Raw genomic sequence first — 55,508 nt, 5'->3', positions numbered from 1 at the left:
ACTGCAGTTGGCTCAACGCCACCTGCAAGGTTGGGTTCTGCGGTGCCACCAGCATGGGCCACAGGTAGTCGGTCCAGGCGGTCATGAAGGTGAACAGCGACAGGATCGCCATCGCCGGGCGAGCCGCTGGAACCCCGACATGCCAGAAGGTGCCGATCATGGAGGCGCCATCCACGCGGGCGGCCTCAATCAGTTCATCGGGGATGTTCTCCACCAGGTACTGGCGCATGAAGAATACGCCGAAGGCAGTGACCAGGGTCGGGATGATGATGGCTCCCAGCGAGCCGGTCCAGCCGAATTGCTTCATCATCATGAACATCGGGATGATGCCCAGCTGGGTGGGCACGGCCAAGGTCGCGATCACGAAGACCAGCAGCCCCTGGCGCCCGCGGAAGCGCAATTTGGCGAACGCGTAGCCTGCCAGGGTGGAGAAGGAAACCACCGAGAAGGTGATCACCGAGGAGACGATGATGCTGTTGCCCAGGGCCGCCCAGAAATCGACGGAGTCCAGGACCTCGGCGACATTGGTCCAGAACTGGCCGCCTGGCAGCAGCGGCGGGTACGCCGAGGCGAATACCGCACCGGTGGAGGAACCGATGACGAACGAGTACCACAGCGGGTAGGTGCTGCCGATGAGGAAGGCCAGCAGGATTCCGTAGGTGAGGAAGCCAGGACGGCGGTCCATGGAGAAGTTCTTGCCGCGGCGCTGGGGCGCACGGACCTGGCGCGCGGGGCGTTCCACTGTTGCATTACTCATTTGCTGCACTTCCGCTCTGCGTTCCGTTGGCCGGCTTTGCTGCTTTGGCTTCGGCTCGGGCAGCTGCCCGACGTGCCGCTCGGGTTCTGCCAGTGCTGCCGGCGCCCTTCTTGTCGGCCGAGGAAGCGATGGATCCGGAGATCAGGAAATTGATCACGCCGATCACGATGATGATCAGGAAGAGGATCCAGGCCACGGCCGAAGCGCGTCCGAAGTCCCCGCGATTGAATGCCAGGTCCCAGAGGTAGAGCACCGTGGTCTGGTACTGGCGGTCCGGGCCGCCTGGAACCGAGCTGCTGGGGTTGAACAGCTTGGGTTCGGTGAAGATCTGCAGGCCGCCGATGGTGGCAGTGATGATCACGAAGATCATCGTGGGGCGGATGCTGGGCAAGGTAATCGAGAAGAAGCGGCGGATCACGCCGGCGCCGTCGATGGCCGCTGATTCATGCAGTTCGCGTGGCACCGCCTGCATGGCTGCCAGCAGGATCAGCGCGTTGTAGCCGGTCCAGCGCCAGTTCACCATGGTCGCAATAGCCATATGCGACGGGAAGACCTCGGTCTTCCACGCGATCGGGTCGATATTCACGGCGGCCAGCAGGTTGTTCAGCACGCCATACTGCTCGTCGAATGCCGAGGAGAAAATCAGTGTGACGGCCACCGGCGTGACCACGTAGGGAACCAGCACGCTCATGCGCCAGAAGGTCTTGGCGCGGATGTTCTGGTCCAGCATGGCCGCGATGAACGTCGCGATCACCAATTGCGGGATGGCCGAAAGCAGGAAGATGCTGAAGGTGTTGAACAGGGAATTCCAGAACAGCGGAGAGGTCAGTTCGGCTTTGTAGTTTTCTAGGCCGATCCAGGCTCCTGCTCCGCCGAGCAGATCCCAGTCATTGATCGAGACGACGAACGTGTAGATCAGGGGGAACAGGCCCACCAGGCCGAAGAGGATGAAGAAAGGCGAGATGTAGAGATATGGGGAGTACTTGAAATCCCACCGCCCGCGAAGGTGCCGGCGGCGCGTCTTGCGCTCGTCCCTGGTCTCGGCCGGCTTAGCCCCGGCCGGAGCATTGTTCCCCTTGTTCCAACGCTGGGGCTGCGGACTGGGCGCGCTGGCGTCCCGGTCTTGTTCCGGGGCATCGTGTGTTGTGGTGCTCATCAGTGGCATCTTTCCTGCTGCAGTAGCTGTCCAGGCATGGGCCGCAACCTCGTTGCGTGCCGCGGCCCTTGCCTGGATTCGAAGCGGGCTACGGGATTACTTGATTTCCAGTTCCTGCAGGGTGGAGAGGGCCTTGTTCCAGGCGGTCTCGCTGTCGCTGCCAGCATCGATCGCCTTGATAGCCGGGCCGAAGACCTGCTCCTGGATCACCGAATCCTGAGGGCCCTTGTACTGGGCCTGGACGCCGTTGGCGCGGTTGCCCAGGATTTCGCCCACCGGTGCGTTATTGAAGAATTCGCTCATCTCATTCGTGCCGGTCACTGAATCGGACTTCTGCGCTTCCAGGTTCGAAGGGAACGTGCCGGCTTCCTCGAATGAGGTCGCCTGCGACGATGCGCTGGTCAGGTACTGGGCGAGCTTCGCAGCCTCGGCCGGGTGCTCGGAGGTGGTCGGCACGGTCAGGAACGAGCCGCCCCAGTTGGCCGCGCCGCCCGGGAAGACATCTGCGAAGTCCCAGCCTGCGCTGGAGTCTCCGCCGGCACCCTCAACCTGGCCCTTGACCGTGCCAAGCATCCAGCCCGGGCAAGGCATGACGGCGAAGGAACCGTCAACGAAGGCCTGGCCCTTGCCCCAGTCCCACTGGGTCTGGTTGGCCGACAGCCCCTTGGACGCAGCATCGGAGAGCAGGTCCCAGCGCTCGCGCAGTTCGGCGTTGCCCTCGATATTCAGTGATCCGTCAGCCTTGTAGTAGCCCTCGTCGAGCTGATTGACCATGGAATTCCAGACGAAACCGGACTGGTCGTAGAAGGCCTTGTCGGTCTTCTTCACATACTCGTTGCCTGCCTTGAAGAAGTCTTCCCAGGTTGCGTCGTCGCCACCGAGCAACTCGGCAACTTCTTCGCGCTCGCTGGGCATGCCAGCGTCCTTGAACAGCTTGGCATTGAAGCAGATGCCCATCGGCCCAATGTCCGTACCGTAGCCAATGACGCGGCCTTCTGGGTCGGTGGCCTGCTTGACCTTCCAGTCAACCCAATCCCCCGCTACCTCATTGGCACCGAACTCGCGCAGATCGGTGAAGGAATCTGCAACCGACATCACCTGGCCCAGCCAGCCTTCTTCCACTGCTTGGACATCTGGCAGGCCGGCACCCGCAGCCTGCTTGGTCTTCCAGTCGGTCAACGCGTTGCCACCGGTGTCGATGTTGGTGGCCTCGATGGTGATTCCAGGGTTTTCCTTCTGGTACTTCTCGTACAGCGGGTCCAGTCCCTGGGTGCCGAAGGTCGTCACGGTCAGCGTGACCGGGTTATCAGCCGAGGCCGGCTGGGCATCCTTGCTTGCGTCGGCTGCGCAGCCGGTTGCTACCAGAGCGATGCTTCCGGCAACGGCCGCGGCCAGTGCCAGTGGGGATTTGCGTGAGGGTTTCACGGTGACTCCATTTCGGGTATGAATCGTGCGAGCGGGCGAGCGCCAACAAGTTTGAGAGCGCTCTCAAAATACGGCAAAAAAGAAAATTCCTGCGATTTCCTGGATGCCTGAAACGATGAAAGCGACTCTGCCAAACATTTTGTGAGCGCTCTCACAAATCTTCTCCAACAATTATCCACGATGGAAGTTTTCTGTCAAGCCTTTTCCCCAAAGAATTCTCCACCCCGCAACCAGCGCCCCTCTGGGTTCCCCAAAGCGGGTTAAAAGAAGGTGGCCAGGCGCTCTTCAGGGAAGAAGAGCGCCCCGCCACCGCGCAGGCGGGAAAAGTCAGTTTTTCTTATCCAGCTGCAGTCCGACGAGCACCGGGTCATGATCCGAGGAACGGTACTGGTCAGCCGCGAACAGGTTAGTGATGTTGTTGTTGTAGCGGCTGTATTCGTAGCCCACGGATTCAAGGGCGTTGATGTTCCAGATGTCTTCTCCAGTCACCTTGCCCGCCAGCTTCTCCGAGGCGAAGATGTGGTCCAGCGAGCCGACCAAGCCGTCGTAGAGGTAGCTCTGGGAATCGGCTGCGGCGCCGAGGTCCACGTACCCGGCTTCAACCAGAACCTGCATCGGATCTTCAGCCGAATAGGAGTTGAAGTCCCCCGCCAGCAGCACCTGGTCGGTATTGCGCGATTTCTTCAGACCGTCCGCGAAGCCAACCAGCGCTTCCGCTTGGCCGACACGGGCTTCGTTCCAAGCGCCTTGGCCATCGCCACTGTCGGCATTGCCCGATCCATCAGCAGGATCCGAGCCCTTGGACTTGAAGTGGTTGGCAACGACCAGGAAGCGGGTGTTCTGGTTTCCGCCAACACGCTGGAAGGCCTGGGCCAGTGGATCCCGGGCGTTCACGAATGCTGGATCGTCGAGGATGACCGACTCGTCGATGGGCTTCACTGACTTGTCGCGGTAGATGATCGCGGTGCGGATCACATCTTCGTCAGCGGGCACAACCGATGGGGTCGGGACATAGCTCCAAACCTTCTGGCCAGCTTCCTGGTTCAACTCGTTGACCAAGTGAGCCAGGGCGGCATCGCGGTTCTGTCCGAAGCGTGCCGAGTTCTCGATTTCTTCCAGGACCACCACGTCTGCGGTGAACTTGCCCAGTGCGGCAACGATCTTGGACTGCTGGCGCTCAAAGCTTTCAGCGGTCGCCGCGCCGCGCGCATCGCAACCACCGCGGACATTGATTGGATTGCCCTCGCGGTCGGTGTAGTACGAGCACCCATCGAGCATGTCGCCGGTAGTGGTGAAGTAGTTCAGCACGTTGAAGCTGCCAACGCTGACATTGCCGCCCACCTCTTGCGGAGCGTCGTTGTCGACCTGCTCGAAGTTCACGGCGATATCGGCATCATCGGCGCCGACCACCTGGCCCTGCGGCTGCAAACGCCACATATCGTAGCGGTAGTCCAAGATGACCGGTGCGATGAAGGATGCGTCAGCGCCTACGGTGACGCGCTGCTGCGCGTCGATGTACGGCAGGGCGATCTGCTTGTTCTTGCTGGTTGAGAAGTTCAGCGTGGCCCCGTCATCGACCACGATCGAGCGCTGCTCGTTTTCCGCCGCGAGAGCCTTCGCCTCGGCACTGCCCGGCTTGAAGACATCGGTTGGCTGGCGCAGCAGCCGTTCGCCGGGCAGGATCTCGCTGGTGCCCATGGCCAGGCTCAGCTCGCCGTACTGGTTCAGCGAGTAATTGTCCGAGACGGTGAACTCGCCCTGCGGCTCGATCAGCATGGATTCAAAGCGCTCGCGCTCGGCATCGCTGCTCGGCAGTGAAATCGCCAGCGGCTTGACGCCCTGCGCCGGTTCATCGAGCACCTCGACGCTGCCGGCCTTGAGCTGGGTCAAGCCATAGTATTCGGACACTTCGCCAGAAACCTGGACATGGTCGCCGACGCTCACCGAGGAAACCTCGTCCGGCGCGTACACGAAGATCGCCGAGCTCGCCTGGCCCGAGGCATCTACGCCGCTGCCAGCGCTCTGCAGATAGAAACCGCGGAATCCGCCGTCGGCGTAGGCTCCGGTGACAACACCGCGCACAGTTGCGTCCTGGCCAGCCATGAGTGAGCTGTCGCCGGTCCCCTGGATCTGCTCGATGGGGGTGATTTCGGCAGTATCGGCGTGCGCCGCCGAGAAGCTCGAAACCGCAAGCGCGGTTCCCAGCACCGCGGCAGCGATGCGAGTGGGACGTCTATTGATCATGTTTTTCCCTAGGTAGATATTCAAGCAGCGGCGGCCCTGCCGCGTGCATGGGCCTGGTTCCAAGGTAAGCAAAGCCCGATTAACTGCACCTGAACTCTGCCCCGCTTTTTCGTGACGTACCCAACAACCATCAAAGGTCATCAAACGCTTTACGTCCAGTAGTGATCAAAGGAACCTTTTCACTAATTGAACTGACTGGTCAGTTCAATTAGTCTTTAACTGTGCTTACCGCAGATTCCATTACCGTCAAGGGACGCCACGACCAGCTCGTGGGGCCCACCTCCGTGCAACTGCAAAGAGGTGAACTGCAGCTGCTGGTATCCGAGCCGCAGATTTCCCGGACCGCGCTGGCCCTTGTACTGAGCGGACGCATGGCACCCAGCTCCGGGACGGTGGTGTGGAATGCGGATCCGAAGCTGCGAACCCTGCGCAAGCACAGCGCTCTGGTCGATTCGCCGGGGATCAATGAACCCGAATCCCACTTGAAGGTTTGCGATCTTGTCGCAGAAGATCTGGGGCTGATCCCGGGGCCAAACTGGCGCAAGCCCGGCGCCAGGAAGTGGATGGCGCAGCATGGATTCGACGATATCGCCAGCTGCTGGAGCGATGCCATCGATCCGGGCCGCCTCTTCGAGCTCCAGCTCCTGCTGGCTGCCGAGAATCCCCGTCTTGAATTGCTCATCGTCGATTCACCGGACCGGCACGATCTGGAAGACGAGCATTGGCTCGAGACCCTGGAGAACTTCGCTTCCTCGCATCGGGAATTCGCAGTCCTGGCTATCGTCAGCCGGCTGCCCCAGTGCTGGCAGCCGCAAACCGGGCAGGCCGCCGACCCGGAACCAGCAGTGCTCCCACTGCCCGATCCATCCACCGGGTTCATCCAAGGCGAACTCGATCTGGGCCTGGATCACCTGGCCATGGCCGAGGGCATCGCGGCCAACCACGATTTCTTCCTCCCAGCCGACGAACTTGCTGACGCTGTTCAGTGCGAAGCAAAGGAATAGCCCATGACAACTTTGCGACTTGCCCTCTCCGAGCTCAAGCGGATGAGCCGCGGCACCTTGCCCAAACTGGCGCTCATCGCGGTCACCTGCGTTCCGCTGCTCTATGGCGCGCTCTACCTCTACGCCAACTGGGACCCCCAGGGAAACCTCGACAAGGTCACGGCCGCCGTGGTCAATCTGGATGAAGGCGCCGAACAGGACGGCGAGAAAACCCGAGTCGGCGACGACGTCGTCGAGGAATTGGAAGACGACGGCACCTTCAGCTGGGCGCACGTGGATTCCAAGGCGGAAGCCGAGCAGGCCGTGGCCACCGGCCAGTACGCCTTTGCGCTGATCCTGCCCGAGGACTTTTCCTCGGCCCTGGTCTCGCCGGGCGATTTCGATGATGCCGAACAGGCCAATATCGAGCTGCTGACCAACGATGCCAATAACTTCATGGTTTCCAACTTCGCCAAAACGCTGGCTACCACGGTGCGCACCTCGGTCGCCCAGGAAGTGGGAACCGAAACGGCTTCGGCGATGATCGCCGGATTCGTGGACATCCACGATTCGATGGGCGAAGCCGCAGACGGCGCCGGGAAGCTCTACGATGGCACCCTGCGACTGGGCGATGGCGTGGTCACCTTGGCCGATGGCACCACCAAGCTCGTCGATGGCAGCACCGAGCTGAACTCGGGCACCAAGACCCTGAAGAATGGCACCGCCGACCTGTCGGGAGGGTTGGGCCAACTGGTCGACGGCCAAACCCGGCTGCGCGACGGCAGCGCCGAACTGGCCGACGGCACCGCGCAGCTGGCCGACGGCAGCAAAGAGCTGAGCGACGGTCTGCACACCTTGAAGACGCAGACCAAAGCGCTGCCCGGTTCCGTCTCGAAGCTGGATCAAGGCGCCGCCAGCGCGAAAGAAGCCGCCGACCAGCTTGCTGCCGGTTCACAGCAGGTCGCAGACGGCAACCAGCAGCTGGCCAGCACGGCAGATGAGGCCATCGCGGTAATCGACCAGCTGCAGGCCAACACGAAAACGCAGCTGGATAGCGTCAAGGAAGATACGCAGCAGCGCCTGGACGAGTTGGTCAGCAGTGGCGTGCTCACCCAGGACCAGGCTGATTCCATCCAGAGCACGGTCAGCCAAAGCGTGCAGAATTCTACGCTCGGCAATGCCTTGGATACCAAAGTGACCCAGGTCAATACCGAGTTATCTACCCTGCAAACGCAGCTGCACACCCTCGCCGACGGATCGGCGCAGGTAGCCGAAGGAAACCAGCAGCTGGCCACCGGCCTGGGCACCCTCGCGGATGGCACCAAGGCGTTGGATGACGCCATGCCTGCACTCGCGAAGGGCATCGGCTCGGCAGCCCAAGGCTCGGCGAAGCTCGCCTCCGGCGCCGCCGAAGCCCACACCGGGGCAAAGACCCTGGCCGAGGGCCAGCAGTCCGCATTGAATGGCGCCACCGACGCGGCTGACGGCGCAAGCCAACTGGATCAGGGTGCCGGCACGCTGCTCGCCGGCACCGGAGCCCTGCACAACGGACTGGTGCAGCTCTCCGATGGAGTCGGCGAGCTCTCGGACGGCACCGAAGAACTGCAAGACGGTTCAGATGAATTGGCCACCGGCCTGGAGGACGGCACCGGGAAGGTGCCGAACCCCGATGAGTCCACCAGCGGGCAACTGGCCGAAGTCATGGGCAATCCGGTAGCTGTCTCCAATAGCAAGCAGGCCGAAGCGCAGGCTTATGGCGAAGGCCTTGCCCCCTTCTTCATGACCCTGGCGACCTTTATCGGCGTGCTGATCCTGACCCAGGTGATGCGCCCGATGACCAAGCGCGCGCTGGCTTCCAACGGCAGCAACTGGAAAATTTCCATCGGCGGCTGGTTGCCCTTCGCCGCCATCGCGGTACTGCAAACCAGCCTGCTCTACGCGGTGGTGCGATTCGGGCTGGGACTGCATGCCGCCCACCCGTGGCTGATCTGGGCTTTGCTGGCCGGTTCTGCCTTATGCTTCAGTGCGCTGATCCAGGGGTGCTTCGCGCTGCTGGGCACCGCTGGAAAGTTCGTGGTGCTGGTACTGATGGTCCTGCAGCTGGTCACCTCAGGCGGCACCTTCCCCTGGGAGACCTTGCCTGATTCGCTGCACCTGCTGCACCGGATCCTGCCCATGAGCAATGTGGTGATCGGCATGCGCCACCTGATGTACGGCGCGGATCTGGCAGTGCTGCCATCGGTTGCCGGTTCTTTGCTGCTCTACACCGCCATTGGACTAGTCTTGAGTATGCTTGCGGTACGCAAGAACAAGACCTGGAGCTTGAAAACACTGCAACCGGAGCTGAAAGAATGACAACGCCAACGGGCCAACGCCGCCGTGTGCGGGCCACGGATTCGAAGGAGAAGCTCTTCGAAGCGGCCATGCAGCTGCTCGGTTCGCGCTCCCCCGAGTCCGTCTCGGTGGACGAGATCGCGGCCGCGGCCGGCGTTTCCAAGGGCACGGTCTACTACAATTTCGGTTCCAAAGACGAGCTGGTCAGCCAGATCCTCAGCTACGGCGCGCACAAGCTCATGGGCGAACTGGCACGTGCGGCCTCCGGGGAAGACCCCTACCTTGCGCTGAGGCAGATGGTGGAATTCTCCATGGACTTCGTCGCCAGCTACCCCTCCTTTGCCCATCTGTGGATGCAGGAGCAGCTGAGCGCGGACACCGCCACTGCGTTCGCCAGCACCCCGCTGCACACGCAGGTGACCGGGCTGATCATCGAGGTGCTCGAACGCCTGGTCGTGCTCGAGCCCGACCAGAAGCTCTCGGTAGCCACCAGTATTTTCGGTGCCGCCTTGTTTACCGCCCGGATGCGCGCCTCGGGGCAGACCGGCCTGGATCGCGGGCAAACGGTGCGCGCCGTGCTGCTCACCGTGGATGGGCTTCGCGCTACCCGTCCGGCGGCCGGCTCCTAGGCCTGCGCGTCCCAGCTGGCGGTTTCCCTGATGCCAGGCAGTCCGGCGCTGAAGAGCAGCACCCCGGGATAGCCGTTGAGCAGTTCGGCCACGTCGCCGTAGGCTCCATCGGGCAAGCGGGTCAGCAGCGAATCGACCACCAGCAAGGGCGGTTCGCGCAACAGCGCCCGTGCCACCAGCAACGATGCTTGCTGCCCGGAACTAAGCGGTTCGCCGCCCCGGCGCAAGCGGGCTTCCGCTCCACCGGGCAAATCGGCCATCTTCAAACCGCAGGTTTCAGCCAGCGCCACGGCCTTGCGCAGCGAAGCGCCCGGATGGCGATACCGCAGCGCACGGGCGACGCTTCCGCGCTCGGGAACCATGGATTCCAACGCGGAGCCCACGAGCTTGCGGCGGCCGGCAGCAGGCAGATCCTCGCTGCGCCCCTCGGCGATCCACACCCCGGCCTGCGGGTCGGCGCCGTGCACCAGGGCGCCGGTAGCAATGGCCGAAAGCAGCGCCGCGCATTGGCCCTGGCTTCCACGCAGCGCAATTCGCTCCCCGGGCTGTGCCCGCAGGGTGGAAAACTGGTCGGCCATCCCTGCGGGCACCTGGATGCGCACCGAGGAAGGCTGGAGCATCAGCTCCTTGGCATCGCGGGTGCTTGCCGAAGATTCTTCGCGGGCCCGCCAGCGTTCCTGCTCGGCCAGCAGCGGCGCGATGATTCGCCGGCCCGCCTTGTAATTCTGCCGGTACTCCACCACGCGGCCCCACTCGCCCAGGGTTCCTGCGCAAATTCCCATCAGCGTCAGGGCGGTCGCCACGGCGGCTGGCGGAAGCTGCGCCATCGAGGCCGCCGCCACAACCAGCGCGGTACCCAGCAGCGGAATGGCCAGCGCCCCGCCACGCAGGGCGGCGGCGAACCGGGCGCGATGCACCGAAGCATCGATCACCTTCTGCGAGGAGTCCTGCACCCTTTGCACTTCACGTTCCACGCCGCCGCCGGCCGCAATAGCTGTCCGCGCCGCGACGGTATCGGCAATGCGCGAGGCCAGGCTCCCACGGTGCCGGCGCAAGGTCCTGGCGCTCAGGAAAGTACCCCCGGCCAAGGCCGCCAGCAGGACGCCCTCGAGCACCAGGGTCGCGGCCAAGCTCAGGGCCAGGAGCGGATGCAGGAACCACAGGCCCGCACCGCTGACAATCAGCAATGGCAAACCGGCGACCAGCGGGACCATGCCCTGCACAATCCAGTTGCGGATCGAGGACAGGTCGTTGGTGGAACGGGCGATGGTGATGCCCATGGACGGACCGCGTGCACTGCGCAAAGCGTGCGTGACCAGCCCGCGGCGAAGCTGGGCCACATAATGCTGGCCGAGCTTCTCGGCCAGCACCCGTTCAGCGTACTTGGCCAGGAAGAAGCATCCCACCAAGCCCAGGACCGCGCCAAGAGCTGCCCAGCTGATGCGGGCCGAAAGCTGTCCGATCAGCCAGCCGATGGCAATCGAGAGCAAGCCGGCGAGAATGCCCAGGCTGAGCAATCCGGCCAGCAGCATCCGCCGCCCCGGCGCTACCAGCGCCGGCAGGCGCCCAGGCTGCGCCGGCTGCTCAACGGCGATCTTCTGGTCCAGCATCTTGGCTCCTAGCGGGTTGGCAGCAGGGCGGCGGCAACCTCTGCCTGGCACAGGTCGAAGGTCCCGATGACCGGGGTGGACAGCTGCGCCTGGGCTTCCATCGCGGCCAGCGGGGAGGCCGTGAGCACCCCGGAAACCGCGGCAACATCCAGGCCTGCTTCGCGCAGGATCCGCTCTCCGGCCTGGGCACCCAAAGCGTCCTGGGCGCTGAACAGCACGCGGTCTACATGCTCGGCGAAAATCGGGTCGCGCAGCAAGCGGGAAGTTTCGCCCTGGAACAGCCCGTCGGCGATCTCGATGACCACTGCGTCTGCGCCGGTGGCGCTTTGCTCGCGGATCATCGCCACCAGCAGGTCGCGCACGGTTTCGTAGTCCAAGCGGTAGGTGGTTGGGAAGCCGAAGTCGGTGAAGTCGCAGACGCTGAAGGCGCCGGCATCGGTGAACAGGTTCGGATCATTGCCGGCACCCGTGCCGGTGGCCTTGCCTGCGGCAACTTCCATGCCGGAGTTGACCAGTCCGTTGACCAGGCATCCCAGGGTGGTGGACTTGCCGGAGTTCATCGAGGTGCCCAGCACTGCGATCACCGGCGGGCGCGGCGCGGCAACCTGCGCTGCGCGCGGCGATGCGTTCTCGATGCCCAGTGGAGCGAAGTCCACCAGGTTCACGACCTTGCCGTGGCGCATCAGCAGGCCTGCGGGCTGCAGCTGTGTCGCCATATCGATCGAGGCGTGCTGTTCGATGACTTCGCTGGCGACACCGCCGCCTGCAACCAGCTGGCATGGACCCAGGTTATCCGGCACATGGGCCAGGAACTGGTCTGGTGCGTAGCGGTGGCCGTAGGCGACCATGATTTCCTGTCCGACGAATATCAGCTGGCGTCGGGAAACCGGGGACTGCAGGCGCGTGTGCTTGCCTAGCTCGGTCACAGCCGCGATGACGACGTCACCGGCACGCGGCACCATGTTTGCGCGGCGCACGATCTCGAAATCCTGCGGATTGCGCTGCAGCTCGGCTGCAACGAAGCGGGTGGTGTAGGCAGCGCGGATGGTGCGGGCGCGCTGTGCATCGATCTGCTGCTGCACTTCATTGCGCGCTGCGGGGGTCTGCGTTGGAAGTGATTCTGCGATGATGGCCATCTGCCTATTCCTCTTTCAGTGTTTCCGGCCCGCCGTTGCGGTTTGCCGGTGCTGGCCGTGCTGCCAACGATTCCCAGTGAAACGAGCAATGGTTAACTGAAAGTGAACGGTTCATGAGGCGGCGAGGTGTATTCGATGAGAGGCCTATCATCTGCTTCTCATAAAGGCAGATCACCGCTTATTTACAGGCTGACTAGTGCATTAGAAAAAACTTGATGAGACTTCTCTCATGCGGGCCGCGGTGCGGTGAAATGCGTGACGCGCGCATCACGGGCATCCAGGTGCGAGTACGGATGCTTGGTTTCCAGCACCGTGGTTCCCAGGGTCGGATAGTTCATCGCCAGCTCGTAAACGGCTTCTTCATCCGAGTCCATTGCCGCCAAGCGCAGCGCCAATTCCTGGAGCACCGGCTGGTGCCCGATCACCAGCAGGTTGCTGACCATATCGGGAACTTCATTGATGATGGAGCACAGCTGCGAGACTCCTGCGGTGAAAATGCGCGAATCGACATAGGGGGTCGGGCCTTTCTCGCCGAGTTCGGAAAGCACCCAGGCGCAGGTGGAGCGCGCACGCAGCGCGTCGGAGCAGATGATGTAGTCCGGTATCAGGCCATTCTCCACAAGCCAGGCTCCGGCGGCCGGAGCTTCGCGGTGCCCGCGGGCCGCCAGCGGCCGGTCGTGATCCGCGACGCCCAGCGGGTAGTCGGCTTTGGCGTGGCGCATCAGCATGAGCTTGCGGGAATGCATGGTGTTCATTGTTCCAGCTTAAGGCAGCAGTGGCGGGCAAACCGAACCCGGTTTGCCCGCCACTGCTGCCAGCTGATGCTAGATGGAGTATTCCGGAGCTGCCCAGACAACGACTTCTGGGTGCTCGTAGAAGCGGTAGCCCTGGCCGCGTACGGTGCGCACGGTATTGGCCAGGCGTCCCAGCTTGGAACGCAGGCGACGGATATGCACGTCGATGGTGCGTTCGTTAGGGACTTCTTCGGCATTGCGCCACAGGTTTTCCAGCAGCTCTTCGCGGCCTACGGTGCGGGTGCCGTTTTCCACGAGGAAGTTCAGCAGCTCGAATTCCTTGAAGGTCAGGTTCAGGGTTTCGCCATCCAGGTAGACTTCGCGGCGCGAGAGGTCGATCAGCACGCCAGATGGGCGCGGGGTGGATGGACGGGCTTCAGCGCGTGGCCGGCGGGAAATCGTCGGATCGCCCAAAGCCTGGCGAACTACATCGATGGGCTCACCCTGGGCGCTGGTCGGAGCCAGTGCCACGGCGGCATGGGTCTGCGCTTGCGGCGACAAGGTGGCCAGGAAGGCGCGGACCTGGGTGGCCAGCTTGCCCAGCGAGGTGCCCTGCGCCTGGGCGGCAGTTTCATCCAGGCCCACGTAGAGCACGAAGCCGCGTGCGGAGGTGTCGGCGCTTGGCTGGCCTGTTGACTGCACTGGAGTGCTAGCCGGCTGATGCGATGCATCACGTGTTTCATGAACATTGGAAACCGCGCGCAGCGGACGGTAACCCGCTGGTGCATAGCTGCCAGAAGCTGAACGCTGCGCAGCTGCTGCGCGGTTCTGCGCATTGCGAATTGAAACGTGGACGTATCCGGAACCAGCCGACATAATCTTTTCCTCTTTTAGTGCGAAGGCCAAGTGGTTTGGCGCTCATGCTTCGGGTTTTGCTTGCGCTGTTCGCGGCCTTCGTCCACGTTCAGCAGTTGGGTTTCCCGTCAATAACTCCCAAAATCGGATTACAAATCACTCATAATTCGGCTTGGAGGCCATGGACGCCGAGCATTCGTTGAGGACGATCTTGGGCAACTCGATGTTGGAATCCGTGGTGCTTTTACCGTCCTGCGCCGTACTCACACCTCTAGTTTCCTCGTAACATTGGCAACTTGCAAGTAACAATGAACACCCGCGTCCACATAGTGAGACAAATGTTTCCAAACGTGACGCACAACACTTTAGACAATTCTAGGCTACCTAAGCGCTTAACTAAACAATATGGTCAACATATCAATAGAACTTCGTCATTATGTCCGGTCCATTCATAGGCCTGAATATTCATTCATCACTATGGTCCGTCCACGCTTCAATCATTCGTCGTTCTTGGGGGTTGACCAAATTAACCACTATCGGTTCGGGTTTTCCCCGCATAAAATCGACTTATAGTCATAGCTGGCACACAGCAAAAACATATTCTCGGCCCATGGCAATAGGACAAGCTGATTAACATGAATGAATCACGATTCTCCCCTTCGCAATTGCCCCGGCTGACTCACCCTGATGGCACGGCAATCAAAGTTCTCGTGGTCGATGATGAACCTTCATTGGCGGAATTGGTCGCCATGGGAACCCGCATGCTCGGCTGGGAAGCCACGATGGCCCACGATGGGCCCGAAGCAGTAGCCACCGCTCGCTCCCTGGCGCCGGACGTACTGGTTCTCGACTGGATGCTGCCTGGGTTCGACGGCCCCGAGGTGCTGCGCAAGGTGCGCACCCACTTCCCTGAAATCCCCGTACTTTTCCTCACTGCCAAGGACGCGGTTGAAGACCGTATCGAGGGCCTGGGGGCCGGTGCAGACGACTACGTCGCCAAGCCCTTCAGCCTCGAAGAGGTCCTGATCCGATTGCACCGACTCGTGGAACGTTCCGGTGCGGCCACTGCGGATTCCGCTGAATTGGTCGTCGGCGATCTGGTGCTGAACATGGACTCGCACGACGTATCCCGCGCAGGCCGCGAAATTTCGCTGACCGCCACCGAATTCGACCTGCTCAGCTACCTGATGAACAACGCCCGCCGCGTGGTATCCAAGTCGCAGATCCTGGACAACGTCTGGCACTACGATTTCGATGGCCAGGCGAACATCGTCGAACTGTACATCTCGTACCTGCGCAAGAAGATTGACGTTGACGCGGAGCCGATGATCCACACCGTGCGTGGCGTTGGCTACGTGCTGAAGCCGGCTGCATGAGTTTCTTTTCCCCGAATACCAGGGTGAGCTCGCCGCACGCGCTGCAGCGCAAACTGCTGCTCATCCTGCTGACCTCGGTCACCGCCGTATCTGTCTTGCTCGGCCTGCTCTATAACGCGGGCATGCGCCAGACCTTGATGGACCAGCTCAACAGCCAGCTGCGGCTCACCACCGAACGCGCGCTGAATTATTCGCAGGGTGCACCAGCGGTGAACTCCCGGCTTGATGCCCCCGGCCAGTCCGCCGGCACGCTGACCGCGCGGTTCGTCGACAAATACGTCTTCAACGGCGGGGTGCTGGACGAACGCACCGGCGTGCTGAAGCAGCTGAGCCAGGAAGATGCCATCCCGATGGTGGATCTGGAGCTGAGCACGTTGCGTGCCGGCGGGCAGTTCAAGCCGGTACGTGCCCACCTGACTGTGGGCGACTATTACCTCGTCGCAGTCAAGGACTCTGGATCCAACGGCATCCTGATTGTCGGATTGCCCCTGCACAGCACCGATCTGGCGTTGCGCGGCATGGCCTGGCTGACGCTGTTCATCGCCTTGATCCTGATCGCCGGTGCGGGCCTGGCCGGTTCGTGGCTGATCTCCCGCTCGCTTGCCTCGCTGAAGCGCGTGGCCACCGTGGCTGCTTCGGTTGCCGCCGAAGAGCTTGATTCAGGAAAGGTGGACCTGACCCAGCGCGTCCCGGCGCAAGATGCAGTCCCCGGCACCGAGGTGGGCAATGTCGGCAATGCGCTGAACGCGATGATCAGCAACGTCTCCACCGCACTGACCGCCCGCGAGAAGTCCCAGGCCCAGATGCGCCAATTTGTCGCCGATGCCTCGCACGAACTGCGCACTCCGCTCTCGGCGATCCGCGGCTACACCGAGCTGCTCTCGGCCACTGAGCATTTCTCCCCGGACGGGCAGCGCTCGGTGGACCGCGTTCTGCAGCAAAGCAGCCGAATGAGCTCACTGGTTGAGAATCTGCTGCTCCTGGCTCGGCTGGATGAGGAGAATGCGTTCAAGCGCAGCGAAATTGACCTGTGCTCGCTGACATCGGATATCACCGAGGACTTCAAGCTCACCGCGAGCGACCACCATTGGGAGTTCGACTGCCAGGCGCCGCAGACCATTGTCAATGGCGACTCGGCCTCGCTTCGCCGGGTGATCACCAACCTCTTGGCCAACGCCCGCAAGCACACGACGGCCGGAAACACCGTCACCGTTTCGGTGGACCAAGACGAAGACACCGATGAAGCCATCATCCGGGTTCACGACACCGGTGAGGGCATTGCCCCGGAATTCCTGCCTCGGGTCTTCGAACGTTTCACCCGCGCCGACAAGGCGCGTTCTGGCTCCGATGGCACGACCGGGCTGGGCCTGCCGATCGCCAAGAGCATCGTCGAAGCCCACGGGGGCACCGTCACGGTCACCTCCCAGCCAGGAGATACCGTCTTCGAGGTCCGGCTTCCGCTGGACACGCCCGAAACCGGTGAAGAAACGCCGAAGGCTGCGGTGTAGTCACCGCAGCCTTCGGGCACATCGCTTAGCTGGAACTAGGCAATGGGCGGGGTCACACCATACAGGCGGTCGCCGGCATCGCCCAGGCCTGGGATGATGTAGGACTTCTCGTCCAGCTTTTCGTCCATCGCTGCCAGCACGATGTGCACGCGATGATCGGCACCGTGAATTTCCTTCAGACGCTCGATGCCTTCAGGGGCAGCGATCAGGCAGATGCAGGTAACGGATTCTGCGCCGCGTTCGAAGATGAACTTGATGGCCTCGGCCAGGGTGCCGCCGGTGGCCAGCATCGGATCCAGCACGAAGACCTGGCGGCCGGCCAAGTCATTAGGCACGCGGTCAGCGTAGGTAATGATGTCCAGGGTCTCCTCGTTGCGGGCCATGCCCAGGAAGCCGACCTCAGCGGTCGGAACCAGGCGGGTCATGCCTTCGAGCATGCCCAGGCCGGCGCGCAGGATGGGGACAACCAGCGGGGTCGGCTTGGCAATGGAGGTACCGGTGGTGGTGGCGACCGGGGTCTGCACCTCAACGTTTTCGGTTTTCACCTCGCGGGTTGCCTCATAAGCCAGCAGGGTGACCAGTTCGTCGGTCAGCTGGCGGAAAATCGAGGATGGGGTGTTCTTATCACGAAGAACCGAAACCTTGTGTGCCACCAGTGGGTGGTCGACTACCTGTACGCGCATAAGTAGAAATCTATCAGCACCGACTCAGGCAAATCGAGAGATATCCCCGATTTCCCGCCGTTAAAGCACTTTGGTGTGCCCAAGGAAACAGCAAACTTCAGTGCAGTGCGCAGTGCACCACACTCCGAGCGCCCGGCTACCGTCCCAAAACACGTAAAGTGAAAGCACTATGGTGCACGAATTTGATGCTTGGATGGACCTCGCCTTGGCTGAAGCGCGCGAAGCGCTGGCCACTGATGACGTACCCATCGGCGCCGTCATCCTCTCCCCCGAAGGCGAAGTCCTGGCCACCGGACGCAACGAGCGCGAGGCCATCAAGGACCCCACGGCGCATGCCGAGGTGGTCGCCATTCGCAATGCGGTCAAGGCCTTGGAAGCCAAGGGACAAGATGATGGCTGGCGCTTATCCGACTGCACCCTGGTGGTGACCCTTGAGCCCTGCGCCATGTGCGCCGGGGCAATAGTCCTTTCGCGCATTCCCAAATTGGTCTTCGGGGCCTGGGACGAGAAGGCCGGCGCGTGCGGCTCGGTCTTCGATATCGTCCGTGAACCGCGATTGAACCATTGGGTCGAGGTGTACTCGCGGGTCAAGGAAGAAGAATGCGGTGACCTGTTGCGTGAATTCTTCCGGAGCAAGCGCGGCTAGAAACCGACGTTGATGTGTTTCGGAACACTTCAGGCCAAAAACAGCGCTCTCGTTTTTGTTTTCGCCTGATGTTCGTTATAGAGTTATCAGGTCTGGTGACGTGTCCGAGCGGCCGAAGGTGCAACACTCGAAATGTTGTGTACGGTAACCCCGTACCGTGGGTTCAAATCCCACCGTCACCGCCAATGAAAACCCCTGGTCAGCCAGGGGTTTTCTTCTTTTAAAGATCTGACATGGTGCACTTATGGTGCATATTTCACCGGAGGGTAGTTACGACATGCCCATCCTTCGTTGTGAACACGGCTACCACCACCATGCAGGCCCGCACGCCTGCGACTGGGTGAACCACAACGAAGAATGACCATACTGGGCATCGCGCAAGCAGGACGAAAAAGATCTCTAGCCTCCCGCCGGCTGCCGCACCTGCTGCGCGCGCTTGCCCTCAGGAAGCCGGGCACAGAGAAAGGTCCCCCTGCTGCTGTATGCGGCAAGGGGATCTCTTCGGGTTAGGCTCAGCGGATCTGGACATTGCTCGTCTCGGCTCATTCGACGAACGAGCCGGCGTTACCTACTATCGTGAAGTGCTGGTCTTCGAGTGGTGGCGGTAGTTGGTGAATGCCAGGATCAGTGCTGCGAGCAGCAGCACTCCGCCGACAGCCCATCCAACCACGGCGTAGTCAGTAAGCTGAGGGACGCGAGGCAGATTGATCGCGGCTACCGCAAGGAACAGAAGCACCACCACGGTACTCTTCCTGGCGGCAGACGAATTGCTAGGTTGCTTTGTCATTTGCCGTTTCCTTTCTCGTGCCTAGCTGGCACCGCTCAGGCACTGTCCTACGGATGCGCCAGCGACAGCGGTGAACCCAGCCACGCAGATGATGCAGCCTGTTCCAACGGTAACAGCACAGAATGCCGCACAGGTGGAGATGATCACGAGCGCCGCCATGGTGGAGATGCCCAGCGCGTTGAGGCACTTGATCACACCCTCGTTACCAGCGGCCGCAACGCCCACCGACGAGCCTTCAGGAGACATGGCGCTCAAAGCCTTCGCAGCCTGAGCTTCAGCTTCGGGAGTGGCTTCAACAGTCCACTGCTTAAGGAGACTCCCATCGACCCACTGCTTCACCTCGGCAGTGCTGTCGCTGGTGTACGTAGCTTGAACCTGCGCAAAGCTCTGGACAACGTCTCCCGCGGCGTCGACGACGGCAACGGCGAACGAACCCTCGTCGTGGCCGTCGCCAGACGTAGCCACTGCCACCATCAACGAACTGGAGCCATTGATCCGGGCGACGTTTGCCTGCTTGATATCGACTTCTGCGCCGTTTCGCAGCTGAGCGTCGAAACTCGGCTCAGCTATTGCGATCGCTCGCTCAACAGTTGAATCCGAAAGCGGCCGGTTGGTTGAGAACGAGCTTTCGGAAGCGTTGACCGGACTAGCAACCGCGAAGAGCATCGCCCAGCCTGCAACCATCGCGATGATTGCTTTCGAAATCTTTTTCATGTTGACCACTTCCTATTTCTGGGCCTGGTCGATGCAATAGCCGACCTGGCCGCCCCAGACGCCCGCAGCTGCCGCGATGCAGCCCACGCAGCCGAGCCCAACGGTTCCTACGCAGACCGCCGCGCAGGCGATAGTGATGGCGGTAATAACCCAGCCAGGGATGCCCGCGTTGGCAAGGCAGTTGTTGAGCTTGTCCCAGAAACCGGCATATGTGGTGACGTTGTTTGCCGCGTCAGCAGTGGTCAATTGCTTGTCCATGGTCAGATTTCCGTCAACCCACATGCGGGCATGACCAGATGCATCGTCGCCAACGAAAGCCATCTCTGTGCGCTGCGCAACGTTGCCTGAGTTGTCCAGGAGTGCACCGACTGTGGCGAGCTGGACGCCGTCGCCGACGAGCGGGTAGCTCACATACGATGTCCCGTCTGACATCGACCATGCTTGGACGCCGGAACGGTCAACTTTCAGACCTGAGAGCGACTCTGTTGGAAGATCGGCATTCTTGGCCAACTGGAGGGCCTCCGACTTCGACAGAATCTCTGCGTTCTCGCCGAAGCTGGCGATGCTGGTCACAGCCGGAGACGAAGCGGCCGCCGCTGGCTTAGTCAAAGCCGTACTCAGGCTCAGGACCAGGGAAGCGATTGCCACGAACGCGATCGCGAGGTACGTGACCCCGGAGCTGGATTGTTGTCTTGATGTTGGGATTGGAATGCAGTGGTCTTCATTTGACCTGACCGCAATCGAGTGAAGTTTGAGCTTCACGACTATCACCTTTTGAATGAATCGAAATCTACATCTTCGTAAAGATCGGCGCATCATCTGCCGTGCCAAGCGGGGGTCGACCGAAATCGAGCCTCCGCAACAAAAGTCCTCGGTCTGGATCGAATTGCCTCAGATACGAGCACGTTTAATAATCACCATTAAATAAGAACGGCGTAAATACTACTTAAGTAGGAGGGGCGAACCCGGGCAACGCCAAGACCGGATGGTTCACCGGAGCCGTGAAGCGAGCCCAGGCGTCCGACAAGTCGTTCCGCAGGGTCACGCCCCACGACCTACGGCACACGGCGGCATCGCTGGCAATCAGCGCCGGGGCCAACGTCAAGGTGGTACAGCGCATGCTCGGCCACAAGTCGGCCAAGGTCACGTTGGACACCTACGCGGCACTGTTCCCCGACGACCTCGACAACGTGGTCGAAGCCCTCAGCAAGCAGCGCGCCGAACAGCTCTAACGGTGGTGCACTGTGGTGCATTTTGGTGCAGGAATACCTGTGGGACGTGGTGCGCACCTGTGAGCCAATGAGCCCAGATGCCAGTAAACACAAGGGATATTCGGGAGCTAGCAGTAATGGCGCGGATAGGATAATGGGTTCAAATCCCACCGTCACCGCGTTGAATAGCCCCGGAATCCTTGTGATTCCGGGGTTTTTCTTATCTCAAATCGGCTTGTTGCCTTAAACTCCGGATCTGTTGCATTAAAGATAGAACAACCGGGTTAAAGGTAGAAGTGGCGACGGTACAACGACGAGAGCTAAAGCACGGTTACAGTTATCGAGTCGTTTGGCGGGAACCGGATGGAACTCTCCAACAACGTACATACAACAATGACGAAGACAAGGCGAAAGATCGCAGTCGCAGTTTCGCTTGCACTTACGGATCACCAAACTGACGGCATCCATGACCGTCGTTCTCATACTAGCTGAATCCAAACAGCTAGTGTCCGCGTTCCAAGCTGGCGGTGGTCCCGGAGCCTACTACAACACCGGAACCACCGATAGGGGTTCCCAGCTACAGTTGCTGCCAACAAACGGTAAGCAAGAAGGCAAACAAACGGTGCAACCGATCACAGCGGACCCTTCCCGGTGCATTGGGTCAGGCCGCCTATCAATCACCCTAGCGTCGAGCGAGGTGTAGGCAAAGAGGCTGGTCTGATTCATTGGGAATCCACAACAGATTCAAATCCCGACCCGTACTGGGGAGTGCGGCCTTGTTGCTCGTGAGAATCCACCCGCGTGTTGTCACTTAAACTAATCCAGCCCTCGCTGATTCGATCATCAACGAGGGCTGGTTGCGAGTTTTGCGCTGGGCGATGGATCCCCATCCATCTCCCCAAAGACTTCCGATTCCCCAAAAACGTTAGTCCGGCGTGAAACCTATGCACAGAATACTTCGTCAAGCCCATAACGCCTAGAGAATTTTTGGAATTGGGAAAAGTTTTTATTTTATCCCCGCCCACTTCACCTTTCACTCTCCTGCAACTACAGTAGCTATTGGCCTAGGCCAATTACGAAAAGTCACCAGTCAGGCATTGAGTTCGTTTCCCCAAGAGCGGCCTCACGCTGGTGAAACCCGTCAGCGTCCCCCAAGTGCTGGCGGGTTGCCTGCCTTAATACGGAAAACCGCCCCATTTTTGTAGACTGCTCCCCGGAAGTAGTACTGGTTTCCCTATCCAAATTCTGGGGAGCAGTCCACAATGGTTCCCGGGGGTTCGCTCTACCTAGAGCTAGTTCGCGAAGGTATCGGTGAGCTTGCCCTTGGCATCCCACAGCGCCAGCGAGTCGCCACCGTTGTTCAGGATTCCCGGTCCGTCCACGTAGTAGGCTTCTTCGCTGTTGGTACCCGGACCCGAGTACACGCGCAGCTGATCTCCTGTCTCCAGCTCGTATCCTTCTCCAATTTCCAGGATGTTGTTAGCGGCATCGCGAATGATGTAGCCGCTGACATCGATGGTGCGCTTTCCGGTGTTCTCCAGGATCACGTGCTCGCCATTTTCCGGGGCGATGTCATCTCCCGGCACGTCATTGATCGCGTTGGCAATCACCACGCCATTGTTGGCAGGGAAATCTTTCTGGCCAGCGATGTGGCGGTTCACCTGTGCTGGGAAGTCGCCGGTGATTCGCTCAACACCCAGGGCCAGTGCAGCATCGGCTGCTTCGACGGCGTTGACGGTGTAGACGCCCAGGCCCAAGCCTGTGTCCTTCACGCGCTGCGCACCGGCGGCGTCAAGGGTGCGGTAGCTAGTGCCGAAAGAATCCGCGTAGGTCGCGTAGGTTGCCAGTTCCGCGGCAGAAGGCACGGTTCCGGTCAGCTGCTGCAGTGGTACTTCAGGTGCCAGTTGGGCAAAGATCTGGTTGGATGCTGCGTCGAAGCTAAGGACCTCGATCTTGTTGGCCTCTGCCAGTGCCTTCCATTCAGGATCCTCAGCCAGCGCGTCGGCTACCAGCTTCTCCACGCCAGGGGACTTGGCTGGATCCTTGATTTCGATGAATACTCCCGTGCCACCGGTCAGTGCACCTGGAACCTCATCGAAATGGGGAATTTTCGTTCCCTCGAACTCGTCTGAGAAGTAGGAACCGGCATCGAGCTGCTGCAGTTCTTCCCAGGTAAATGACGTGATGGGGTCATTGACGCGGTCAGGGAAGACCTCTGCCACGTTCGTGGTGCGGGAGGGCGTACCGTCGTGGAAGATGAACGGTACTCCGTCCTTGGACAGCTGCACATCAATTTCGATGAATTCGGCGCCGGACTGGCTGCCTGCCTTGATGGCAGCCAAGGTGTTCTCCGGTGCCACGCCTGCTGCTCCGCGGTGGCCGATGATCAGTGGATCAGATCCAGTCGGTTCGATCTGAGCAGCCACGGCGGGAGCTGCCAGGGTGACGGCCAAAGCCAGAGTTGCCGTGCCAAGGGTGATATTGCGCAGTTTCATGGAGCACTTCCGTCGGTGTCATTGGTGTACACCGGCCATGTTTCCGCGCGCTGATGACTGCGACCCCACACTGAGCTGAATCAGAGATTAAGCTTTTCTACTCAATCTCATGCGTGCTGAACTGGGTTTCCAGATTCGTCCCGTTCAATTCAAGGTAGATTTGCCCCTCGGTCACCGAGACGGACATGGTGTTGCGGCGGGTCAATGCTTGGGCCGCTGCATCAATGAATTTGGGGTCGAAGGAGCGCACCATGATCTCCTGCGACTGGTGGATCGTTTTGCCGCGCCAAGAAGCCAGAAGCTTGGCAGGATCGCGGTGCGTGTAGACGGCGGTGCGGTCTGCCCGCTTGCTGCCCAAATGCAGGCGTTGGGCATCGGGGGCGCCCACTTCAATCCACGCGGTGATGAGTCCGGTCAGGTCCTTGACCAAAATGGCTGGCTCTTCCCCGGTGGAAACGCCTCCGGCCGAGAAGGCGATGCCTTCTTCATATTCGAGGCAGTAGGCCAGCACACGGGTGACCATGTAGGCATCGGTTTCTGACGGATGCTGCGCAACACGGAGCGAAAGATCCTCGTAAACCCCGCGATCTACATCAGCAAGTTGAACTTCAAAGGTGTGTATAGTCGCGCCGATAGCCATAGTTCTCGAGTTTACCGTTAACGCCACGGCTCCATCGACGAGAGGTACGTGGGCTAAGCCTTCGCCTCGCGATTTCGAACCACGAAGAATCCCGCCAGCGATGACAAGCTGGCCACGGCCGCAAAGATGCCAACCATCGGATTTCCGCTAAAGGAAAGTACCGAAAACGCAGCAAAAAGAATGGCAGAAACAACGAACAGGGTCTTCATAACTAAATCCTATTTGATACAGCTCACGGATAAAAGATTTATTCAGCGGGTGACAGCTTTCCGCTCACCCCCTTGGCCACGGGCAAAAGAGTTCAACAGTATTGGGCATGCAGCTACCGGAACTACGCTCAGTATCATCTGGCAGCCCACTTTGCACTATCCACCGTCGAGGATCGAAAGGCCCCGTACGAGGTGCGCGCATACCGCGTGGTGCGCTTATCCCAAGCACACGGACCGGCTGCCGACGCCACGGTTCCCCCTTGGGCTTCACGTCCCGCCGGCATGGTCTTCTTTAAAGCCCACCGGCCACCTGCTGGAGATCCGGCGCCGGAGAGTTGCTGGATAGTCTTTCGCCCGTGGCAACGCTGGGCGCACGTGTACGATTCTGGGGTGAAGACTGTGCATTGGCCGCTGGCCGGATTCAAGTGGGACGCCGTATCCGCTGCGGTGCTCATCGGCTTGTCATTCGTCCCCGGGGTGGCACGGCAGGGCCTTGAGCTGGCGGACTCCCCCGATCACCCGCTGAATCTGCTTGGCATAGCGCTCATCGTGCTCCAGGGCGGCTCGGTGGCGGTACTGCGCCGCTGGCCGCATTGGTCTTTGGCCCTCGCCTTTTCGTCGTTTGCCGCTTACCAATTGCTCGGGTTCCCCACCACGTTCGCGGCGCTCGGCCTGCTGGTGGCCCTGGTAGGCGCCGGCGCGCTCGCGCAACGGCACCGGCCGCTGACCGTATCGCTGCTCCTAGCCGGCTACGTCCTGCTTGTCGCGGCCCTGATTCGGATTGACCCCACGCTCACGGTACCCGACGCCTTCGCCTTCGGAGCGATGCTGGCGGCGCTGTGGATCTTCGGTTCCTGGCTTCGCTCGCAGTCCGCGATGCGCCGGCGCCACGCCGAAATGCTGGAAAGGGAGATCATCCTGGCCGAGCGGACGCGCATCGCGCACGAGCTGCACGATGTGGTCACGCACCATGTCACGGCGATGGTGGTGCAGGCCGAGGCCGGAGGGTTCCACCCGCAGCTCGATGCCAAGACGCAGCAGCTGCTGGCTTCCATCGCCGACGGGGGCCGGAAAACGCTGGCGGACTTGCGCAGCCTGCTCGGGGCACTGGACGGGAAAGCGGAAAAGTCGCGGGTACCCGCCGAGCAGCAGGCCGCCGAGGTCATCGCCCGGGCACGGGCTTCCGGCCAGAATGTGGAATTCGCGGAGCAAGGCGAGCCCTACCCGCTCACTGGGGCTACGGGACTGGTGGTTGTCCGGGTAGTCCAGGAAAGCCTGACCAACGCGCTGAAGCATGCGCTCGATGGCGCCGCAACGGTAGGCATCAGCTACGGCAAGGATGAGATCATGGTCGAGGTGGCCAGTTCCGGCCGCCGTGCCAGGGGCTCGGCATCGAACTCTGGAGGCCGGGGGATCATCGGGATGCGAGAACGCGTGGAACTGGCCGGTGGCCAATTGCAGGTCGAACAGCTCGCTGAGCAGTTCGTGGTTAAAGCGAGGATCCCTCGATGACCTCCACTCCAGCGAACACGCCAATCCGCGTGGTCATCTGCGATGACCACGAACTTGTGCGCACCGGATTTTCCACCATCATCAACGCCCAACCCGATCTCGTGGTTGTCGGCGAGGCGGCGGACGGAGAGGAAGCGGTACGAGTCACCCGCCGTGAGCGCCCGGATGTCGTGGTGATGGATATCCGCATGCCGCTGCTGGACGGAATCGAAGCGACCCGGAGAATTGCCGGGCCGCAGGCCTCCGACGCGGCGCGAGTCCTGGTGGTGACGACCTTTTCCCTGGACGGCCTGGTGTATGACGCACTGCGCGCCGGCGCGAGCGGCTTCCTGCTCAAGGATGCCCGGCCCGCGGAACTGGCCGCGGCCATCCGGAGCATTGCCGCCGGTGACTCGCTTATCGCCCCGGCGCTGACCCGCTCCTTGATCGGACGCTTCGGCGACCGGCTGCGGCCCTCGGCAAAGGACGCCGCCATCTTCGAGGCGCTGACCGCGCGCGAACGCGAAGTGCTGCAGCTGATCGCCGAAGGCCTGTCCAACGCGGAGATCGCAGCGCAACTGGTGATCAGTCCCGAAACGGTGAAAACCTATGTGTCTCGCATCTTGTCGAAGCTGCAGGTGCGCGACCGGGTGCAAGCTGTCGTGCTCGCCCACAAAACGGGATTCGCCGACTGGTCCTGACGCGCCGGTCCCCCGAACGGGGGATCCCAAGTGCCTGCCCGCGGGTGATTTGCCCCGCGCCCCAACGCCGTAGCGTCTTGTTCACACCCACTATCGGGTAGCGAACAAGGAGCAAGAATGACTGAAGCTACGCAGAAATCGCCCTCCCTCAGGCATAAAACCTGGATCTCCACAACCCTGATGGTCACTGGAATGGCCATCGCAATGCTGATGGCCAATGCCCTGGCCGCGTGGCCGCGCAATCCGGTGGCAGCCTTGATCATCGGACCCATCCTGGCCGTGGCAATGATCGGCCTGTTCAGCATTGCGGGACAACGAGTCGAACGCCGCAAGGCAGAAGAATTCCCGAGGCGCAACGCCGTCCGCCATGTGCTGGTCGGAACGGGGCTCGGGGTGCTGATGTCCGGGGCCACAGTGGGCCTCCTTGCCCTCTTCGGCGCGTACACGATCACCGGCTGGGGCTCCGTTTCCGGAATGCTGGCCGTCGCCGGAATGATGTGCGCGGTTGCGGTGTCGGAGGAAGTGTTCTTCCGCGGCGTGGTCTTCCGCCTGCTGCGTGGCCGTTGGGGTACCACGGTGGCGCTGAGCGTCTCGTCAATCCTCTTCGGGCTCGTCCACCTGGTGAATCCGGACGCGTCGCTGTGGGGTGCCTTCGCCATCATGATCGAAGCCGGAATCATGCTCGGCGCCGCCTACCTTGCCACCGGATCGCTTTGGCTGGCGATCGGCGTGCACTTCGGCTGGAACTTCGCGACCACCGGCCTTTTCGGCTCGGTCACCTCGGGATCCGAGGCGCGCGATTCGCTGGTCACCGCAGTGATCAGCGGACCGGACTGGCTGTCCGGAGGAGCCTTTGGACCCGAAGCCAGCATCGTGGCAATCGTGGTCTGCTCGGTGGCAACCCTCGTGTTCTTCGCAGTCGCCCGTCGCCGTGCCGCAACCGTCTGAAGATTCCCGGCCTGCACCCCAATGCGCGTCACGCATTCGGGCCGCAGCCGAGAATCCACCCGTACAGCTCAAGCTGGCTCGGGACAGCCTGAGGGCTACTTGCGCTCGGGATTTTGCGGATCAAACACCGTTTGCGACAGCGGCGCATAGGCGTACCAACCAGGATGCTCCCCACGCAGAGCCCTTTCCCGGGCTTCGGCAACGTCCGCTTGGAACTGGTTGTTTTCCACGACAAAAGCCTCGAAAGCTTCGGCAGCCTGCGGATTCTGAGCTGTACCGCTCGCCTGGAAGCTGCGCGCAGGGCAGTCATCGTCTTGAGCGCTCAAATCGATGATGAACTTGTTGCCGAGTTCATCGGCTACACGCTGTGCCAGCAGTAATCCTTGGGCATAGAACTCGCGACCGAGCTCCGCTGAGTTCCATTCGTAGTCACGGTCCAGGCCTTCATAGAAGAGCTCTTCCCATCCGGCAAGATCGGCTGCCAGTTCGGGCGACAGCCCTGCCGCGTCATAGGGAACCGGGTCTGGAAACCATAAAACTGTATCCGCATGGTCCGGAAACATTCGGACCGTGCGGGACTCGGATTCGTCCATGGAACTGTTCATGGATAGATCATACCGATGACGATGCGGCGTTCCTGCTCAGCTGAGGACAGGGTTCGACTCGTCGCTGAGTTTCCCGAGCATGGCACCGAGCCCGGCTGCCAGGACGTGCGCCTGTGCCAGTGGTAGCCACCAGCATTCCCAGGACTCGGGTGTGCCGCCATGCGAGGGATCTTGTTCACCGGCTATCCAACGCCGTGAAAGATCTTGCCGGGGAACACTGAGTTCGAAGAAGTGCCGGTTAGCAATTTCGTCTCTCATGGGCCGTAAGTCATAGGCCATCGTTCCAAGGTCTCGTGTAACGAAGCCTTCTATTCCAGTCTCCTCGAAGAGCTCACGTACGGCCGCTCGACCGGGGGTTTCACCCGGCTGGAGGGTTCCAGCCGGCACTTGGACTCCGGTGACATGCATAGGGTGCTGCAAATGCGTGAAGACCAGCAGGTGATCGTCTTGGACGACGTAGCAAACTGCTTTTTCTATCACGCTCGGCATTGCTTGATAATACCAACAGCAGCGGCTGGCCTGGCCGGGAGCACAGTCCGTTCCTCATCGGTTTCGCGCCAGGAGCCATGCATTCGGCATCGGGCATTGCCGCTAGCGCTAGGTCGATGTTGGGTTTGAGCTGCACGTGGTTCCCCACCATTGCAGCCGCTCAATCGACGAACTGAAGTGCCGGGGAGTCACAGGTCCCTTATTTCAAAATGTCCAGCAGGGTTCTGGTTCGGGGATCTCCGCCGCAAGCCTGCCGGACGACAGAATCAACACGCCGGAAGAACTAGGCGTTCTCGGCTAGCTTTTTCATCTGCAAGCGTTGTTCTTCCCACTGGTCGGCAGTGAGCTCTGGCAAGTTAGGTGCCGATGGCCGTAGACCGACGAAACCGTCCAGCTGCTCCCGGACGATATCCAAGTGCCCGGCATGCCGGTGCGACTCTGCGATCATATGCACCAGGAGCCGTTCCACCGTGGTGTGCCGATGCTTTCCCCACCATGGCACTACAGCCGGTGAACCCAGCTCCAGCTCGTCAAGCACTCCATCGGCTGCGGCAATCGCTTCCTTGTAGAACATGACTGCATCATTCAGAGTCATCCCCGGTGGCGGGAGGAAGTCTGCTTGCGCGTCATCGGAATCGAAGATGCTCCGGATAATCGGATTCTGAATTTCGCGGCCCAGGCATTCGATGAAATACCCGGATTCGGTGACGGCCAGGTGGAGCAGCAGCCCCATGGCGTGGGTACCTGTCGAGGTCATGGGCGTTCGCGCTTGGGCATCGCTCAGGCCTTCGCATTTCCACAAGATGGCTTCGCGGGCATCGTTGAGATATTCGCGCAGCAGCGCGCCGCGGTCACTTTTATCAATTGGCATGAGCCGAGTCTAATGCCGCGATGGAAACAGGAAAATAGGCCGCTGCAGGACGGTGCACAGCAGTGACCGCTCGCTCTGACGCCTAGGTAACAAGCCCGAGCATCAAGGTGACGTTCGCAGGACGGTTTCAGGGAAATCCGGCTACTTGCAAGATCGAAAGGTGGGGACATTACGCCATTATTCAGTCCGGCCTCGGGTGCAGGTCCAAGGAGAGCCGTGGTTTCCCCCGTAACGGCGGCTACAGGTTGCACGCGCAAACGCAGAATACGAATAGGAGTACATCCCGTATGTGCAGCATTCGCAGCTCCCGGGACAGGATGGATATCGCCTTGCCGGGTCAGTTGCCGTCAGCTGGCCCAATCACCGGTGCCAAGCCTTCCTTGGCCGTTGGGCCGCTTCCGCGCCAGCGTTGTTCAGCACGCGCACCCCACCACGTGGCCCCCAGGAGTACAGCGGCGCCCGCATATCCGAGTGCGCCTATCGGATCTGAGGCCAGGAGCACTCCTGCCAGCAGTGCCCATCCTGGTTCTGTGCCAAGAAGCATGCCCGCACGTGACGCCGAGGTGTGCTTAGTGGCCCACAGCTGCCCGAGAAAAGCGAAGATGGTGCAGCCCAGGCACAGATAGGCGATGGTGAGCCAATTTTCGATGCTGAAACCCGGAAGATGCTCCAGCAACGAATTGCCACCCCACGCGGCGAATATCGCAGCTCCGAACACTATCTCGACCGTGGTTAGTCCCAGCACATCAGCGTTCCTGCCAATGGTAAACCGTGCCTCGGCAACTCCGAGCAGGGCCCGGGTTACCGCCGCAAGGAGCATCAAGCCATCGCCCAGATTGGCCCCGGAGAATCCCTGCCCACCCACGAGCAGCGTAATCCCGAGTAGTGCAAGAATAACGCTGGAGACCAGAGATGGGGAAAGCCGTCTTCTCGTGAGTGCGGATTCGAGCAACGGTGTGAAGAGAATGGAAAGAGCAATGATAAGTCCGGCATTGGTGGCACTTGTGAGCGTGACACCAATGGTTTCCAAAGCGATAGTCGCCGCTCGCATGGTCCCGAGCAGGACTCCGGGCAAAGTCGAGTCCCGGAGCCGCATGTTGGAGCGGGCGAGATTCACGCAGAGCAAGATTGCCGCTGCGGGCAGGAAACGTGCGCACATCACCGCGGCAGCAGACGAGGCCATCGCGAGATCTTGGGTTGCCAGGTAGCTGCCACCCCACATTATTGCGATGATCATCAGGATTATATCGGGAAGAAAGCGATGGGCTACACGAGGATTTTCTGGCATGCTTTCACTTTAGGAAGGCAAACCATGCAGAACAACGGCCAGTGTCTTCACGATCCCGTAAGCTAAGCTTCATGGAAGTGCATCACCTGCGAACCCTGCGCGAGCTCAGGGACCGGGGCTCAGTAACTGCAGTAGCCCAGGCTCTGCACCTTTCGCCGTCTGCCGTATCCCAGCAGCTTGCAGCGCTGCAACGCGGGATGCCAGTTGCCCTGACCGAGCCGCGCGGCCGCGTGCTGGTGCTCACCCCCGCCGGGGAGCGGTTGGCCGACGCCGGCGGAGAAGTATTGGAGTCTCTCGCACGCGCAGAGAATTCCGTCTCCGAATACCTGCTGGCCCGTCAAGAGCCCGTTTCGGTCACCGCTTTCCACAGTGCCGGACTGGCCTGGTTTCCGCCGCTCATCGCCAGCAGCCTGAGTGATCCAGACGGCCCCATGGTGCATTGCCGGGACGAAGACGTGTCTATCAACGGGTTCGTCGATCTGGTCGGGAACCATGATCTGGTCATCGCCCACCGCCCGCTGGCCTCAGCTGCATGGCCGGGCAACAGGGTGCACGTCACGCCCGTCCTGCAAGAGCCGATCGACGTGGCACTCCACCGGGAACACCCGTTAGCGCAGCAGGAAACGGTGCGCTTGGCCGATTTGGTGGGCGAAACCTGGGTCGCAGCACACGAGGGATTCGCACTGGAACCGTTGCTGGTCCAAGCGATGTTTGCCAGTGCCGGAAACCCGATTCAGATCGCGCATCGCGTCAATGAGTTCAACCTGGTGGCGGCGATCATCGCCGAAACCCGCATGCTTGGGTTGCTGCCTCGATATACGGGGCTGACCCCATATTTCCGCGAGCACGTAGTGCTGCGTCCCCTGGCAGACCTCTCCCTCGGCCGCCATATCGACATCTTGACCAGGCCCGAAGCACGGACTCGGGTGAGCACACGCACCGTGATTGACCGGATCATCAAGATTGCCGACCGGACCCGCCGCCACGCGGAAGAAGCGTTGCCGAAAGGCCACTAGCGTTGCTGCAAGCAAATGGCGCATTCTGGTCGTCTGCTCGTCCTGCGAGAAAATCGCGACCAGGAATCGGGCGATTACTGAATCCCGGGTATTCAAATTATCGAAGCTTCCTTGATTCCCTGCCTAAGTCAGGGCTCGGCGAAAAGGCGCACGCCCCGAAGCACTCCCAGGATCTGTAATTAGCGGTCAGTCCGGCAACAAATCGAAAAGGGCCACTCTTCAATTCGCTCCAACCTTGCGCACCATTTCACTGGTATTGCACTGCGGTCTCAAAGGATTCATGGCTTACGTTGTTCCTTCAGGATGCTCATCAGCCCAGCGGTGGGCACGCGAGACCAGTTGCTCGGACAAGCCAGGCAAGTCTCCCTTGCTGCTGCCCAGCGCAAGTCCGAGCAGGAAAGTGCTCAAAGGCGCTGCCGGCCGGGCTACTTCGTGAGCTACATGTTTGGCTGCATCAAGCACGGTAGCGATATCCACTTCGCCGGAGTCCAAGCCCAATTCCTTGGCGGCTGCTTCCAGCCAATCGTTCAGTGCTTCGGGTGGCAAATGCTGTGCCATGGCTTTCCTTCCGTTCTGGCGGGCGCTTTCCAGTGCCTGCGGGGTATCAATGTCGCTGCTGGTTTCATCATCCACCGGTACCCGCGCCAGCTGCAGCTGATTCAAGGCTCGGCGCACCGGGGCATTGACCAGGTTCCCGCCCAGCTCTGCGCAGACCGAAGCCAGTGCCGAGGTGCGATAGATTCCAGCCAGCCATTGGGTGTGGCCTTGCGCGTCAACCAGCAGCAAGCCATCGGCTGCGCGTTGCCCAAAGTCGTTGATCAACGCAGTGGCCACCGCGACCGGCCGTTGCAGGTCGCAGGCCAGAACCATGGTCCATTCACTGCCTGCGCTGGCAGCTAGTTCTGCAAGCCCGGCAGCGATGCCTGCCAAGGGACCAGCGAATGGCGGATCCTCCCGGAGAACGGAATCGGCCTTGGCACCAGCGGAATCCGGGCCGACCACAACGACGCGTAGTGCGCCGGTTGTGCGGGCCGCGGCGACCACGCGGTCAACCAGGCGCTGTCCGTGCAGCTCTATTTCGGCTTTGCCTTCGCCGCCCAGCCGAGAGCCCCTGCCGCCGGCGAGCACCAGGGCATTGAAGTTGGCGAGCTGCCGCGTGCTCATGGGATCATCCCCAGTACCTCGACTTCATCGCCGGGGTGGATCTGGTTGACGCCAGCCGGGACCAGCGCGTAGCCCTGGGCAGCGCCGAACCCGCCCACCGAGTGGGAAATGCTGCTGGCGTGAACCGCCGGGGCGCACCGCAGTTGCTCACCATGCTCGAGGACTACCGGGATGACCTGCATGCGTGCGGCGGCGGCTTTCCATCCCACCGCGGCGATGGCGCGCAAAGTCGGGCGCAGCACCTCGCGGTGGCCTTGCATGGCCCGCAGGCACGGGCGCACGAACAGCTCGAAGCTGACCGCTGCGCTGACCGGGTTGCCGGGCAAGGCGAAGACCATCGCACCGGCCTCCAAACGGCCCGCGCATTGCGGCTGGCCGGGGCGGATCTTCACCCGGGCCGCCTGCACTGCCGGTTCGGCTTCCAGCACCTGGCGCATCACATCGTAGGCGCCGGGACCTACTCCCCCAGTGCTCAGGATGGCATCATGCGTGGAGCCGAGCACGTCCAGCTGTTCGCGGACCGCTTGAGTGTCATCCACGCAGTGCACCACGGTAGCTGCCTGGATGCCGGATTCAGCCAAGAGCCCTGCCATGAGCAGCGAATTGGTTTCCGGGATTTGCCCGCGCGAGAGCCTTTCACCGGGCGCAAGCAATTCCGCCCCGGTGACCAGCACGGCCACCTTGGGCTGTGTGCGCACCGACAGCTTGCTGGCACCGGCTGCCGCCAAGGCGGAAAGACGGGCCGCGGTGAGCTGCTCGCCGGCATAGGCCACCAGGTCACCGGCGGCCTTGTCCTCGCCGCTGCGGCGGATGTCCTTGCCTGCTGGCACCGGCACATGGATCTGCACGGTGGCGGCATCCCAGCCCTCTGCTGCCGCTGACGTATCCTCGATGCGCACCACGGCGTCAGCATCCGTCGGGATCGGGGCACCGGTCATGATCTTCACGCACTGGCCCGGCTCCAGCTTCGGGTCCCAGCCGCTGCCCGCGGGCACTTCGCCGATGACTTCCAGAGCAATTGGCGCCACAGCGGTGTCATCCGAACGCACCGCATAGCCGTCCATCGCCGAGTTGTCCCACAACGGCAACGGGTGCGTGGAGGTGGCATCCTCGGCCAGCACCGCGCCGTGCAGCGCAGCGAAACCGCCAGCCACCTCGATCTCCTGCGGGGCCAACGGCACCACCTGCGACAGCAGCCGCGCGCGGTGCACTTCAAGTTCCACGGGTTCATTGACGGTGCTCATGGCTGCTCTCCCTGGATGCTCCTGGGGTGCTGCGCTGGCAAGGTAGCCACCACCGCGCGCACAAAACGGTTGGCCGGATCGGCGAAGACCTGCTCGACGGTTCCCTGCGCAATGATGCTTCCCCGTTCCAGCACCAGCAGGTCATCGGCGAGCGCCAAGGTGTCGGCGGCCGAATGCGAGACGACGATGGCGCTGGTCGCGGTGCGTTCCAGCTCTTCGCGCACCAATGCGCGCATGTCCATGGCGGCTTCGACATCCAGCGAGGCGAAGGGCTCGTCGATCAGCAGGATCTTGGGCTGGGCGGCCAAGGCCCGGGCCAGCGCAATGCGTTGGCGCTGCCCGCCGGAGAGGGCCTCGGGCCGGTGGGTGGCGATTTCTTCCAGTCCCAGCCGCCCGATCCATTCGGCGGCCACGGCCTTGGCGGCAGCCTTGTCCAGTCCCCCGGCCCGGGCGCCAAAGGCGATATTCTTCAGCGCATCCAGGTGCGGGAACAGGTGCGGGTCTTGGCCCAGCAGGCCCACCTCGCGCAGGTGCGGCGGGCGGTGCTGCTTCGCGTCAGCCAGCAGGGAACCGGAAAGCTCGATGCGCCCCTCGGCAATCTTCTGGATCCCGGCAATCGCATGCACAATGGTCGACTTGCCCGAGCCGCTAGGGCCCATCATCGCCAGCGTGCTGCCGGCAGGCACTTCGAATTCAACGGCCACGTCGAATCCGGTGCGCGGCACGCGCAGCGCAACCTTCAATGTCATTTCAAGGCCCCCGGACGCCAGGCGCGCACCAGCAGCAGCACCACTACCGCGGTGGCCAGGAGCAGGATCGACAGGGCAACGGCCGAGTCGCGTCCAGTTCCAGCCCCGTTGAACGCGGTGTAGATGGCCAGCGGCATGGTCTGGGTAACCCCCGGCGCGTTGCCGGCGAATAGCGCGGTGGCCCCGAATTCGCCGATGGCCCGCGCGAAGCACAGGATCACGCCGGCCACCAGTCCGGGGGCGGCCAGCGGCAAGGTGATGCGGGTGAGCACCATCCAGCGCCCGGCGCCCAGGGTGGCGGCGGCTTGTTCGTACCCGGCGCCGGCGGCCCGCAGCGATCCTTCCACGGAGAGCACCAGGAAGGGCAGGGCCACGAAGCTCTGGGCAATGACCACCGCGGCGGTGGAAAAGGGCAGGGTAATCCCCCACAGGGAATCGATGAACTGGCCGATGGGGCTGGTGCGCCCGAAGAGGAAGAGCAGGGCCACGCCGCCGACCATGGGCGGCAGCACCAGCGGCACGGCGATCAAGGCCCGCAACAGCTGGGCAACCCGGGCCGAACTGCGGGCCATCAGCACCGCCAGCGGCACGCCGAGCAGCACGCACAGGGCGGTGGCAGCCACCCCGGTGCGCAAGCTCAGCCAGAGCGCCGAGAGGGCTTGGGGGCTGGTGGCATCGGCCACCAGCGTGGACCAGCTGGCACGGGTGAGAAGCGCCAGCAGCGGCAGCACCAGCAATCCCACGCCCAGCAAGGCCGGGGCAATGGCGAAGCCTGGAACCCGTACCCCGGTATCGCTAGCCATTGGCCTGCGCAGCCCCGGTGCCGAAACCGTGCTCTGCCAGGATTTCCTGGCCGCGCTCGCTGATCACGAAGTCCACGAACGCCTGCGCGCCGGGGTTCTGGCCCAGCGTGGCGATCGGATAGGTGTTCACGACCTCGTCGGCTCCTTCCGGAACGATCGCGGCGACGTTTTCGTCACCCAGCACATCGGTGGCGTAGACCAGTCCGGCATCCGCTTCGCCGGCGGCCACCTTCTGCAGCACCGCGGTGACATTCTGCTCCTCGCTGGCCGGGACCACTTCGACGCCCTGGGCCTGGAGCAGCTGGCGTGAGGCCGAGCCGCACGGCACCTGCTGCGCGCACAGCACCGTGGTGGCCCCGGCAAGGTCTTCCAGCGAATCGATATCCGCCGGGTTCTCCTGCGGCACCGCGATCACCATGGTGTTGCTGGCGAAGATCACCGGCTCGTGGCCGAACCCGGCCTCGGTCACCTCCAGCATGTTGCGTTCATCTGCCGAGGCGAAGACATCCACGTTTGAGCCTTCAAGGATCTGCGTGGCCAGGGTCGAAGAGCCGTCATAGGAGATGCCGGCAATCTGCACCTCCGGATGTTCTGCGGTGAACTCCTCGGAGATCTGTTCGAAGGCGCTCTGCAAGGAGGCTGCCGCGGAGATGGTGATGGGTTCGGACGCGGCCTGATCGGAAGAGCCGCTGGCCGAACAGCCCGCCAAAGCCAGCACGGTCGCCGCGAGCCCGGCAAGGGCTCGGAACCGTGGAAACGGGCGGTGCTGCATGGGATCTCCTTGAAATCGGGGGCTGGTGCCAATGCTACCGTCGAGCCAACCGGGGCCGATCCATTTTGCTTACTTGATTTGTTACTTTCAGGTTAACCGTCTTCCACTCAACGGTGCCGGGGGCTACTGTGGAGTGTATGAAAGCACAAGCGGCCGGCACCCTGGGCGATGCCCGTGGACGGCCCCTGCATGACCTGCGGATTTCGGTGACAGACCGCTGCAATTTCCGCTGCGTCTACTGCATGCCCAAGGAGATCTTCGGCCGCGACTTCGTTTTCCGCGAGCGCTCCGAGCTGCTCAGCTTCGAGGAGATCGAGCGGCTGGCCCACGTCAGCGTTTCGCTGGGGGTCACCAAGCTGCGGTTGACCGGCGGCGAGCCGCTGCTGCGCCGTGGCATCGTGGACCTGGTGGGCATGCTCGCCAAGCTGCGCACCCCCGAGGGCCAGCCGGTGGATCTGGCAATGACCACCAACGGGTCGGCGCTGCCGGTGCTCGCACCTGCGTTGAAGGAAGCCGGGCTGAACCGCGTGACCATATCCCTGGATTCCTTGGATGACGAGAAGTTCAAGGCCATCAACGACGTGGACTTCCCGGTCTCCCGGGTACTGCACGCCATCGACGTGGCCCGTGAAGTGGGCCTGGGCCCGGTGAAGATCAATACCGTGGTCAAGCGCGGGGTCAATGACTCGGAGATCCTGTCGCTGGCCGAGCACTTCCGCGGCACTGGGGCGATCCTGCGCTTCATCGAATTCATGGATGTGGGCACCACCAACGGCTGGAAGCTGGATGAGGTGCTGCCCTCCTCCGAGGTCGTGGCCATGGTCAATAAGTGCTGGGCGCTGGAACCGGTGACTAAAACCGAACCGGGTGAAACGGCCAACCGCTGGCGCTACAAGGACGGCGCCGGAGAGATCGGTGTGATCTCCAGCGTCACCAACGCCTTCTGCGGCAACTGCTCGCGCGCCCGGGTCTCGGCCGAAGGCCAGCTCTACACCTGCCTGTTCGCCGGCTCCGGCTACGACCTGCGCCAGCTCATGCGCGACGGGATCAGCGATGAGGATCTTGCCAAGGCACTGACCGGGCACTGGCGCAAGCGCGATGACAACTACTCGGAGCTGCGCGCCGCGCTGACCCCAGGCAACCGCAAGCGCATCGAGATGTCCTACATCGGGGGCTAGCCCATCGATTTCTGCCCGTCCAGGGATTCGCGGATGATGTCCGCATGCCCCGAATGCTGGGTGGTCTCGGCAATGATGTGCAGCAAGGCGCGGCGCACCGACCACTGCTTGTCGGTGAACCACGGGGCCGAGGGCAGCTCATGCACGGTATCCAGGTCCACCTCTGCCAGCAGCGCGTCGGTGCGGTCGGCAATCTGCGCGTAGTTCTCCAGCAGCTCTTCCAGGCTTTCTCCGTCTTGCATGCGGAATTCATTGAGGAAGGCTTCGACCGCCTCGGGCGGCATCTGGCTGAAATCCGCTCCGTCCCAGGCCATGGCCGCCCGGCCCATGACGATGAATCCCTGCCACTGCTTTTCGACCGCGGTCACGTGCTTGATCAACCCGCCGAGGGTCAGCTCGCTCACCGTGGTGCGTTGCGATGCCTGCTCGTCGTTCAGGCCCTGGACAGTGAAACGCAGGAAATGCCTCGCGTTGGCCAGAGCCTGGAGCAGGTCCGCGCGTTCCCCGGTGAGGGTGGTGTTGGTGATGGACATGGTGCTCATGATTGCCTCCTGGCATAAGCTGCAGCCGGTATTTCCAGCTGGTAGTAACCAGAGTAGAAGTGAAAAGTGCCAGTTTTTGTCCTAAATCAAGGCAGACTTGTTGCATGAGTACCAGCACCAGATTCTTGCGCCTGCTCTCGCTGCTGCAGACCCATCGCTATTGGTCAGGAGACGAGCTCGCCGAACGCCTGGATGTCAGCCTGCGCACCGTTCGCCGGGACATCGACAGGCTGCGCGATCTCGGTTATCCGGTGCAGGCTGATCGCGGCGTGGGCGGCGGCTACCAGCTGGCCTCCGGCACCGCGCTGCCTCCCTTGGTGCTCGACGATGAGGAAGCCGTCGCGCTGGTAGTCTCATTGCAATCCACCGTGCACAGCGGTTCTTCTGCGCTGGCCGAGGCCGCGTTGCGGGCCATGGGAAAAGTTGTGCCCATGCTGCCAGCCAGATTGAGGAAGCGGGCGCAGGCGCTGACCGCGAGCACTGTCCCGCTCAATTCCCAGTCCTCCGCAACGGATCCGGTGGATCCGGCGGTACTGGTGGCATTGGCCCAGGCGTGCCGCGATCATGAACGAATCGCCTTCGACTACAAGGATGCCAAGTCAGCAGAAACCTCGCGCCGCGTAGAACCGGTCCAGCTAGTGAACGTGGGAAACCGCTACTATCTGGTGGCCTTTGATCTGGACCGCGATGACTGGCGCAGTTTCCGGGTGGATCGCGCATTGAACCCCTCACCCAGGGCATTGCGGTTTGCGCCGCGTGAAGTGCCAGGTGGCGATGCGGCGGCCTTTGTGCGCGTAGGATTGCGCGGCAGCGGGCAACCAGAAGTGAGCGCTCGGATTCAGGCAAGCGCCGAAAAGCTGGAGCCGCTCATTGGCCGCTGGTTCCAGATCCAGCAGATCGGTGAGAACAGCTGCCTCGTGCGCACCGAGAATATGGATCTGCGCTGGGCGGCGTTCGGCCTTGCGATGAGCGAGGCCAGGGTCAGCGAGGTGTATCCGAGGGAACTGCGGAAACTGCTCGACTTATGGTCGTTCAATTTTTCCTCTCAATCTGGAAAGTTGTGAGATGCAGCAAAAAGCGTCTTGGCAACTTGACGATGGCACAACTGCGAGGCGTATACTCACTCGCGTGCTAATAACATTCAAATCGTTCGGAATAAACGCTTTGATTAGTGAATACTTCAATTTTGAATAATCAGCATAGTCAACTCTTCGCATCCTGAGGCGCCCTGCCCGTCCGTCGACGACGCCTACGAAAGGCTGATTCATGACCACTGCCGACTTTACTGCTGATGCGCAAACCATACTTCCCGAACTGATTAAACTGCGCCGCGCGTTGCATGCGGACCCCGAACTCGGGCTCGATCTGCCCCGCACCCAGCAAAAGGTGCTCGACGCGCTCGGAGGGCTGCCATTGGAAATCACCACCGGCACGCGCACCAGCTCGGTCACCGCAGTACTTCGAGGAGAACGGCCCGGCCCGACGGTGTTGCTTCGTGGCGACATGGACGCATTGCCGATCACCGAAGAAACCAATCTGGACTTTGCCTCTGCCAACGGCAACATGCACGCCTGCGGCCATGATCTGCATACTGCAGGACTAGTTGGCGCAGCTAAGTTGCTGTCATCTCGCCAAAGTGAACTTCGTGGCTCGGTCATCTTCATGTTCCAGCCAGGCGAAGAAGGCCACGGCGGCGCCAAGATCATGCTCGAAGAGGGACTGCTCTCCGCAGCCGGAGAACCTCCAGTTGCCGCCTACGCGATCCATGTGGGCCCCGGCCCGCGAGGAGTCTTTGCAACACGAAGCGGCCCCGTAGCTGCTGGATCAAATCAGCTAACCGTGAAGCTGAAAGGGCGCGGCGGACATGGCTCACAACCCCACCACACCTTGGATCCAGTTCCTGCCGCGGCCGAGCTCGTCCTGGCCCTGCAGAGCTTCGTGACTCGACGGTTCAATGCCTTCGACCCGGTGGTCCTCTCGATCACCCGACTGTCCACCGGAGACGGTGCAATCAACGTCATCCCGGAAAGTGTCGAGCTGGCGGCCACTATCCGCACCATGTCCCACGAATCGCTGGCTGTTTTGGAGGAAGGCCTGCCACGTGTCATCAATGGTGTGGCAGCAGCCCATGAGCTCACCGCAGACGTGAGTTTTGAAACGCTCTACCCGGTGACCGTGAACGATCCGATTGAGTCCGAAGCGGCACTGGAAACGATGCGCGAAATCTACGGCGAACAGCGTGTGGCGATCATGCCATCACCAATGATGGGATCTGAGGATTTCGCTTTTGTGCTCGATGAAGTTCCCGGCACATTCATCGCGTTACTGGCCACTCCACCGGAATTGAGCGCGTCGGAAGCAGAGTGGAATCACTCGCCACGTGTCGTCTTTGATGACGCGGTGCTCGCAGTTCAGGCCGCAGCTCTGGCTGCCATCGCTTTCAAACGCACCGCCCACTGAACATAGGAGCTGCGCTAGTTCTTGAGAATTACGGTGGTTTGGGTCCCCGCATACTTAAACCCGGCGCGCAGCGCCGTTCTGATTGACGCTGCATTATCAACGTGCACGCGCCATTGAGGACTCAGGCCGGCGTCCATTGCATGCTTCTGAGCAAAAGCGACAGATTGAAAACCGAGTCCACTTCGACGATTGGTAGGTGCTACGAGCGCGCCGAGGTGGGCCAGCTTTTCTTCCCACACGTCATAGCCAGCACCCGCCACAGGAAGCGAATCACGTTCTGATTCGCTGAGCAATATGAAGGTATTCTCCATCTCACTCAATCCGACTTCCGCGGTGTCCTCGTCTGGGCAGGCTGTTTCTAGATCAACAGCGTCCGTTCGTGCACGGCTCAGCTCGGCGTTTGGGTTTGGGTTTGGGTTTGGCAATGATGGAGCTGAATCACTGAAGTACAGCTTCGCCACCCCCAGAGCCCGCCCACCATAGGGAGTGCTGAGTTCCAAAAGTTTCGCGTGGCTGGCCAGTTCAGAATCGGGTAGCTCTCTGCCAGCTTCTAACGCCCATGAAGGAGCAACCAAAACCCCGGTGCCAAATAATGAAACGAACATGAGTACCGAGCTATCGTTCTTCTCGCGATAAACGCGGTCCTCACCCCCTGGTGACTGCGCGTACCTAGACTTCAGGGGCGTACTGCTTGGGCATGCTTTCCATTCTCTCAATAGAAAACGGCATAAAACCCGGGACGATTCAATTGGAGTTCTGTAAAGCAGTAAATACTCAATTTGCTTCTGCCGCACATAACGAAGCTTCGGGTAACGTCCCGCTCTACGGGGTTAGCCTTACGCCGAAACTAATTCAGCTGGGTTCTCTATAGCTATGCAGACATCAGCCTGTTCTAGTTCCGGTGTCAAGATAAGTGGTCGCATTTACCAGATAGCCCTGGCTCAGCTCGTTGGCGATTTCGTGTGTCCCGCGCGATCCACTTTCTACAGCGCCATCGAAGAAACTCTCCTGATGATTCGCCGGATAGGTGAACTTTTGCGCTTCGGCCGAAGCGCTGCTTGTCGGGCACTGAGACGTAACATCGGGGGCAGCTACATTAGGATCCGCGGTCTACCTTTGGGCCGAGGGAATCAGCGTGTAATTTCCGTATAACTGAGAATTTCTCCATGGACATCTTCCACCGTTATCTCAACTCGTAATTGTTCTACGAGCAACCGTGTACTGAGGCCGACCTGAACATATTCCAAGATCTCTTGCTCGATCTGCTGGACAGTTGCTTCGCTGAGCATGCTGATGGTGCATCGGACCAGCCACTGAACATGGGGGATTCTCGCGTCCGTGGCCTTGACTTCGGCGTAGTTCAATTGCGCAGTTTGGGATCGCGAGAACTGCTGCCTGATGTCGCTGATAATCTCGCTTGAGGAAATGCGCACATCGTCTCCTGTTTCTCGTACGACTGCTTCCCAAGTCCTCTGCGTGGGTCGTAGTTTGGAAATCCTGTTCAGAACATTGCTACTTAAGTCTCTGCTGCCCGCAGAGTAATCTTCGCTTCTAAGCTGATCCAGAACGATTCTGGTTTGGTCCTTTAAGTGGCGCCGTTCTTGATGGCACCAGCGGCATTCGAGCTCATGAGGGTCTGGTGAGTCATCTAGCTTGTGGAGTATGTCTTCTATCGTGCGTCCGCAGGGAAGGGTTTTCATGACACCGCCTCGATAATTGCCTTGCGGGCCCGCGCGACCCGTCCTCGAATAGTTGATTCTGACGTGTTGGCGATTGTAGCTGCTTGCTCATAGGTCATGTCCTCAAGGCATACCAGAACAAAAGCCTGCTTCAAGGTCGATGGTAGCTTGGCGACGATATTCCACGCCCTATCAACCTCACTTCGCTGCACAGCTAGGTATTCGGGCGAAAGGTGCTCCGCTGCCGGCTGCCCGGAGAATTCTTCGGCATCAACTACGTGAACACGACTTTGGGCTGAACGAACTCGGTCCAGGCAAATATTCCTTGTCATTCGAAAAAGCCACGTCTTGAAGGCGCCATTCTGCTGGAGGGTGTGCATGCTTCTCCAGGCTTTGATCCAAGCTTCCTGCACCGCGTCATCCGCATCTTGCCAATTCTCAAAAAAGGAACGGCAGTATCTCCTAAGCCCCGGGTCAGTTCGGCAACGAGCATTCCGAAAGCTTCTGAATCACCCTCACGGGACCGGCCCACGACCGCTAACCGTTTTAATTCATCCACACAATCCCCCTATTGTGATGTAGATCACTTAAATTATGTGTGAGGATATTGGTACGGACCTCGTCTGTATGAGTGTAAGCGAAAAAGTTTCCCTCGATATAGGAGTGAAGAACATGGCACAGCCAATGTCGAACGACAAGGTAATCAAGCCAACTGGCGAGGAACTGGAACGTCAAGCCAAGCGCCAGGGGAACCAGGATGCTCAGGAAGAGCACCTTACGGGCCCACTGCACACCGAATTGGGCAAGACGACCATTGAAGACCGGGTTGTTCAGAAGATCGCCAGCATCGCAGCACGCGAAGTGCCCGGGGTATACGCAATGGGCAACGCTGCGCGCCGAACTTTCAATTCCCTGGCAGAACGCATCCCAGGTGCCTCGGCGAACACCTCAGGCGGGGTGAGCGTGGAAAAGGGCGAGCAGCAGACCGCGATCGACGTCTCCATCGTCGTCTCCTATGGATTCTCAATTGTGGAGGTCTCCGAGGACATCCGCGCGAACATTGTTTCCCAGGTGGAACGTGCCACCGGACTGGAAGTCATCGAAGTGAACATCGATGTCACCGACGTCCACCTGCCAGAAGATGACGAAGACGACGAGCCGCGCGAAGACTTGAAGTAGGCCACAACACTGCCGATGGGCAACGAAAGGAATACCCATGGATAAGCTCAGGTGGGGACTGGCAATAGGGCTAGTGGCCGGACTGCTCATAGCGTTCGGCTCATTCACCCAGTTCATAGTCGTAGCATTCTTCGTGCTCATCGGTGGTGTGGTCGGCTGGTTCCTGCAGACCCGCGTCGATTGGGAGCGTGTATTCATTACCCGTAGGCGGTGACCAGGGTGGAAACAAAAAGTGCCACTGTGGGTGCTACTACTGTGGATAACCAGATCTATTCCAAGATCGCAGCCAAAGCCGCCTCCAAGATCCCTGGAGTCGGAGCCAGCTCTGGCGGCCTGTTGCAATTGGGCAAACCTCGCGCTATCGCAGGGAAGCCTGCTGCTACGGCCGAAGTTCTCGGGGGTACCGTAGCAGTCAAGCTGAAAGTCGGCATCCGATATCCGTTGAGCCTGCAGCAAACTTGCGAGGCCATACGTCAACAAGTGACAGATGAGCTCGTTCAATTCTTGGGGGTCTCGTCTGTCCAAGTCGACATCGACGTTGCTTGGCTTCATGCAGTTTCAGCAAACGCTGAGGAGAGGAGTCTGTTATGAGCAGATTTTGGCATGTCCGCAGTGCCAGAACTGCAACCCTGCTCAGTACCTGCATAGTGCTATTAGGCATCTCAACTACGTCCCTGGTGATTTGCCTGATCAGACTGGACAGCGGTTCCTGGCCGAGCTGGGTAACCGGATTTCTGGATTCTGCCAAGAACATTGTTTGGGCGAATAACAATTTGATCGCCGTAGCTGTGGGCGTTGCAATTCTCGGACTGCTTTTGTTCATTGTTGCCTTAGTCCCGGGAAAGCACAGCACAGCGTTGCTTGAATGGGACTCAGTCGACGAACAAGAAGAGTGGGTTGCGGATAACCGCGGCTTGGCCAACCTGGCCCGTTATGAAGCAGAGCGCACTGATGGGGTGGGTGGCGCCTCGCCGACATTGCGGGGTAAGAAGCTGCATGTCAGCGTTTTCACTCCGGTGCATGAAACTAGCGATATTTCACAGTCGGTGCAAGCGAACGTCCAAAAAAAGCTATCCGCAATCCCGCTGGCACATTCGATAAGAGTCAGCGTCAAAGCAACTACCCGAGGAGGGCAGTAGATTTGTGGAAACCCAACAGTATTCGGCAACGAGTCATGCTGGCGCTTCTCGGGCTGCTTCTTATGGCAAGTGGCGCTGCCGTGGCCTGGCTAAGCTGGGATTCAACTCGAAACGGACTCGCGCAGACGCGTTTAATCGATACCTTTTCTGCACAAATGCCAGAATTAGGTATTTACCTGGCCGGCGCACTAGCCCTGATGACGATCATCTTGATCTTTGTAATGATGTCAGCTCTACCTAAGAAACCAGGCAAACGAACTTTCATCTACCGTTCCGGTAACGGCACTGGTGTCTCCACCGTTGATTCGAGGACCGTCTCCATGGCCGCCGAGGAAGCAGCTGAAAGCACCCCCGAGGTCGACATCGCAGATATCCGCATCAATGGAGCAGCGAAGAACCCCGTACTCTACGCACGCTTCACTTTGCGTGCGGATGCCCGGCCAATCGATGGCATAGGCCTGGTTCGGGACGTTCTTATTCCTCAGATGGAGCAAGCTCTCGGTGCCCAGTTCGCGGAGAAACACGTGAACATTGATTTCCAGCCCAAAAAATCCGGGCCATCCGCTAGAACGACCCTGACCTAATAGTTTGTATTAGTCACCCAATCGAAAGGAAGCATCATGGGACTCGGAGACAAAATTAAGAACAAAGCCCAGGAAGTATCCGGCAAAGCCAAAGAAAGCATGGGCGATGCCACCAACAACAAGGACCTGCAGGCCGAAGGGCTCAAGGACCAAGCCGCAGCTAAGGCGAAGCAATCGGCGGAGGACGTCAAGGACTCTATCAAAGATGCCAAAAAACAATTCTAGGTTTAATAATCCGTGATCGCTGATTCAAGCGCTAAAACACTTCGAGAATCAGCCCTCATGCGTGTAGCTTGACAGCGTGAGAAGCCCGCAGCAGATCTGCAAGTCTTCCGCGGTCTGCAAGACTACAGCACGGAGCGAGACCACCATTCAGAACAAGATTCACGATATCTTCCACAGATTCCCCCTCAGCATAGGAAATGGAAACTGGGGAGCCGAAATTTATGAAAGGTCATTAACGTGAAGAAAATCCTCATGGTCCTCACCAGCGTTTCCGAACTCGGTGCAGGAGGGGAACCCACCGGATACAACGTCGCAGAAGCGGCTCATCCCTGGAAGGTTTTCCGGGATTCGGGACATTTCGTCGACTTCGCCTCCATCAAGGGCGGGCAGCCGCCACAAGTTACGGTCGATACCGATGATCCGATTCAGGTGCAGTTCACCCAAGACGAAACCACGAGAGCAGGCCTCTACAACACGGCCAGGGTCGAGGTAGTTGATCCGGACCAGTACGATGCCATCTATCTTGTCGGTGGTCATGGCACCATGTGGGACTTCCCCAACAACGAATTCTTGCAAAAGCTCATCGGGACCGTCTACAACAGTGGAGGCATAGTTGGCGCAGTATGCCACGGTCCGGCAGGGTTACTGGATGTAGAACTGCACCACGGAATCAAGTTGCTGAGCGGCAAGGATGTTGCTGTCTTTACCAACGATGAAGAAGTCGCGGTCGGCAAGGACAAGATCATTCCATTCTCATTGGCCGACAAACTTGTTGAGCAGGGGGCCAACCATATCGCCGCCGATGATTTCGAGGAAAATGTCCAGGTATCCGAGCGTCTGGTCACCGGTCAGAACCCTGCCTCGGCTGCCGGTGTTGCAAAGGAAATGGAAAAACTGCTGGCCGCGGTGATCCATCAAGAAAAGGCCAGGGAGGAAGCTTCCTCAGAAAATGACGCTGCCCAGTCCGAGGAAGACTAAAAACATCTGTGGGTAGCGCTTCCCTACCCCTGCGGATATCTCATAAGCGGCTGCATCCGGCCAAAATTCCTCGTAGGTCGACAGAGGCCTACGAGGAATTTTCCGTTAAAGCATTCGCGCCTTCCGCTTAGTGGCGGAAGCATCATAAATTTCCGAGGCTCAGCATCGCAGTGGCAATCAGACCCACTATCCAGCATGGCCGGTTGGCAGATTCGCACTGGCCAGGTTGGCCCGCGCTGTCACCTGCGATGCAGGGCAACCTACGCCTGTCGACGATGCGCAGCCCGCTTTATCTGGTCTAGATTCGTTTTGCATCTCGACGACTTCACATAGAGCAAATTCTAGAAGTGCCAGAGTCTAGAGAGCATCAGCAACTATTTCAGCAAACCGTTTCCTACCAGAACTTAGGAATAAGCACCGGCGTGTTTTCCTTGTAGGTTTCATAGTCGGCGCGGCCTCCCCATTTTGATTCAGCTTTCGCTTCAAGCAGCGGGATTCCGCTGATCTTGATGAGCAACACGGCGACGAATACCGGTGAGATCATCACAACCCACTGCCAATGCTGCAACGCCGGAGCGGCCACAACAGCCACGCCGATCCAAAGCAGAATCTCTCCGAAATAGTTGGGATGGCGAGATTTGGACCAGAGTCCGGAGGAGATGAATTTCCCTTGATTTTGCGGGTCGCGTTTGAAAATTGATTTCTGGTGATCGGCTAGGCTTTCCACACCCAACCCAATCGCCCAGATGACGAGTCCGACCAGTGCGAATCCGTCCAATTCACTAGAGTATTCCGAGGTCATAGCAGCCCAAGCAGTAGCAGCAGTGAAAGAGACCCAGAGACCCTGAATGGTCCAGACGCTGAGAAACCGGATAAAAGACGGTTTGATCTGGTCGAAGCGATCATCTTTGCCGTCCCTAGTGACACGGCTGAAGAGGAAGATTCCCAGCCTAAGAGTCCAGGCCAGGACCATGAATGCCAGTAGTAGCGATCTTGAATGAACTTCAGGGACTAAGAGAAGCAGGAGCAATGTGACTGCTGTATAGGTCAGGGTTCCGGTCAGGTCGTAGAATCTCTCTGTTTGCCTTAGGAATGAAGGTATGAATGCGATCCATTGGGCTATAAAGGACGCCAGTACAGCCAGAGCGAAGAGGGGCATCGAACCCCATGTAATCCCGCCATCACTACCGGACAATGCAAGCAGCACACCTAGCAGAAGCACTACAGGCATAGCGGTCAGCGCCTTGCGTTCCTTGCTCTTCATTATGAGGTTTCCTCCGTTAAATTTCCCTCAGAGACAATCCAGGGATCCTGCGATACTTTTATCCAAGAGTCGCCTCATCATATTCTCTGGGACCGGGCAATACTATTGGACACAGGTTGAGCCAAAGCTTTTGACGGAATCGCGGCTTGACGCTTCTCATGGCATCTCTTCGCGGGGCTATCGTCTAAGAGATGCTTACTGTTGGCGGAGGATCGCAGAAACAGCTTTCGTCCCCAGAACTGTTCACGACCTGTAAATTGGCCGGACTGAACAAATCAAGCATTCTGAATGCTGGACGAAAACCGTTCTAATCTCGATTGACTAGTTGTTACGTCGAAACGGAACGCATAGCTTGGCTTCAAGCCCCACATTAAACAAGCTTGAAACCAAGCTATGCGAACCTTGCCTCGTCCCTGCTTATGCTGCCTATCTGAGATGATAGCGCCCAACAATGCCTACCTTGAATGACGCCTGACCGAGAAGTAGTCCACAGCAGGCTAGTCCTGTCCGTATTTGATATCCACCGTTACCCCTGCCCGGAAGGACGAGCTATGAGGGAATTTGCGACGCCGCTATTGGCCACTTCGCACATGCACAGGAATGCCACCGATCTCTTGATGGAGCGCCTGAAGAATTCGCCTGAACATATAGCATTCGAAGTTCGATCTGCTGATGGTCCCGTTGCTGCCCCCTGGAAGCAAATAACTACTCGAGAATTTTTTCTCGAAGTGCAGGCATTGGCTAAGGGGCTCATCGCTAGTGGGCTGCAACCTGGAAACAAGCTTGTGATTATGTCACCTACACGCTACGAATGGGCTCAGGTGGATATGGCGGCATGGTTTGCAGGTGCGGTCGTGGTCCCTATTTATGAAACTTCGTCGCTTGATCAGGTCACAGCCATACTTGCCGATTGCTCCCCAAAATTTATAGTTGCTGGAAGCACCGACCACGCCTCGATTCTCGAGCGCGGGCTAAGTGGCGCGGGAATATGCGGGTCGAGAATCTGGACAATGGACACCCGGAACGATCTCGATCTTGAGGATCTTGTTGACGAAGGGAAATCTATCACCGATGGTGCTGTTGAAGAACGACGATTGTTGGCAACGTCAGAGACGATAGCGACTATCGTCTACACTTCGGGAACGACGGCAGCACCCAAGGGCGCTTTAATTACGCACGGTAACCTCGTTGGCTTAGTACTCAATGTTGCTGCCGCTTACACTGAAGTGGTTAAGGAGACAGGAAATACGATTATTTTCCTTCCCATGGCCCACGTTCTGGCTCGTGGTCTACAGCTGATTTGTTTGGCTAACGGGATGCGCATCGCGCATCTCTCAGAACCCAAAGAAGTAATACCGTCTTTGGAATTCCTCAAACCCACATTTCTCGTAGTAGTGCCACGGGTGCTACAGAAGATCCAAGACTCCGCAGCACAGGCCGCCAATCAGAAACGCCTGAATCGTATTTGGAAGTGGGCCAGCGACACGGCAACGCAGTGGGGCGCGATGGCTGAGGGACACGATACCGCTTCGTCGAAGCAAGCTTCTCCTAGCCTTAGGATGAGACATTTCATTTTTGATCGGATTTTCTACTCGCGTCTAAGAAAAGTAGTCGGCGGTCGTCTTGAGTACCTGCTATCAGGAGCTGCAACCCTAGATAGAGAAGTTTCCCTCTTTTTCAGGGGTATTGGCTTGCCAGTAATCGAGGGCTATGGGCTGACAGAAACTACAGCGCCGCTAACGGGAAATATGCCCGGGTCGATCAAGTCTGGAACCGTGGGAGTTCCGATGCCTGGGACCACTGTACGAATATCGGACGACGGTGAGGTGCTCGCACAAGGAATCGGCGTATTTGCTGGATATACCAATCCCGACGACAACGCCGACGCTTTCACCGATGGCTTCTTCCGCACAGGAGACCTGGGATCCTTGGACAACCTTGGGCGCATCACGCTGAAGGGAAGAATCAAAGATGTCATAGTAACTGCGGGAGGGAAGACAATATCCCCCAGCATATGGGAAGGATACGTCGAAACTGAGCCATTGATTGCCCACGCGGTAATGGTTGGAGAAGGTAAGCCGTTCTTGGGATGCCTCGTACTGATTGACCCGGAAGCAGTCAAACAGTGGGCCTCTAGCCAAGGGATTACAGACGCATCCCTTTTTCAGCCTCGCACAGAAGGGTCAATTGACAGGATTAGAAACGGGCTCTTGTTTCAAGTCGTCCTCGACTCCGTCAGCTCAGCCAATAAGCGGGTAGCAAGAAGTGAACAAGTCAAAGAGTTTCTTATGCTTTCTACCGATTTAGGGGAAAACAGTGAACTGCTGACACCGACTTTGAAACTCAAGCGAAGTAAGTTTCTTGAGAGAGCAAACGGCTTCGTCAACGAGCTCTATGCCTCGGCTAAGCGCTAGCAATCAGTCATGATATGAGCCCCTAATGTGCGGAACAGAAAATCTTTAAATAAGTTCCAATCCGCGAAGCACTTTGCCCCGAATGCCCTGTGAAAACCCAAACCAAGAGGTTTGGAAAACCAACTGGCCCAACGGGGTCGCCAGGTAAGGAGTTCGACATGAAAACCATGCAGCGCAAGACGGTAGGACTGCTCTCGATTGCCGCGGTAGCCGCGTTCGGATTGACCGCCTGCTCGATGGACAACAGCGCCGAGTCCACTCCCAGCAGCGAAAGTTCGGCATCGAGCATGGCTTCTAGCAGCCCGGAAGCATCTGAGGATTCGGGCATGGCCAGCGAATCGGCCATGGATCCAGCCGCCAACCTTGTTGGTTCAGGATGTGCGGCGTACGCAGAAGCAGTGCCCGAAGGTGACGGCTCCGTTGCTGGCATGGCCCAGGATCCGGTAGCCGTGGCAGCGTCCAACAACCCGTTGCTGACCACCCTGACCAAGGCCGTGTCGGGAAAGCTGAACAAGGACGTGGATCTGGTGGACACGCTCAACGGCGATGAGTTCACCGTCTTCGCACCTGTGGATGACGCATTCAAGGCCATTCCAGAAAAAGACCTGAACGCTGTTGTGTCGGATGCTGACATGCTGACCAAGGTGCTGACCTACCATGTGGTCCCAGGCCAGATAACTCCCGATGAGTTGAAGGGTGATCTGGAAACCGTTGAAGGTGACAAGGTCAAGATCAGCGGCAGCGGCGATGACTTGATGGTCAACGATGCCAAGGTCATTTGCGGTGGCGTGCAGACTGCCAATGCCACCGTTTACCTCGTTGATTCGGTGCTGATGCCACCGGCAAAGAAGTAGTACTACAGCATCAAGCTGAAGAAGCCAGGGGACGGGCGATGCACGATTTGGGGGCCCGTTCCCTGGCTTCCGTCTACCCAAGATTTGACCTGCAGCTACTGCCCTGAACGAGAGCAATGTCCTTGACGGTATGGGGTCGTTGAACCCAAGATCCCGAATTGGGCAGTCGAAATCACCGACGGTTCAGCGCCGGATGAGGCTCTCTTGCTTCAAGCCGCACAAGGAGATGAAGCAGCTACGCAGCCTTATGGCGGACTTGTCCCAAGGGTGTTCGGTTTTGACGCCCGTCAACTGAGCGATGAAGTCCAAAGGCAGGAAGCCGCACAATGAATATTTTCAGACGATTAACGACATGTTGATGGCTTCGCCACTGTGCGAACTACCGCACTAACTTGGCTGCTGAAGATCGTCCACCAGTCTGCCGTTGGACAGATCCGCTTCACTTCAGAGCGCCCGAAACCTGTGCTGGGAATCGCTGTTGAAACCTCTTAAGCAAGGCATCAACCATTGCAGGGAAGAGCGGTACGTCCTGATGAGGTCAAACGCATGATCGAAGCTCTCTACCAACTGACTGAAGCGCAATGAACCGTCCCGGAAATTACGCCGCCAGTTTACTGGCGGCTTCATCGGGTAACGAGCCGCTCATTTCATCATAATAGAGTTCTTCAAATTCAACCGGAGCCCGATATCCGAGGGTCGAGTGCAACCGGTCGTTGTTGTACCAGTGCACCCATTCCACGACCACGTCATCCACGTCCGCCTTGGTAGCCAAGACTCCAGTGCGGAACGGTGAATCCTTAGCAACCGCCTCGTTCTTGAACAACCCCATCACCATTTCGGCGGCCGCGTTGTCGAACGCGTCCCCAATCGTTCCGATCGACGGCACCAGCCCCTCCATCGCCAGCGTCTGCGTGTACCTCTGAGAGGTATATTCACTATCCGCATCTGAATGGTGGATGGTGCCAAAGGCCGATCTCACATGCGCTTTTTGCTCAATCCGGCGTTGCCATAGGGCCAGTTGGAGAGCTTCCTCCACAAACTCGGTGTCATGCGAGGTCGACGAAGCCCAGGACAAGATCCGGCGTGAGAACAAATCGATCACGAAGGACACATAGGCGAACCCGCCACGAATCGGAACATAAGTGAAATCAGTGACCCACACCTTGTTAGGTGCATCAGTATAGAAGTTCCGATTCAATAGATCTTTCGCCCGGATTTTATCTTTAGCGCGGATCGTTGTAGTCGTTCTCCGACCCCGCACCAGCCCATTCATCCCAGCTACACGCATCAGCCGATCCACGGTGTGTTTTGAGATGTCAGGGAAGCCGTTGCGCTGCAACCAGACCAGCATTTTCCTCCGCCCATAAAGAACCTCGGGCATCGGTCTCCCCGTCTTTTCATCAGGTTTCTGCAGGTCATGAAGAACGTTCAAAATCAGTGCGTCCGTGACGACCCGTGGTGCTGGTTCAGCTGCTTTCCAACTGCGATACGTGCGGGCAGAAACCTTCAGGCCCTGAGTATTCAGGGCATCACAGATCTGCTGGACTGCGTAGCCGTGTTCGCGTTGCTGGTCGATGAACTCGGTGATTAGTGCCGGCGAGGGTCCAGCTCCCTCGCGAAGAAAATCGCTGATGCCTTCAAGATGTCGTTGGCTTCTTCAAGGTCCCGGACCTTGGCTTTCAACGCTTTGATCTCGGCGAGTTCTTCGCTGGTCGGTCCGGTTCGTTCACCGGAATCAACCTGGGCTTGGAGCACCCAGCGGCGCAGGGTTTCTTTACCGACGTTCAGCTTTGGAGCCATGTCATTGCAGGCTGCGTAGACCGACTTATAGCGGTCAAGTCGTTCCATGATGTAGGCCACTGCGCGGGCTTTGACTTCGGGGGTGTACTGCTTGGGCATGCTTTCCATTCTCTCAATAGAAAGCGGCATAAAACCCGGGACGATTCAATCTGTGGGGGCTCTTGCCCACTCCTGCGCCAAACCCGTTGTGGACACAGCGTGGATCCCGGATCGTGAGGTTGCAGCCACGAGAGCGAGGCGCGAATGCGTCTAATTCTAACTTTTTGGCAACATCGAAGTGAAAAGCGAATTTACTAGATATGATCATATGCAATGCATATAAATCAGAATGCATTAATACGTTCGTATTCCGAGGCGCCACCTGCAGTCAGAACTTGCACTAGCGGACGTGGTCCCTACTTGGAATTGGCTATCAATTGAAAGAGGGCCCTTTGAAGGGACTAATGACGATGCTTGTCTCTGGGCTGACATTGGCGCTGACCATGGCTGCGATGCCTTCTTACGCATCACAAGATACGGATCTAAACCTAAGCGATGTCAAGAGCGCTTCGCCTATTCCAGCAGCCGAATCTGCGTCTCTTCTGAAAGACGATCCGTCATCGAAGACGATCACTTTATCAAACGGGGTGATTGTACCTTTCAGTGCAGACGACCGTACGAGTGCTGAAGAGGAAGCATTCCGCAGTGAAGTGTCATTGTTGGTAACTCTCGATCAGCTAACGTCAGCCAAGATGAATGAGCTGGGCCTTTCGGAGCCGGCAGAAACTCTGGCGACAATCCCAGTGACAGTAAAACCCAGCGATTTTCTTCTTGGGGTAGCTGAACCGGCCAAGCTCGGGTGCCGTGTTACCAAGCCTTCGTCGAGTGCAGGTGACATAAATATTTCTCGCCCCCAGATTGTAAAATCTGGGACAAAGATTTATGCGTATGCTCGATACAATTGGAAGAATGCACCCTTTTCCGAGTGTCCACGCGGCAAATCTCAGATCGGTGGACCCGACGGGCTAGCAATTACGTTCAACCGCGCCGTCACCAACAAGGGCGTTTCCTTTGTGGGGTGCAACAGCTATAACAAGTGTGAGAAAACTGGATGGCTGGAAACCAACAATCAATATGGTGCGGGTTGGGCGTTCCAGGATTGGGGCTACGGCGCGCTTTACGGACACAGTCCTACATATAAAGGAACTTTGACCTATACGCTAACCACGAGTTCAACTAAATGCCTTCAAGCTTTTGCGAAATATGGGCATTCTTGGAACTCTACAAAGCTGACCGGTTTTAGTATAGGTAAGTCTTCAATCGGAATCTCATGGAATACGAGCTCAAATCTATGGCAGAAATCAAGCCAAGCCGGGTCTTACCGATGCTAGGACGCACCTGGGCAAAGGGATTAGCCCTTGCATCATTTGTTCTGATCGCAGCTGGTTGCTCAACTTCAGATACATCCCAGTCACTATCTGTGGATGCCGTCATGGATGTTTGTGCAAAAAATGATTGTTTTACCGTAAAAGTTCCTGCGAACCTTTCAGTAACGGTCAACGGCCATGAAGTGAGCATTCCATCTTCCAACGGGTCTGGGACAGTGGCTTTGGAATCTGTCGGTGCTGTTCAAGTGACGGCACGCTGGAATTCGTTTGAGAAGACAGCCGATCTGATGATAAGTGATGGATCAGCGGAGTCAGTCACCATCAAGTTTGATGAAATAGCGAGAGTAACCGAACTATAGAGAAAAGTCTGAGGTCAAACCCCTGATTATTCTGATCGTCTGCATCACACGGCTGAGGTTTCTGTCGCGGTGCTGGTGATGGTTGATATCGTCGGAGCCGTCCAGGATTGCTGAATCCCCATGAGGGAGAGACCTCATCTGCAACAAGGGTGGCAATGATTGTTCATGTCTCAACAGACTCTTTCGCATGGAAGCATCCCGCGGTCTTTGCAGGATGCTTCCATGTTTAATGCCGAATCCAGAAAAATCGCACGTGCCATCCATGAGTCGGTAGAAAGAATTGTCCAGTGAGTCCGCGGGATTTCACCTGCACTTCCTCACCACGGCCTTGACCTCCCCACCGCCAACGCCGAGATTGCCGAAGATCTCGTGCAGCTCGACGGCTCTCCCGTCATCGACTACACCCACTTCTCCCTCGCGTTGAGCCGATCACGCAAGTTCGCCCGATGGGTGAGCTGGAACATCGACGGATTACGCATGCAGTTGCTCTCCCGTGCCGGTATCAACTTCACCAAAGACCCGTTATATTGTTGACAGCTCCTTATCTCCGAGGAGCATAGGAGCTGTCGGCCAACCAATCTCGGCATGGTGTCTTGCCCCCGCTTAGCCAATAGTCCGGGGGGCCTCGCCGATAATCTTTTCCGAGCGCGGGCACTGATACGAAAATTTCACGTCCTTCGCCTTTTAGGTACCAGCGCTTACTTTGATCTCCCTGCCAGTGGCTTGCCAGTAGTCGCAGGCGGCTTTGCTACTTTCAGCTTCGCTGGAACGACCTTGCCCGTAGACTCACTCGTGACAGTTCTGACCAACGAACTCAGCACCGGGAATGAACGTTGACCCGGTGGCACCAGCATTAGGGCTCCCCTGGGCATACCTTGGAAACTCTGCATGGGAAATAGATAGCATCGATTTTGGCAGTGAGCTTCTCAGTCGCGATCTTGCTTCCCGTTACATGGGGCTTCGAAATGGCTCTCACGCTAGTAGCAATAGGCATCCCGTACCTTGCAATTACCTTGACCGCAGGAACCCAGTACACCGAATCTTCCCGCATCGGATTGGTCGAGTAGTCCACCGCGATCACAGCATTCGATCCTTCCCAGCTAGACGGTAAGACGCGCGTCGCCCCTGGAATCGCTTTAACATTGCGCGTCCACTGCAGACTCGTAAAAGGATAATTGCCCACATTTGAACCGCAGATACTTCGCTTATCCAT

General features: G+C 59.4%; 54 protein-coding genes, 1 tRNA gene and 2 pseudogenes (1 of these 57 running past the window's edge). 26 read left to right on the top strand and 31 right to left on the bottom strand.

Annotated features, from left to right (window positions below; translation table 11 throughout):
* The 4 genes from ACIOTN_RS11210 to ACIOTN_RS11195 form a co-directional block, all read right to left on the bottom strand.
* Positions 1-757, bottom strand: partial view of a carbohydrate ABC transporter permease gene (locus ACIOTN_RS11210; RefSeq protein ID WP_041648380.1) — the 5' portion only. It extends 131 nt beyond the left edge of the window; only the first 757 of its 888 coding nucleotides appear in the window; it begins with the start codon at positions 755-757; its stop codon lies beyond the left edge, outside the window.
* Positions 750-1,913 (bottom strand): carbohydrate ABC transporter permease, encoded by a 1,164-nt coding sequence (locus ACIOTN_RS11205; protein WP_105658846.1) that lies wholly within the window; start codon positions 1,911-1,913, stop codon positions 750-752. The genes ACIOTN_RS11210 and ACIOTN_RS11205 overlap by 8 nt, the downstream gene beginning before the upstream one ends.
* A gap of 96 nt (positions 1,914-2,009) precedes the next feature.
* Positions 2,010-3,338, bottom strand: coding sequence for an ABC transporter substrate-binding protein (locus ACIOTN_RS11200; protein ID WP_402735370.1), 1,329 nt, complete (start codon positions 3,336-3,338; stop codon positions 2,010-2,012).
* Between the two features lie 327 nt (positions 3,339-3,665).
* Positions 3,666-5,582 (bottom strand): ExeM/NucH family extracellular endonuclease, encoded by a 1,917-nt coding sequence (locus tag ACIOTN_RS11195; RefSeq protein WP_402735369.1) that lies wholly within the window; start codon positions 5,580-5,582, stop codon positions 3,666-3,668.
* A gap of 221 nt (positions 5,583-5,803) precedes the next feature.
* Between ACIOTN_RS11195 and ACIOTN_RS11190 the strand changes: the two genes are divergently transcribed.
* The 3 genes from ACIOTN_RS11190 to ACIOTN_RS11180 are packed head-to-tail and all read left to right on the top strand — an operon-like array spanning position 5,804 to position 9,528.
* Positions 5,804-6,586: an ABC transporter ATP-binding protein gene (locus ACIOTN_RS11190; protein ID WP_402735368.1), complete on the top strand. Its 783-nt coding sequence runs from the start codon at positions 5,804-5,806 to the stop codon at positions 6,584-6,586.
* A 3-nt stretch (positions 6,587-6,589) separates the two neighbouring features.
* Positions 6,590-8,920 carry a YhgE/Pip family protein gene (locus ACIOTN_RS11185; protein ID WP_402735367.1) on the top strand — a complete coding sequence of 777 codons (2,331 nt, stop codon included), beginning with the start codon at positions 6,590-6,592 and terminating at the stop codon, positions 8,918-8,920.
* Entirely contained in the window at positions 8,917-9,528 is a 612-nt protein-coding gene (locus ACIOTN_RS11180) for a TetR/AcrR family transcriptional regulator (RefSeq protein ID WP_105658815.1), read from the top strand. The genes ACIOTN_RS11185 and ACIOTN_RS11180 overlap by 4 nt, the downstream gene beginning before the upstream one ends.
* On the opposite strand, the gene ACIOTN_RS11175 is transcribed toward ACIOTN_RS11180, so the two are convergent.
* The 4 genes from ACIOTN_RS11175 to ACIOTN_RS11160 all read right to left on the bottom strand — a co-directional run bounded on the left by ACIOTN_RS11175 (position 9,525) and on the right by ACIOTN_RS11160 (position 13,884).
* Complete coding sequence (locus ACIOTN_RS11175; RefSeq protein WP_105658816.1) at positions 9,525-11,138, bottom strand: ABC transporter ATP-binding protein; 1,614 nt, start codon at positions 11,136-11,138, stop codon at positions 9,525-9,527. The two genes, ACIOTN_RS11180 and ACIOTN_RS11175, sit on opposite strands and share 4 nt — an antisense overlap.
* Positions 11,139-11,146: 8 nt before the next feature.
* Positions 11,147-12,274 carry a DUF1611 domain-containing protein gene (locus ACIOTN_RS11170; protein WP_105662485.1) on the bottom strand — a complete coding sequence of 376 codons (1,128 nt, stop codon included), beginning with the start codon at positions 12,272-12,274 and terminating at the stop codon, positions 11,147-11,149.
* Positions 12,275-12,501: 227 nt separating this feature from the next.
* On the bottom strand, positions 12,502-13,029 hold the full coding sequence (locus ACIOTN_RS11165; protein WP_402735366.1) for a SixA phosphatase family protein: 528 nt from the start codon (positions 13,027-13,029) through the stop codon (positions 12,502-12,504).
* Positions 13,030-13,098: 69 nt separating this feature from the next.
* A complete protein-coding gene (locus ACIOTN_RS11160) occupies positions 13,099-13,884 on the bottom strand; it encodes a winged helix-turn-helix domain-containing protein (protein ID WP_105658819.1) in 786 nt (261 codons plus the stop codon).
* 614 nt (positions 13,885-14,498) lie between these two features.
* Between ACIOTN_RS11160 and ACIOTN_RS11155 the strand changes: the two genes are divergently transcribed.
* On the top strand, positions 14,499-15,239 hold the full coding sequence (locus ACIOTN_RS11155; RefSeq protein ID WP_105658820.1) for a response regulator transcription factor: 741 nt from the start codon (positions 14,499-14,501) through the stop codon (positions 15,237-15,239).
* Positions 15,236-16,747: a cell wall metabolism sensor histidine kinase WalK gene (locus tag ACIOTN_RS11150; protein WP_105662484.1), complete on the top strand. Its 1,512-nt coding sequence runs from the start codon at positions 15,236-15,238 to the stop codon at positions 16,745-16,747. The genes ACIOTN_RS11155 and ACIOTN_RS11150 overlap by 4 nt, the downstream gene beginning before the upstream one ends.
* Positions 16,748-16,782: 35 nt before the next feature.
* Here the strand turns inward: ACIOTN_RS11150 and upp are convergent, their stop codons facing one another.
* The gene (upp, locus tag ACIOTN_RS11145) at positions 16,783-17,430 is read right to left on the bottom strand and encodes a uracil phosphoribosyltransferase (RefSeq protein ID WP_402735365.1); all 648 of its coding nucleotides are present in this window, start codon (positions 17,428-17,430) and stop codon (positions 16,783-16,785) included.
* A gap of 169 nt (positions 17,431-17,599) precedes the next feature.
* On the opposite strand from upp, the gene tadA reads away from it, so the two are divergent.
* Together tadA and ACIOTN_RS11135 are read left to right on the top strand one after the other, a co-directional pair.
* Entirely contained in the window at positions 17,600-18,076 is a 477-nt protein-coding gene (tadA, locus tag ACIOTN_RS11140) for a tRNA adenosine(34) deaminase TadA (RefSeq protein WP_105658823.1), read from the top strand.
* Between the two features lie 94 nt (positions 18,077-18,170).
* Positions 18,171-18,261 (top strand) — tRNA-Ser (locus ACIOTN_RS11135).
* A 386-nt stretch (positions 18,262-18,647) separates the two neighbouring features.
* On the opposite strand, the gene ACIOTN_RS11130 is transcribed toward ACIOTN_RS11135, so the two are convergent.
* Genes ACIOTN_RS11130 through ACIOTN_RS11120 form a run of 3 tightly spaced genes read right to left on the bottom strand, consistent with a single transcriptional unit; the run spans position 18,648 to position 20,339 of the window.
* On the bottom strand, positions 18,648-18,863 hold the full coding sequence (locus tag ACIOTN_RS11130; protein WP_133835086.1) for a hypothetical protein: 216 nt from the start codon (positions 18,861-18,863) through the stop codon (positions 18,648-18,650).
* Between the two features lie 21 nt (positions 18,864-18,884).
* Positions 18,885-19,577, bottom strand: a complete 693-nt coding sequence (locus ACIOTN_RS11125) for a hypothetical protein (protein WP_332498815.1) — start codon at positions 19,575-19,577, stop codon at positions 18,885-18,887.
* Between the two features lie 12 nt (positions 19,578-19,589).
* Positions 19,590-20,339: a hypothetical protein gene (locus tag ACIOTN_RS11120; protein ID WP_133835084.1), complete on the bottom strand. Its 750-nt coding sequence runs from the start codon at positions 20,337-20,339 to the stop codon at positions 19,590-19,592.
* Between the two features lie 218 nt (positions 20,340-20,557).
* On the opposite strand from ACIOTN_RS11120, the pseudogene ACIOTN_RS11115 reads away from it, so the two are divergent.
* A pseudogene (locus ACIOTN_RS11115) lies at positions 20,558-20,809 on the top strand (tyrosine-type recombinase/integrase); the annotation flags it as partial.
* A gap of 1,271 nt (positions 20,810-22,080) precedes the next feature.
* Here ACIOTN_RS11115 and ACIOTN_RS11110 read toward each other — a convergent pair.
* The 3 genes from ACIOTN_RS11110 to ACIOTN_RS11100 form a co-directional block, all read right to left on the bottom strand.
* Complete coding sequence (locus ACIOTN_RS11110; RefSeq protein WP_400342939.1) at positions 22,081-23,283, bottom strand: glycerophosphodiester phosphodiesterase family protein; 1,203 nt, start codon at positions 23,281-23,283, stop codon at positions 22,081-22,083.
* A gap of 97 nt (positions 23,284-23,380) precedes the next feature.
* A complete protein-coding gene (locus ACIOTN_RS11105) occupies positions 23,381-23,923 on the bottom strand; it encodes a YaeQ family protein (protein ID WP_105658829.1) in 543 nt (180 codons plus the stop codon).
* 53 nt (positions 23,924-23,976) lie between these two features.
* Positions 23,977-24,132: a hypothetical protein gene (locus ACIOTN_RS11100; protein ID WP_332489278.1), complete on the bottom strand. Its 156-nt coding sequence runs from the start codon at positions 24,130-24,132 to the stop codon at positions 23,977-23,979.
* A gap of 390 nt (positions 24,133-24,522) precedes the next feature.
* Between ACIOTN_RS11100 and ACIOTN_RS11095 the strand changes: the two genes are divergently transcribed.
* From ACIOTN_RS11095 to ACIOTN_RS11085, 3 genes are all read left to right on the top strand, one after another.
* Positions 24,523-25,644 carry a histidine kinase gene (locus ACIOTN_RS11095; protein WP_332489277.1) on the top strand — a complete coding sequence of 374 codons (1,122 nt, stop codon included), beginning with the start codon at positions 24,523-24,525 and terminating at the stop codon, positions 25,642-25,644.
* Positions 25,641-26,324 (top strand): response regulator transcription factor, encoded by a 684-nt coding sequence (locus ACIOTN_RS11090; RefSeq protein WP_332489276.1) that lies wholly within the window; start codon positions 25,641-25,643, stop codon positions 26,322-26,324. Before ACIOTN_RS11095 ends, ACIOTN_RS11090 begins: the two co-directional genes overlap by 4 nt.
* Before the next feature lie 117 nt (positions 26,325-26,441).
* On the top strand, positions 26,442-27,272 hold the full coding sequence (locus ACIOTN_RS11085) for a CPBP family intramembrane glutamic endopeptidase (protein ID WP_332595196.1): 831 nt from the start codon (positions 26,442-26,444) through the stop codon (positions 27,270-27,272).
* A 95-nt stretch (positions 27,273-27,367) separates the two neighbouring features.
* Here ACIOTN_RS11085 and ACIOTN_RS11080 read toward each other — a convergent pair whose 3' ends face one another.
* The 4 genes from ACIOTN_RS11080 to ACIOTN_RS11065 all read right to left on the bottom strand — a co-directional run bounded on the left by ACIOTN_RS11080 (position 27,368) and on the right by ACIOTN_RS11065 (position 30,474).
* A complete protein-coding gene (locus ACIOTN_RS11080) occupies positions 27,368-27,865 on the bottom strand; it encodes a hypothetical protein (RefSeq protein ID WP_402735364.1) in 498 nt (165 codons plus the stop codon).
* A 48-nt stretch (positions 27,866-27,913) separates the two neighbouring features.
* A complete protein-coding gene (locus tag ACIOTN_RS11075) occupies positions 27,914-28,366 on the bottom strand; it encodes an NUDIX domain-containing protein (RefSeq protein ID WP_332503186.1) in 453 nt (150 codons plus the stop codon).
* 283 nt (positions 28,367-28,649) lie between these two features.
* Positions 28,650-29,237 (bottom strand): DinB family protein, encoded by a 588-nt coding sequence (locus tag ACIOTN_RS11070; protein ID WP_388024361.1) that lies wholly within the window; start codon positions 29,235-29,237, stop codon positions 28,650-28,652.
* A 337-nt stretch (positions 29,238-29,574) separates the two neighbouring features.
* Positions 29,575-30,474, bottom strand: coding sequence for a DMT family transporter (locus ACIOTN_RS11065; protein ID WP_402735363.1), 900 nt, complete (start codon positions 30,472-30,474; stop codon positions 29,575-29,577).
* Positions 30,475-30,596: 122 nt separating this feature from the next.
* Here ACIOTN_RS11065 and ACIOTN_RS11060 point away from each other — a divergent pair, with 122 nt between their 5' ends.
* Positions 30,597-31,541: a LysR family transcriptional regulator gene (locus ACIOTN_RS11060; protein WP_402735362.1), complete on the top strand. Its 945-nt coding sequence runs from the start codon at positions 30,597-30,599 to the stop codon at positions 31,539-31,541.
* Positions 31,542-31,826: 285 nt separating this feature from the next.
* Here the strand turns inward: ACIOTN_RS11060 and ACIOTN_RS11055 are convergent, their stop codons facing one another.
* From ACIOTN_RS11055 to modA, 5 genes are read right to left on the bottom strand one after another with little or no spacing between them, the layout of a single operon-like run.
* Positions 31,827-32,705, bottom strand: a complete 879-nt coding sequence (locus ACIOTN_RS11055; protein ID WP_402735361.1) for an NTP transferase domain-containing protein — start codon at positions 32,703-32,705, stop codon at positions 31,827-31,829.
* On the bottom strand, positions 32,702-33,949 hold the full coding sequence (glp, locus tag ACIOTN_RS11050; protein ID WP_402735360.1) for a gephyrin-like molybdotransferase Glp: 1,248 nt from the start codon (positions 33,947-33,949) through the stop codon (positions 32,702-32,704). The genes ACIOTN_RS11055 and glp overlap by 4 nt, the downstream gene beginning before the upstream one ends.
* On the bottom strand, positions 33,946-34,698 hold the full coding sequence (locus tag ACIOTN_RS11045) for an ATP-binding cassette domain-containing protein (protein ID WP_332489267.1): 753 nt from the start codon (positions 34,696-34,698) through the stop codon (positions 33,946-33,948). The genes glp and ACIOTN_RS11045 overlap by 4 nt, the downstream gene beginning before the upstream one ends.
* Positions 34,695-35,501, bottom strand: coding sequence for an ABC transporter permease (locus ACIOTN_RS11040; protein WP_332499125.1), 807 nt, complete (start codon positions 35,499-35,501; stop codon positions 34,695-34,697). Before ACIOTN_RS11040 ends, ACIOTN_RS11045 begins: the two co-directional genes overlap by 4 nt.
* Positions 35,494-36,273 (bottom strand): molybdate ABC transporter substrate-binding protein, encoded by a 780-nt coding sequence (gene modA, locus ACIOTN_RS11035; RefSeq protein WP_105662480.1) that lies wholly within the window; start codon positions 36,271-36,273, stop codon positions 35,494-35,496. The genes ACIOTN_RS11040 and modA overlap by 8 nt, the downstream gene beginning before the upstream one ends.
* A 137-nt stretch (positions 36,274-36,410) precedes the next feature.
* Between modA and moaA the strand changes: the two genes are divergently transcribed.
* The gene (gene moaA, locus ACIOTN_RS11030; protein WP_402735359.1) at positions 36,411-37,451 is read left to right on the top strand and encodes a GTP 3',8-cyclase MoaA; all 1,041 of its coding nucleotides are present in this window, start codon (positions 36,411-36,413) and stop codon (positions 37,449-37,451) included.
* On the opposite strand, the gene ACIOTN_RS11025 is transcribed toward moaA, so the two are convergent.
* Positions 37,448-37,993: a DinB family protein gene (locus tag ACIOTN_RS11025; protein WP_105658836.1), complete on the bottom strand. Its 546-nt coding sequence runs from the start codon at positions 37,991-37,993 to the stop codon at positions 37,448-37,450. The two genes, moaA and ACIOTN_RS11025, sit on opposite strands and share 4 nt — an antisense overlap.
* A 104-nt stretch (positions 37,994-38,097) precedes the next feature.
* Between ACIOTN_RS11025 and ACIOTN_RS11020 the strand changes: the two genes are divergently transcribed.
* Complete coding sequence (locus tag ACIOTN_RS11020) at positions 38,098-39,057, top strand: helix-turn-helix transcriptional regulator (RefSeq protein WP_402735358.1); 960 nt, start codon at positions 38,098-38,100, stop codon at positions 39,055-39,057.
* A 202-nt stretch (positions 39,058-39,259) separates the two neighbouring features.
* Positions 39,260-40,453, top strand: a complete 1,194-nt coding sequence (locus tag ACIOTN_RS11015; protein WP_402735357.1) for a M20 family metallopeptidase — start codon at positions 39,260-39,262, stop codon at positions 40,451-40,453.
* Positions 40,454-40,467: 14 nt separating this feature from the next.
* Here the strand turns inward: ACIOTN_RS11015 and ACIOTN_RS11010 are convergent, their stop codons facing one another.
* The 3 genes and pseudogenes from ACIOTN_RS11010 to ACIOTN_RS11000 all read right to left on the bottom strand — a co-directional run.
* Positions 40,468-41,058, bottom strand: a complete 591-nt coding sequence (locus tag ACIOTN_RS11010; protein ID WP_105658839.1) for a GNAT family N-acetyltransferase — start codon at positions 41,056-41,058, stop codon at positions 40,468-40,470.
* A 525-nt stretch (positions 41,059-41,583) separates the two neighbouring features.
* Complete coding sequence (locus ACIOTN_RS11005; RefSeq protein WP_105658840.1) at positions 41,584-41,886, bottom strand: hypothetical protein; 303 nt, start codon at positions 41,884-41,886, stop codon at positions 41,584-41,586.
* 263 nt (positions 41,887-42,149) lie between these two features.
* A pseudogene (locus ACIOTN_RS11000) lies at positions 42,150-42,593 on the bottom strand (RNA polymerase sigma factor); the annotation flags it as partial.
* 211 nt (positions 42,594-42,804) lie between these two features.
* Between ACIOTN_RS11000 and ACIOTN_RS10995 the strand changes: the two are divergent.
* The 7 genes from ACIOTN_RS10995 to ACIOTN_RS10965 all read left to right on the top strand — a co-directional run bounded on the left by ACIOTN_RS10995 (position 42,805) and on the right by ACIOTN_RS10965 (position 46,237).
* A complete protein-coding gene (locus ACIOTN_RS10995; RefSeq protein ID WP_286134380.1) occupies positions 42,805-43,311 on the top strand; it encodes an Asp23/Gls24 family envelope stress response protein in 507 nt (168 codons plus the stop codon).
* Between the two features lie 37 nt (positions 43,312-43,348).
* Complete coding sequence (locus ACIOTN_RS10990) at positions 43,349-43,525, top strand: DUF2273 domain-containing protein (RefSeq protein ID WP_105658843.1); 177 nt, start codon at positions 43,349-43,351, stop codon at positions 43,523-43,525.
* A complete protein-coding gene (locus tag ACIOTN_RS10985) occupies positions 43,522-43,902 on the top strand; it encodes an Asp23/Gls24 family envelope stress response protein (protein WP_402735356.1) in 381 nt (126 codons plus the stop codon). Before ACIOTN_RS10990 ends, ACIOTN_RS10985 begins: the two co-directional genes overlap by 4 nt.
* Complete coding sequence (locus tag ACIOTN_RS10980; RefSeq protein ID WP_402735355.1) at positions 43,899-44,450, top strand: DUF6286 domain-containing protein; 552 nt, start codon at positions 43,899-43,901, stop codon at positions 44,448-44,450. Before ACIOTN_RS10985 ends, ACIOTN_RS10980 begins: the two co-directional genes overlap by 4 nt.
* A gap of 35 nt (positions 44,451-44,485) precedes the next feature.
* On the top strand, positions 44,486-45,034 hold the full coding sequence (locus tag ACIOTN_RS10975) for a hypothetical protein (protein ID WP_105662473.1): 549 nt from the start codon (positions 44,486-44,488) through the stop codon (positions 45,032-45,034).
* Positions 45,035-45,070: 36 nt separating this feature from the next.
* On the top strand, positions 45,071-45,259 hold the full coding sequence (locus tag ACIOTN_RS10970) for a CsbD family protein (RefSeq protein WP_402735354.1): 189 nt from the start codon (positions 45,071-45,073) through the stop codon (positions 45,257-45,259).
* A 237-nt stretch (positions 45,260-45,496) separates the two neighbouring features.
* Positions 45,497-46,237 carry a type 1 glutamine amidotransferase domain-containing protein gene (locus ACIOTN_RS10965; RefSeq protein WP_402735353.1) on the top strand — a complete coding sequence of 247 codons (741 nt, stop codon included), beginning with the start codon at positions 45,497-45,499 and terminating at the stop codon, positions 46,235-46,237.
* 394 nt (positions 46,238-46,631) lie between these two features.
* On the opposite strand, the gene ACIOTN_RS10960 is transcribed toward ACIOTN_RS10965, so the two are convergent.
* A complete protein-coding gene (locus ACIOTN_RS10960) occupies positions 46,632-47,501 on the bottom strand; it encodes a DUF1295 domain-containing protein (RefSeq protein WP_105659204.1) in 870 nt (289 codons plus the stop codon).
* A 551-nt stretch (positions 47,502-48,052) separates the two neighbouring features.
* Between ACIOTN_RS10960 and ACIOTN_RS10955 the strand changes: the two genes are divergently transcribed.
* Both ACIOTN_RS10955 and ACIOTN_RS10950 read left to right on the top strand, forming a co-directional pair.
* Complete coding sequence (locus ACIOTN_RS10955) at positions 48,053-49,915, top strand: long-chain fatty acid--CoA ligase (RefSeq protein WP_105659205.1); 1,863 nt, start codon at positions 48,053-48,055, stop codon at positions 49,913-49,915.
* Positions 49,916-50,073: 158 nt separating this feature from the next.
* Positions 50,074-50,769 carry a fasciclin domain-containing protein gene (locus ACIOTN_RS10950; RefSeq protein WP_402735352.1) on the top strand — a complete coding sequence of 232 codons (696 nt, stop codon included), beginning with the start codon at positions 50,074-50,076 and terminating at the stop codon, positions 50,767-50,769.
* Between the two features lie 598 nt (positions 50,770-51,367).
* Here the strand turns inward: ACIOTN_RS10950 and ACIOTN_RS10945 are convergent.
* Both ACIOTN_RS10945 and ACIOTN_RS10940 read right to left on the bottom strand, forming a co-directional pair.
* Positions 51,368-52,306, bottom strand: a complete 939-nt coding sequence (locus ACIOTN_RS10945; RefSeq protein WP_402735384.1) for an IS3 family transposase — start codon at positions 52,304-52,306, stop codon at positions 51,368-51,370.
* A gap of 50 nt (positions 52,307-52,356) precedes the next feature.
* On the bottom strand, positions 52,357-52,668 hold the full coding sequence (locus tag ACIOTN_RS10940) for a transposase (RefSeq protein ID WP_105659208.1): 312 nt from the start codon (positions 52,666-52,668) through the stop codon (positions 52,357-52,359).
* Positions 52,669-53,012: 344 nt separating this feature from the next.
* On the opposite strand from ACIOTN_RS10940, the gene ACIOTN_RS10935 reads away from it, so the two are divergent.
* Together ACIOTN_RS10935 and ACIOTN_RS10930 are read left to right on the top strand one after the other, a co-directional pair.
* Positions 53,013-53,939: a hypothetical protein gene (locus ACIOTN_RS10935; protein WP_133833153.1), complete on the top strand. Its 927-nt coding sequence runs from the start codon at positions 53,013-53,015 to the stop codon at positions 53,937-53,939.
* Positions 53,900-54,295 (top strand): hypothetical protein, encoded by a 396-nt coding sequence (locus ACIOTN_RS10930; RefSeq protein ID WP_146112352.1) that lies wholly within the window; start codon positions 53,900-53,902, stop codon positions 54,293-54,295. Before ACIOTN_RS10935 ends, ACIOTN_RS10930 begins: the two co-directional genes overlap by 40 nt.
* The last annotated feature ends 1,213 nt before the right edge of the window (positions 54,296-55,508 follow it).

Origin of the sequence: Glutamicibacter sp. NPDC087661 (assembly GCF_044743275.1) — a bacterium.
In the GTDB taxonomy this organism is placed as follows: Bacteria; Actinomycetota; Actinomycetes; order Actinomycetales; family Micrococcaceae; genus Glutamicibacter.
This window is presented reverse-complemented; position numbering and strand designations above follow the sequence as displayed.

Bases quoted from the DNA above. Each gene is read 5' to 3' on its own strand.
- ACIOTN_RS11100 (WP_332489278.1), bottom strand. From the start codon at position 24,132: ATGAAGACCCTGTTCGTTGTTTCTGCCATTCTTTTTGCTGCGTTTTCG.
- ACIOTN_RS11130 (WP_133835086.1), bottom strand. From the start codon at position 18,863: ATGACAAAGCAACCTAGCAATTCGTCTGCCGCCAGGAAGAGTACCGTG.
- ACIOTN_RS10975 (WP_105662473.1), top strand. From the start codon at position 44,486: ATGCTGGCGCTTCTCGGGCTGCTTCTTATGGCAAGTGGCGCTGCCGTG.
- ACIOTN_RS10950 (WP_402735352.1), top strand. From the start codon at position 50,074: ATGAAAACCATGCAGCGCAAGACGGTAGGACTGCTCTCGATTGCCGCG.
- ACIOTN_RS10930 (WP_146112352.1), top strand. From the start codon at position 53,900: ATGGCAGAAATCAAGCCAAGCCGGGTCTTACCGATGCTAGGACGCACC.
- ACIOTN_RS11090 (WP_332489276.1), top strand. From the start codon at position 25,641: ATGACCTCCACTCCAGCGAACACGCCAATCCGCGTGGTCATCTGCGAT.
- ACIOTN_RS10935 (WP_133833153.1), top strand. From the start codon at position 53,013: ATGACGATGCTTGTCTCTGGGCTGACATTGGCGCTGACCATGGCTGCG.
- ACIOTN_RS11040 (WP_332499125.1), bottom strand. From the start codon at position 35,501: ATGGCTAGCGATACCGGGGTACGGGTTCCAGGCTTCGCCATTGCCCCG.
- ACIOTN_RS11020 (WP_402735358.1), top strand. From the start codon at position 38,098: ATGAGTACCAGCACCAGATTCTTGCGCCTGCTCTCGCTGCTGCAGACC.
- ACIOTN_RS10980 (WP_402735355.1), top strand. From the start codon at position 43,899: ATGAGCAGATTTTGGCATGTCCGCAGTGCCAGAACTGCAACCCTGCTC.
- ACIOTN_RS10940 (WP_105659208.1), bottom strand. From the start codon at position 52,668: ATGCCCAAGCAGTACACCCCCGAAGTCAAAGCCCGCGCAGTGGCCTAC.
- moaA (WP_402735359.1), top strand. From the start codon at position 36,411: ATGAAAGCACAAGCGGCCGGCACCCTGGGCGATGCCCGTGGACGGCCC.
- ACIOTN_RS11195 (WP_402735369.1), bottom strand. From the start codon at position 5,582: ATGATCAATAGACGTCCCACTCGCATCGCTGCCGCGGTGCTGGGAACC.
- ACIOTN_RS11025 (WP_105658836.1), bottom strand. From the start codon at position 37,993: ATGAGCACCATGTCCATCACCAACACCACCCTCACCGGGGAACGCGCG.
- ACIOTN_RS10960 (WP_105659204.1), bottom strand. From the start codon at position 47,501: ATGAAGAGCAAGGAACGCAAGGCGCTGACCGCTATGCCTGTAGTGCTT.
- ACIOTN_RS11060 (WP_402735362.1), top strand. From the start codon at position 30,597: ATGGAAGTGCATCACCTGCGAACCCTGCGCGAGCTCAGGGACCGGGGC.
- ACIOTN_RS11165 (WP_402735366.1), bottom strand. From the start codon at position 13,029: ATGAACACCATGCATTCCCGCAAGCTCATGCTGATGCGCCACGCCAAA.
- tadA (WP_105658823.1), top strand. From the start codon at position 17,600: ATGGTGCACGAATTTGATGCTTGGATGGACCTCGCCTTGGCTGAAGCG.
- ACIOTN_RS11080 (WP_402735364.1), bottom strand. From the start codon at position 27,865: ATGGACGAATCCGAGTCCCGCACGGTCCGAATGTTTCCGGACCATGCG.
- ACIOTN_RS11110 (WP_400342939.1), bottom strand. From the start codon at position 23,283: ATGAAACTGCGCAATATCACCCTTGGCACGGCAACTCTGGCTTTGGCC.
- upp (WP_402735365.1), bottom strand. From the start codon at position 17,430: ATGCGCGTACAGGTAGTCGACCACCCACTGGTGGCACACAAGGTTTCG.
- glp (WP_402735360.1), bottom strand. From the start codon at position 33,949: ATGAGCACCGTCAATGAACCCGTGGAACTTGAAGTGCACCGCGCGCGG.
- ACIOTN_RS11010 (WP_105658839.1), bottom strand. From the start codon at position 41,058: ATGTTCGTTTCATTATTTGGCACCGGGGTTTTGGTTGCTCCTTCATGG.
- ACIOTN_RS11070 (WP_388024361.1), bottom strand. From the start codon at position 29,237: ATGCCAATTGATAAAAGTGACCGCGGCGCGCTGCTGCGCGAATATCTC.
- ACIOTN_RS10990 (WP_105658843.1), top strand. From the start codon at position 43,349: ATGGATAAGCTCAGGTGGGGACTGGCAATAGGGCTAGTGGCCGGACTG.
- ACIOTN_RS10955 (WP_105659205.1), top strand. From the start codon at position 48,053: ATGAGGGAATTTGCGACGCCGCTATTGGCCACTTCGCACATGCACAGG.
- ACIOTN_RS11075 (WP_332503186.1), bottom strand. From the start codon at position 28,366: ATGCCGAGCGTGATAGAAAAAGCAGTTTGCTACGTCGTCCAAGACGAT.
- ACIOTN_RS11180 (WP_105658815.1), top strand. From the start codon at position 8,917: ATGACAACGCCAACGGGCCAACGCCGCCGTGTGCGGGCCACGGATTCG.
- ACIOTN_RS11055 (WP_402735361.1), bottom strand. From the start codon at position 32,705: ATGAGCACGCGGCAGCTCGCCAACTTCAATGCCCTGGTGCTCGCCGGC.
- ACIOTN_RS11160 (WP_105658819.1), bottom strand. From the start codon at position 13,884: ATGTCGGCTGGTTCCGGATACGTCCACGTTTCAATTCGCAATGCGCAG.
- ACIOTN_RS11150 (WP_105662484.1), top strand. From the start codon at position 15,236: ATGAGTTTCTTTTCCCCGAATACCAGGGTGAGCTCGCCGCACGCGCTG.
- ACIOTN_RS11175 (WP_105658816.1), bottom strand. From the start codon at position 11,138: ATGCTGGACCAGAAGATCGCCGTTGAGCAGCCGGCGCAGCCTGGGCGC.
- ACIOTN_RS10970 (WP_402735354.1), top strand. From the start codon at position 45,071: ATGGGACTCGGAGACAAAATTAAGAACAAAGCCCAGGAAGTATCCGGC.
- ACIOTN_RS11045 (WP_332489267.1), bottom strand. From the start codon at position 34,698: ATGACATTGAAGGTTGCGCTGCGCGTGCCGCGCACCGGATTCGACGTG.
- ACIOTN_RS11015 (WP_402735357.1), top strand. From the start codon at position 39,260: ATGACCACTGCCGACTTTACTGCTGATGCGCAAACCATACTTCCCGAA.
- ACIOTN_RS11105 (WP_105658829.1), bottom strand. From the start codon at position 23,923: ATGGCTATCGGCGCGACTATACACACCTTTGAAGTTCAACTTGCTGAT.
- ACIOTN_RS11065 (WP_402735363.1), bottom strand. From the start codon at position 30,474: ATGATCATCGCAATAATGTGGGGTGGCAGCTACCTGGCAACCCAAGAT.
- ACIOTN_RS11170 (WP_105662485.1), bottom strand. From the start codon at position 12,274: ATGGCCATCATCGCAGAATCACTTCCAACGCAGACCCCCGCAGCGCGC.
- modA (WP_105662480.1), bottom strand. From the start codon at position 36,273: ATGCAGCACCGCCCGTTTCCACGGTTCCGAGCCCTTGCCGGGCTCGCG.
- ACIOTN_RS11125 (WP_332498815.1), bottom strand. From the start codon at position 19,577: ATGAAAAAGATTTCGAAAGCAATCATCGCGATGGTTGCAGGCTGGGCG.
- ACIOTN_RS11185 (WP_402735367.1), top strand. From the start codon at position 6,590: ATGACAACTTTGCGACTTGCCCTCTCCGAGCTCAAGCGGATGAGCCGC.
- ACIOTN_RS11205 (WP_105658846.1), bottom strand. From the start codon at position 1,913: ATGAGCACCACAACACACGATGCCCCGGAACAAGACCGGGACGCCAGC.
- ACIOTN_RS11085 (WP_332595196.1), top strand. From the start codon at position 26,442: ATGACTGAAGCTACGCAGAAATCGCCCTCCCTCAGGCATAAAACCTGG.
- ACIOTN_RS11155 (WP_105658820.1), top strand. From the start codon at position 14,499: ATGAATGAATCACGATTCTCCCCTTCGCAATTGCCCCGGCTGACTCAC.
- ACIOTN_RS10995 (WP_286134380.1), top strand. From the start codon at position 42,805: ATGGCACAGCCAATGTCGAACGACAAGGTAATCAAGCCAACTGGCGAG.